The sequence below is a fragment of the Kitasatospora sp. NPDC004615 genome, assembly GCF_042873545.1.
Classification (GTDB): domain Bacteria; phylum Actinomycetota; class Actinomycetes; order Streptomycetales; family Streptomycetaceae; genus Kitasatospora.
On record NZ_JBIALQ010000009.1, the window covers coordinates 54791 to 110898 of the forward strand.

Below are 56108 nucleotides of genomic sequence, written 5' to 3' on the forward strand. Positions count from 1 at the left end.
CACGCCCCAGGAGTCGAGCACGGCGGCGACCTGGCCGGAGACCGCCAGGGTGGTGCCGCCGAGCCGTTCGGCGGCCAGGTACAGCGCCTTGACGCCGGCCGAGGTGGGCCGGCCCTCGATCTCGCCGACCTGTAGCGAGTGCTCGGTGGCGAGCACGCCCCGCACCCCGGCCAGCCGGGCGGCGAGGCGGCCGTACAGCATGGCCCGGTACAGGTGGGTGTGGACCAGGTCGTAGCGGCCGGCCCGGATCAGCCGGGTGAGCCGGGGCAGCACGCCGAGGTCGCGGTTGCCGCGCATGGCGAGGTGATGGACGGTGAATCCGTCGGCGCGCAGTTCGCGGGCCACCGTGCCGGGGTTGGTCAGGGTGGCCACCTCGTGCCGCTGGTCCTTCGGCAAATGCCGCAGCAGCAACGCGAGTTGGCGTTCCGCGCCGCCCGCGTGCAGGCCGGTGACCACGTGCAGGACCTTCACCACCGCTCCCCCGCGGCGGGCTTCGGCGGGGCCCAGCGCAGTCCGGTGACGGCCTCGCGCCAGCGGTGCCGGCTGCGCTTGGCGCGCAGCCGCCAGGCGCCGTCGCGGTCGCCGACGTAGCTGCGCGGCAGGGCGTGCCGGCCGGTCAGCGAGGAGTGCTCGATGGCGCAGGCGTAGTCGTAGCCGGCGTCCCGTACGGCCCGGGTGGCGGGCAGGTCGACGGCGCCGTACGGGTAGCAGAAGCCGGTGACGGGGCCGCCGACCAGGTCTTCCAGGTCGCGGCGGCTCTCCTTGGTCTGGCGTTCCAGTGCGGCGGGCGGCAGCCCGGACAGGGCCTGGTGGCCCAGGCCGTGCGAGCCGATCTCCCAGCCCGAGGCGGCGAGTTCGATGACCTGGTCGACGGTCAGCAGTTTCTTCCGGGGGCCTTCGACGTCCCAGTGGTTGGCGGCGCCGAGCAGGTCGGGCATCACGTACGCGGTGGCGGTGAAGCCGTACTCGCGCAGCACCGGGACGGCGTGCCGGGCGAAGTCGGCGTAGCCGTCGTCGAAGGTCAGGCCGACCAGTTTGGACTCCCGGCCGAGGGCCTGGGCGTCGAGCAGTTCGCGGACGCTGACGCCGCGCCGGCCGGAGCGGTGCAGCCAGTCCATCTGTTCGGCGAACCGTTCCGGGCTGACGGTGAGCTGGTAGGGATCCTCGTCCTCCTCGGCGACCGAGTGGTACATCAGGATCCAGGGTGCGAGCCGGGGTGCGAGCACCTGCGCCGGCAGACAGGTTTCAACCATGCGGCTTCCCTTCGGCGGGTGAGGGGGCGTGCGGTCGCCGGGCCCGGGCGAGCATCGCCAGGACCGGTCCGCGGACCTCGGGGACGCCGAACAGCGTGCCGAGGGCCGCGAAGACCAGCAGGACGGTGGCGCCGCCGAGCAGGGCGGCGGGCAGCGGCGCGGTGGCCGCCCGGACGGCCAGCGAGCCGGCCGCGGCGGCGGCGATCGCGGCGGCCAGCAGCCGGGCCTGCCCGCCGAGCACCAGGCCGAGCCGCAGGGCGATGCCGCGCAGCATCAGGCCGCGCATCAGCAGCGCCGCGGTGAAGGTGATCCCGACCGCGTTTCCGGCGGCCAGGCCGGGCGCCCCGAAGTGCGGGGTGAGGGTGACGCCGAGGGTGAAGGTGACGACCAGTCCGAGCGTCATCGCGCCGACCGGGTACCAGTCCAGCCAGGTGGTCCGGTCGCCCTCGGCGCGCGGGGCCTCGGCGCGCCGCACCACCGGGCGGACGCAGAAGTACGGCCGCACCATCACGCCGATCATCGCCTGGGCGGGCAGGCCGAAGCTGTACACCCGGATGACGGCCGCGGTGGCCTCGGTGTCGGCGGGGCCGAACGCGCCGCGCTGGAACAGCAGCGAGACCACGGCGGGTGCGCAGGACAGCAGGAAGGCGGTGCCGAGCAGCACCAGCGCCGCCGCCTGACCGAGGTCCTTCTCGACCCGGTCGCGGGCGGCGGTGAGGTCGCCGGCGGCCATCGCCCGGGCCACCACGGGGAACGTCACGGTGACGATCAGGATCGCCGAGGTCATCGCCAACTGGCTGACTTTCGCGGCGTAGTTGAGGTGCGAGATGGTGCCGGGCGGCAGCGCCGAGCCGAGGTAGCGCTCGATGAACACCTGGGACTGCCGGGTCAGCGAGAACGCGGCCACCGGCAGCAGCGCCAGCGGGATCAGCACCAGCCCGCGCACGGCGCCGCGCCGCCGGGCCCGCCGCTTGCGGACGCGCAGCCTGCGGGCGAACGGCACCACCAGCACGCCCGCCATCAGCAGGCTGCCGAGCGCCACGCCGAGCGCGGCGGAGCGCACCCCGAGCAGGCGGTGGCCGCTGAGCAGCAGCGCCAGGATGCCCAGGTTGTACATCACGTAGATGACGGCGGGCGCGGTGAAGGCGTGCAGCGCGCGCAGCGCGGAGGCCAGGTAGCCGGCCACGCCGAACGGCACCACGGTGAACGCGGTGATCCGGGTGCAGGTGACGGCGAGCCGCGGGTCGGCCAGGCCGGGGGCGAGCAGGTCGACCAGCTGCGGGGCGAACAGCGCGACGGTGCCGGACAGCGTGCACAGCGCGAGCAGCAGCCAGGGCAGCGTGGAGCGGGTCAACTGCCGTACCGGGTCCGGCCCTTGGGGGCGTTCCTCGCGCAGTACCAGGGCCAGGCTGAAGGCCGGGACCATCAGGAAGGCCATCGCGTCCTCGATCAGCAGCGGCGCGGCGGTCTCCGGTACCGTCCAGGCGACCAGGAACGCGTCGGTGCCCTGGTTGGCGCCGAAGTAGCGGGCCAGCAGCAGGTCGCGGAGCAGGCCGAGGCCGGAGCCGGCCGCGCTGAGCAGCGCCGTCACGCCGAACGCCTTGGCCAGGAAGCCGCCCCGGGGTGCGGCGTCGTCGCCCTCGCTGCGGGGGGCCGGTACGGGGACGCCGGTGGTGACCTGCGCCACCGGCTGGTCTGTGGTCATGTGCCGTTCGCTCCACGGGAGTCGGGACCGTTCGCGGCCCGAGAGTCGGGCCCCGGCAGCGCGGTGCGGGCGGCGAGGCCGAGCACCACGGAGGTCAGCACGGTGGTGGTGCCGCCGATGTCGGCGTACAGGAAGTCCCAGAGCACCCAGCAGAGCAGCGCGAGGGCGGCCAGGCCGGGGCCGGTGGCGCGGCGCAGGCAGCCGAGCAGCAGGGTCAGGAACAGCGCGAGGTAGGCGACCACCCCGAGCAGGCCCTGTTCGCTGAGCACCAGGAAGTACATGTTGTGCGGGGAGAGCAGCGGTTCGCGCTGGAAGCCGATGGTGGAGTCCGCGGCGTCGCTGCCGGAGGAGAGCCTCAGCGGGGCGCGGCTGTCGCGCAGTTGCTGGAACGCCTTGGGTCCGGCGCCGGCCACCGGGTGGTCCTGCCAGATCCGGCCCGCGGTGGCCCACAGGTCGTAGCGGTCGGAGACGGACTGGTCGGGGGCGGCGGAGACCGAGCCGATCGAGCTGAGCCGCTCGGTGACGCCGGACGCGCCGAGGCCGAGCCCCCCGACCAGCACCACCGCGGCGGCGGCGCCGACCAGCACGCCCCTGACGGCCAGCCGGGCGTCGGCGCGCAGCAGCAGCACGGAGGCGGCGACGGCGGTGGCGATCCAGCTGCCCCGGCTGAACGACACGGCCAGCGGGAAGGCCAGGAACGCGGCGCTCGCCCACATCGCGCGGCGCAGCGCGCGGCTGCCGCCGGGGCCGCGTTCGGCCAGGCCAAGCCCGAGGGCGGCGAGCAGCCCGAACGAGACCACGCCGGACATCGCCATGATGTCGAGCGCGCCGAAGGTGCCGACGGCGCGGATCGGCTGCCCGGTGTAGGAGGCGCCGGTGCGGGTCAGGTACTGGGTGGCGCCGACCGCGCCCTCGATCAGCGCGGCCAGCACGAACGAGCCGAGCACCAGCCGCCGGTCGTCGCGGTCGCGGACGGCGAGCAGCACGGCGGCGGGCACCAGTACGAAGATCTGCGCCAGCCGGACGAAGCCGGTGAGGCTGGCCGACGGGTCGACGGAGTGCACGGTGGCCGCGGCGGCGGCCAGCACCACGCCGCCGAACAGCACGGCGGCCGCCGGGTCGAGCCGGGGCAGCCGGGCGCGCAGCAGTTGGACGGCGGTCAGTGCGACCAGCGCGAGCGAGGCCAGGTCGGCCGGGGTGACGTGGACGGCGGCGGTGACGTCCTTCTCGCCGGTGGGGACGCAGACCAGCAGCACGGTGGCGGCGGCGAGCCAGCTCGGCCGGGGTGCGAGCCGGCGCTGCCGGGGTGCGGCTCGGCCGGTGAACCGGCCCGTGGCGGGCGGGAGTCGGAGGGTGACGGCCACGGCCTGCGGTCAGCTCCCGTCCGGGCGGACCACGAGAGCGGCGGTGCGCAGCAGGATCTTGGCGTCCTGCCACAACGTCCAGCCCTCGATGTAGCGGTTGTCGAACCGGGCCCGGTCCTCGATGGAGGTGTCCCCGCGCAGGCCGCTGACCTGGGCCAGGCCGGTGAGCCCGGACGGGACGCGGTGCCGGTCGGCGTACTCGGGGTAGGCCTGGCCGAACCGCATGACGAAGTAGGGGCGTTCGGGGCGCGGGCCGACCAGGCTCATGTCGCCGCGGAGCACGTTCCACAGCTGCGGGAGCTCGTCCAGCGAGGCCTTGCGCAGGAACTTGCCGACGGTGCCCATCCGGTGGTCCTGCGCGATGTTCCAGCGGGTGGCGGACTCGTGTTCGTTGCTGGGGCGCAGGGTGCGGAACTTGAGGAGGGTGAACACCCGGCCGTCCAGCCCGGTGCGCTGCTGGCGGAACAGCACGCCCGGGCCGGTCTCCCAGCGCACCGCGAGGGCGCAGGCGGCCAGCAGCGGGGAGATCAGCAGCAGGCCGAGGCCGGCCGCGGCGATGTCGAAGCCGCGTTTGACGGCCCAGCCGTGGCGGCGCATCGCGGGGGCGCCGAGCCGCAGACAGGGGAAGCCCCACAGGTGGTCGCCGGTGCCCTGCACCGAGTCGAACTCGCGCAGGCCGGGCAGCAGCCAGACCTGGCAGCCGAGCCGGGCGGCGTGCCGCATCGCGGCCAGCGTGTCGGCGTCGTCGGCGGCGCCGCCGGTGGCCAGCACGTGGTGGACGCGGTAGCGGCGCAGCACCCGGCCGAGCACCTCGCGGCCGCCGAGCACCGGCAGTGGGCCGCCGGGGGGCAGCAGCACCGGGTCGGCGTCGAGGTAGCCGACCGGCCGCAGGCCGTACTCGGGTCGGGCGGTGAGCACGCCGGCGATCCGCTGGCCGAGTTGGCCGGCGCCGAGGATCAGCACCGGGCTGGGACGGCGGCGGCGGGCCCGGCGGGTCAGGTGGTGGACGTAGGCGCGGCCGAGGGCGGCGAGCGGGAGCATCAGCAGCAGCAGGCCGAGCAGTCGCAGCGGGCCCATCGCGCCGAGGTCGGTCCAGTGGCCGGTCAGGCAGGCGTCGACGGTGACGGCGAACGCGGTGGCGACGGCGGCGCGGGCGGCCAGCGCGGGGAACTCGTCGAGGGCGGAGAGGCTGAGCCGGCTGCGGTAGAGGCCGCCGGCCAGGTTGAGCGGGAGCAGTGCGGGCAGCAGCAGGAGGGCGGTGGCGACCGGCCGGGTGGCGGCCGGGGCGGTGACGGCGGCGGCCAGTGCGACCGCCAGGGTGTCGGCGGTGGCGAGGGCGAGCGGCAGGGCGACCCGAGAGTGCAGCCGGCCGCGGTGGCGGCCGACGCCGGCGTAGGTCCTGGTCGGCAGCGCCCGGGAGCTCGGCCGGTCGAGCAGTCCCGCGCCGTGATGGTTGCCGCGGCGACCGGTACCCGCCAGCACGTCGGCGGACCGCGGCACGCTCTCGTGGTCAATGGTCATCGGCGCACGAACTCCCCTGCTGTGAACCCGTCCGGGAAATCACCTGCTGCCGAGCACGGCGGTCGACCATTCCCCTGACAGAAAATGGGGATGAAGCAGGCAGAATCAGACATTACCGAACGCCATTGCACGCGCAGAGAGCTGACATGCCATTTCATTCCACCCGCCTAATAATCGGACATCCAGAAGGGAAGGCCACACCTGCACGGGCGGGCGTTCACGGTCTGACAAACGATCAGAACCACTGCGGGACACGGGATGTGCGACCCGCCGGGACCACCCGGGTCCGAACAATAGTCCGGTAAATCGCCGCCACCTGCGAGATTACTTGCCGGATATCGTGATTTTCAGCCACGTGTGACCCGGCCAGAACACCGCGCCGTTCGCATTCGATCCGATCCGACAGGAATTCGGCCAACCGTTCGCCCATCGCACGGGAATTCTCCGGCGGCACTACCGAACGGCCGAGCTCACCCGGCGGCACGCACTCCCGCGCCCCCGGCACATCGGTCAGCAGCACCGGCCGCCCGCAGGCCATCGCCTCCAGCGGCGCCAGCGCCATCCCCTCCCAGCGCGAGGGCAGCACCACCAGATCCGCGGCCGCCAACCACAGCCGCGGATCCGCCACATCGCCCACCAGCCGCACCCGCGACGGATCGGGCAGCGCCCGCACCCGGCCCGCCAGCGCCTCCGCGTCCGGGCCGCCGCCGACCAGCACCAGCCGGGCCTCCGGCAGCCGGCGCTGCACCTGCTCCCAGGCGTCCAGCAGGACGTCCTGGCCCTTCTGTCGGCACAGCCGGCCCACACACACCGCCAGCGGGACGTACTGCTCCAGGCCCAGGGCCATCCGGGCGGCCCGCCGGGACGCCTGGTCGGCGGGCGCGAAGTGCGCCAGGTCCACGCCGTTCGGCACCACCCGCCAGTCCGCGACCAGCCCCGCCGCCACGCCGTCCGCCTTCTCCTGCTCGCTGACGCACAGCACGATCCGGGCCCACCGGGTGGCGTGCCGCTCCCAGCGCAGGCTGACCTCGGCGAGGGCGCCCTCGACGGCGGCGAACGACCAGGCGTGCGGCTGGAACACCGTGGGCACGGCGCCGCGGGCGGCCAGCCGGCCGGCCAGCCCCGCCTTCGCGCTGTGCAGGTGCAGCACGTCCGGCGCGGCGCCGCGGATGATCCGGCGCAGCCGCCAGGCCTCGCCGACGGTGCCCGGCCCGGGCGAGCGCTCGGCCGGCCAGTCCAGCACCCGGGCGCCGGCCGCGGCGGCCTCCTGGGCGAGCCGGCCGCCGGGCGGGCAGGCCACCAGGACCCGGCAGCCGACCGCGCGCTGCCCGCGCACCAGGTCGACCACCACCCGGGCCACGCCGCCGTCGGTCGGTTGGGAGACATGAAGGATCGTCATCTGCACGGCCCGGAGCCTAAGTTGACGACCGCACCCGGCCGGGGCCGCTTCACCCGTCCCGGGGAACGGGCACACCCGTACGGCTGATGCGCCGTACGGGTGTGTGAATAGCCTCGGAGGGGGTGAGTGAGGCTCAGCCGAGTTCGGCCGCCAGGTTGGCCAGCACCTGGTCGTGGATCCGGTTCAGGCCCTTGGGCGCGAAGGTCCGCTCGAAGAAGCCGCCGATGCCGGTCGCCCCCGTCCAGGTCGCCTCGACCGTGACCTTGCTGCCGTGCTCGCCGGCCGCCGCGACCGTCCAGGTGATCACCATCGAGGAGTTGGCGTCGGTCTCCACCAGGGTGTCCGGGGTCGGCGCCGTCACCGTGAACAGGCAGTCCCGGACCCGCTTCTCGGTGGCCTGGAGCTTCCAGTGCACCTGGGTACCCGCGCCGGTGCCGCCGGCCCGCACCTCGTACTCGCTGTACTGCGCGGGCAGCAACTTCGGCCGGGTCACCGCGTAGTCGGCCAGCGCCTCGTACACCCGGGCCGGGTCGGCCCCGTACGTCCGCTCGGTGGTGGCGTGCACCTTGCCCATTCGCTCACTTCTCCTCGGTCCGGGTCATCTGCGCCTCTGCACATCTGCACTCGGCGTCGCCGCCAAGCCAACCATCGCGGCCTGCCCCCGCCAAACCGGGAACCGGGTCGCAACGCCTGTCCGGTCGGTCTTGTCGGATCAGCGCGCGGATCCCCCAGCCCTTGCGGGCTGGGAGGTGCCCCCATTTCGCGCCCGGCTGGGAGTGCCGGCGAACCGTCCTCGTACTGGGTGTACTTGGATGGTTTGCCGGTGCTTCCAGGCGGGATGATCCGGCTTCGCGCGCCCGGCAAGACCGGCCGGACAGGCGTTAGGGTGGGCGGATGCTGGATGAAGTGACGGCGCTGCGGTACGTCGATCCGCTGCGGGCGGGCGGTTCGGTGCCCGGGGTGGTGGAGGCCGACGACCTCGGCACGTACGTGGTGAAGTTCACCGGTGCGGCGCAGGGCGTCAAGGCACTGGTGGCCGAGGTGATCGTCGGTGAGCTGGCGCGGCGGCTGGGCCTGCGGGTGCCGCCGCTGGTGCTGGTGGACTTCGACCCGGCGGTGGCGGCGAACGAGCCGGACCAGGAGATCCAGGACCTGCTGAAGGCCAGCGCGGGCCGCAACCTGGGCATGGACCTGCTGCCGGGCGCCCGCGACTTCAAGCCGGGAATGATCGAGGTCTCCCCCGCCGAGGCCGGCCGGATCGTCTGGCTGGACGCGCTCACCGGCAACGTCGACCGCAGCGTGCACAACCCGAACCTGATGGTCTGGCACGGGAAGCTCTGGCTGATCGACAACGGCGCCGGTCTGATCTTCCACCACCGCTGGTCCTCGGCCCACGCCTCGGTGCACAAGCGCTACGACCTGAGCGGCCACGCGCTGGGCGGCTACGGCCCCGACGTGGCCGCCGCGGACGCCGCGCTGGCGCCCCAGGTGACGTCCCAACTACTGGCCGAGATCACCGAGTTGGTGCCGGACGCCTGGCTGGCCGACGAGCCGGGCTTCGACTCGCCCGCCGCCGTCCGGGCCGCGTACGTGGAACACCTGGCGGCCCGGGTCACGAACTCCGCGGCCTGGCTGCCGGAGGGGTTCGCCACCCCGGAGCAGATCCGCGCCGCCGAGGAGCGGGCCGCGGCGGCCCGCACGGCGGCCCGGCCGGCCTGGCTGAAGCAGGTGCCGAACCGGGCCGGCCTGGCCTCGGTGGAATCGGACTGGTCCCGGCACGTCGGCGAGGAGAACTGACCTGCGGTCGGCTGCGGCACGCGTGAGCCTGCCGGGCTCCCGGCATGTCAGCGAGGAGTGAACCGCCCACGCACCGGGGTTGACGCGGGTGCGTGGGCGACGTACGAGCCGCCCACGCACCGGGTGTTGACGCGAGGTCAGTTGCGCCAGGCGTCCGCGGCCTTGGCGGCGTTGACCACTCCGGCGCCGTAGAAGCCGTTGTTGGCGTCGGTGCCCTCGCAGGTGGCCTTGTAGGCGCCGGTGCCGCCGGGGTTGAAGACGCCGGCCGGGCAGGCGTGCGGGTCGGCCTGCTTCACCAGCAGGCTGCGCAGCTTCTCCGGGCCGGCGCCCGGGTGGCTGGAGGCGAGCAGCGCGAGGACGCCGGCCACGTGCGGGGTGGCCATCGAAGTGCCCGAGCTGTAGCCGTACTTGTTGCCGGGGAGGGTGGAGAGGATGCCGCCGCGGCGGTCGGGGGTGTCGGGCGTCTGGAAGACGGTGGCGTCGCCACCGGGGGCGGCGACGGCGACCTTGTTCAGGCCGTAGCTGGAGTAGTAGGACTTGTCGCCCTTGGCGCCGATCGCCGACACCGCGATCACGCCCGGCAGTTCGGCGGGCAGGTCGAGGCAGCTGGCGTCGATCGGCCGGCCGCCGGGGGTGGTGTCGTCCGGGCTGCTGACGTCGACGGTCTTGTGCGCCAGGTCGATGTTCTCGTTGCCGGCGGCGGCGACGTTCAGCACCCCGCCACGGCGGGAGTAGTCGACGGCCCGGCGGACGGCCTCGCTGACCGCGCCCTGGTCGGGGTCGCCCGCGCAGTTGAACATCCACGGGTCCACGTAGTAGCTGTTGTTGGTGATGGTGAAGTGGTGCTCGGCGGCCCAGACGAAGCCGCAGATCGCGTACTCGGGGTAGATGAACCCGCCGTCGTCGACCACCTTGACGGCGGCCAGCCGGACGCCGGGGGCGACGCCCTCGATGCCCTTGCCGTTCTTGGCGGCGGCGATGGTGCCGGCCACGTGGGTGCCGTGGGTGCTGGTGGTGGGCTGCCAGGACTTCCAGTTGGTGTCGGGGCTGCCGCTGAGGCAGGACGCGGAGAGCGCCGGGTCGACGTTGGCGGCGAGGTCCTCGTGGGTGGCGTCGATGCCGGAGTCGAGGACGCCGACCACCACGTCACGGCTGCCGAGCGTGGTCTTGTGCGCCTGGTCGACGCCGATCTGCCGCATGTCCCACTGGTTGGCCCAGAGCGGCTCGCTGCCGTCGGCGGTCGCGCCCGTGGGAACGTCGGACACCTCGACGGTGGTCTCCATGCCGCCGGCCTGGATGCCCGCGGTGCGGCTGGCGCCGACCGAGTCGATGGTCTTCGACTGGCGGAGCTTGGCGGCGAAGCCGGGGTCGTTGGAACGGGCGATCACCACGCCTATCTGCTCGTACGACGCGATCACGCTGCCGCCGGCCGCCTGGATCTCGCGCTCGGCCTTCTTGGTCTGCCCGTGGTTGGCCTTGGTATTGACCACGTAGTTCATCGGCTGGCCGGTGGCGGACGCGGTGGCCGCCGTGGCGGCGCCTGCCGCGGGTCCGGCGAGGGCGCCGGCGGTGACCAGCGCGAGACCTGCGGCGAGGAGGGCGGAGCGACGGATGCGGGGAACGCTCATGGGGGTTGACTCTCCCGACTGTCGGCGGACGCGATCGGTGTGATCGAAGACACGCGAATGGCCGGGAGACTATTCAGCCGATATGACAAAAATCAAGAGGTAGTAAAGCAATCGTCGTAGACCGAACGAGTGCCCGACCCACTGCCGGTCGGGCACCCGCCCCGGTCCGCCGGTGCCGGCTCGGCCGCCGAACAGCTCGCCGTGGGCGGCCGGCGCGGTGGCGATGTCGGCCTGCGCCCCACAGCTTCTGCACCGCGCTCTTCGCCGCCGCACTACCGGACTTGGCCGATCCGCACCGTCACCGGAGTGAACTTACGAACGCTCCGCCAGCACCCGGGCCAACCCGGCGCGCAGCCGCGCCGAGGCCCCGGCCGACCGCCCCAGCGCCCGCACCCGCTCGGCCGGAACGTCCAGCCGCGCCGCCAGCGCGAGCACGGCGGCGAACGGCCGCCGTCCCGCCCCGAGGCACTCGGCCACCGCCGCCAGCACGGCGTCCAGCACCGCCCCGTCCGCGCCCGGATGTTCGGCCAGCAGGTACAGCAGCCGGTTGTCGTTCCAGTCGCTGTGCCGGACCTCCGCCAGCCGCGCCAGCACGTCCGGCGGGGTGTGCGGGTTCTCGGCGAGCGCCTGGTCGACGAACGGCAGGCCGACGGCCGTGAGGGCGCGCAGCGCGGCAGGGTCGGTGGAGGCGCGGGCCTCGGCCAGGCGGTCGGCGGGGGTGGGCACTTGGGCTCCTCGAGTCGGCGGGATCTACCGGCGGGCGTCGACCTGGACGAGGGCGTGGCGGCCGTCCGTGCGCCACGAGGTCCCGGTGCCGTCGAGCCGGGCGACGGTCGCGGCGTCGAGGCCGACGATCACATCCGACTTCAGCGTCCGCAGGGCCGCGACCGGCGACGGGAAGTGACGCACCGTCTCGCCGAACGGCGTGGTCGGCGGCCAGAGCCGGTCGCCGACCAGGCGGCGGTAGTTGAGGTCGCCCTTGAGGATCGTCATCGTCGCGGCGGCGAGCCCGGTACGGAGGTCGGCCGGCAGGTCGTGGAACGGCAGCGGCGCGCAGAAGAACGGGTGCGTGCGGACGACGAGCGCACCGCTGTTCATCGCCCGCCACAGCCGCCCGCCGACCGCCCCGGCGGCGGCCGAGGGCGCGGTGCGCAGGCGCTCGACCGAGGCGAGGACGTCGGCCGTCGTCGCGTCCGACACGAAGTACGGCTGCGGCTTCACGTACAGGACGACCTGCGCAGCCGGGCCGCCGGTCAGCAGGTGGTCGATCAGCACCAGGTCCGGCAGCAGCTCCCGGCCGGCGTTGTCCGCGATGACGCAGACCTGCCCGCCCGTCGCCCGTCCGAGCGCGGTCCAGAGCGTCGCGCTGTCGTCGGCGACCAGGTCGGCGGCGGCCGTCCCGGTGGTCTCCGCGGTGATCCCGAAGCTGAGGTCCGCGCGGTTGCCCCACAGCGCGGACGACAGCAGCGCCTCCGCCCGGCGGGTCTCCGGCAGGCCGTCGAGCGCGCTCAGCGCGGCCAGTTCCTCGTCCACCGCCGCACCGGCCAGCTCGGCGTTCTTGAACGGCGCAAACGGGTCGACGCCCTGCCACGCGCCGGGCCCGAAGTACCCGGTGGCGTCGAGCAGTCGGCGGTAGAAGTAGCTCTCCGCCCACAGGAACGGCGCCTCCCCCCAGGGCCGCCCCCACAGCCCCTCGCCCCACGCCAGCCACCGCGCGGCGTCCGGGGCGTCCGCGCGCAGCGGCTCCAGGACGCCGGTGGTGCTCTCCACCAGCAGCCGCTCGACCGCCGCCCGCTCGGCGGGGCCGTACGGCAGCGCGTCGAGCACCTGCCGGACGAGCTCGGGGTGGCGCTTGTGGAAGACGCCCCAGGCGAAGGACCCGGGGACGTCGGCGCGAATCACGGGTGCGTTCGACACATCGGGGCTCGTCTCTCTCGTCATCGGCGGGCAGCGGGCCCGTCGGCTCCAGCCGAGACTAGACGAGGTGTCGTGGCCGAGGGCCTGTCCGGCTCGGCCGCGAGGCCGTCAACGGGCCGCCAGGATCTCGACCCCGTCGGCGGTGAGGCGTTCCAGGGCCGGGTGGGTCGGGGTGGCGTCGGTGATCAGGCCGGTGATGCGGTCCCATGGGAGGACGCGGAAGGGGGAGGCCGCGCCGATCTTTTCGGCGGAGGCGAGGATCCAGGTTTCGGCGGCGCGGGCGGCGAGGGCTCGTTTCATGGCGGCCTCGTCGGCGTCGCCGGTGGTCAGGCCGGCGTCGGGGTGGACGCCGGTGACGCCGAGCAGGCAGAGGTCGGCGGAGACGTTCTGAGCGGCCTCGACGGCGGCGGCTCCGCAGGCGACGGCGGAGTGCTTGAAGATCCGGCCGCCGAGCAGGAAGAGTTCGGCCCGCGGGTGTTCGAGCAGGGCCGCCACCACGGTGGGGCTGTGGGTGATCACGGTGCAGTCGAGGTCGGGCGGGAGCAGGCGGGCCACGGCGAGCGCGGTGGTGCCACCGTCCAGGATCACGGCGCTGCCGGGACGGACGAGTTCGACGGCCGCGGCCGCGACCCGGCGTTTGCCGTCGGGGGTCACCGACTGCCGCTCGGCGTAGCCGGCGGTGGCGGGCGAGGCGGGGAGCGCGCCGCCGTAGACCCGCTGGCAGAGTCCTTCGGCGGCGAGGTCGCGCAGGTCGCGGCGGACGCTGTCCTCGGAGATGCCGAGGTCGGCGGCGACGTCCTTGGCCACCACCTTGCCCTCGCGGGCCAGCAGGGCGAGCAGGTGGTCGCGCCGTTCAGCAGCCAGCATTTCTCGTTCTCTCCTGTTCTTGCACGTTTCTGCGTGTATGGTAGCGCCTCATGACCGACACCGACACACCCATGCTCGTCCTGATCGCCGGACCGTACCGCTCCGGCACCGACGGAGACCCGCAGGCGATGGCCGCCAACCTGGCCCGGCTGGAGGCGGCCGCCTGGCCGGTCTTCGCGGCCGGACACCTGCCGGTGATCGGCGAGTGGATCGCGCTGCCCGTGCTGCGCTCGGCCGGCGCGGGGCCCACCGACCCGCTCGCCGACGAGGTGCTGTACCCAGCCGCCGACCGGCTGCTCGCCCGCTGCGACGCCGTGCTCCGGCTGCCCGGCGACTCGACCGGCGCCGACCAGGACGTCGCCACCGCCCGCCGCCGCGGCCTGCCGGTCTACCACGACGTGTCCGAACTCCCGCGCCGCGCACCGCAGGTGGACCGATGAACGGACGCCCGGGCATCGACGTCCCCGACCACCGCGGCCGCACCGGCCTCGACCGGGCCGGGCGCGACCTGCGCGGCAATCCGGACGTGGTGGTGCGCCAGGTCGAACTCACCTCGCAGGGCTGGCACGTGCTGCGCCGCACCACCTTCGACCACCGCCGCCGCGACGGCCGCTGGACCACCGAGCAGCGCGAGACCTACGACCGCGGCAACGGCGCGGTGGTGCTGCCGTACGACACCGAACGCGGCCGCGTCCTGCTCACCCGGCAGTTCCGCTTCCCGGCGTACGTCAACGGCCACCCCGACGGCATGCTGATCGAGGCCGCGGCCGGCCTGCTGGACGACGACGACCCGGCCACCGCGATCCGCCGGGAGAGCGCCGAGGAGCTCGGCGTCGAACTCGGCCCGCTCACCCACGTGTTGGACGCGTTCATGAGCCCGGGTTCGGTGACCGAGCGGCTGCACTTCTACGCCGCCCCCTACCGGCCCGCCGACCGCACCGGCCCCGGCGGCGGGCTGGCCGAGGACGGCGAGGACATCGAGGTGCTCGAACTCCCCTTCGCCGAGGCGCTCGCGATGACCCGGGACGGGCGGATCGCCGACGGCAAGACCGTCCTGCTGCTGCAGTGGGCGGCCCTGCACGGGCCGTTCGCGCCGCCGCCGGTCCGTTGATCCGGCGCCCGGAATCGTGCAGAACCGTGCAGACCGCTCAGCAGCAGGCCGCTCAGCTCGGCGATGCGGCGAAGTCCTCGGCGAACAGCGCGAGCAGCACCACGTCGGTGGGGCGGCCGGCGAGCAGCACGTGCCGGCGCAGGCGGCCCTCCTCGGTGAAGCCGAGGCGGTGCTGGAGCTCCAGCGAGGGGTGGTTGTGGGCGAAGACCCTGGCGGTGGCCTTGAGGTAGCGCCGCTCCTCGAACTGGTGGCGGATCACCAACCGGGCGGCCTCGCCGGCGTAGCCGCGGCGGCGGTGCTCGGCGGCGATGGTGATGCCGTACTCGAACCAGCCGTTGCGCGGGTCGGCGCGGTGGACGCCGACCGAGCCGACGGGGGTGCCGTCGGCGCGTGACTCGACGATCAGGACGTAAGTGTCGCCGGACGGGTCGGCGGTGGCGTGCTCGCGGGCGAGGGCCTGCCAACCCTCGGTGGAGCGCGGCGGGTTGAGCAGGTCGCCGAGGTGTTCCTCCTGCTCGGACAGGCGGGCCAGCAGCGGCCCGTCCTCGGTCTCGACCGCCCGCAGGCGTATGCGTTCACCCAGCCAGTAACTCGTCATTCGATCTTCGTACCACTCGCCGCGGCAGCCCGTCCGGCCGTTCCGCGAACCACCGCAGCTCGCCAAAACGCCCCGCCCGGCGGCACCGGCACTAGAATCGGCCCCGCCCGGCGCGCGTACCGAGCAACACCCGGACGCCCCCGGCCAGTTGACAGCACTTCGAGGCGAGGGGCGGGCAATGTCGGGCGAGGAGATACCCGGGGCGCGGGAGGAGTTGCAGCGACGCGGCGAGCGGCTGTACGCCGAATTCGCGGCGGTGCTGGAGGCGTTGGCGCCCGGAATGGCGCCGCCGGCCGTGCTGCCGGAGTATCCGGACATCACCGCGTTCGGCAATCCGCTGAGCTTCGCCCACCACCGGCAGATCGTCCTCGACCCGCAGCCGGCCGACCCCGGCCTGCTGGCCCGGGCCGAGGCCGAACTCGCCGACTGGCAGCGGACGGTGGAGTACACCGAGACCGGCTCGGCGGTACTGCACGCCTGGCGGGACGGAATGACGATCCGGCTGCACATCAATCCGGTGCGCGGCCTGACGCTGTGCCGGGCCGATCTGGAGCCGATGGCGCTGTACGAGCCGGAAGTGTTCGTCCGCCCCGAGCCGCTGCTCGCGCCGGAGGACGTCCAGCCGGGCTACGAGCTGTGCCCGGAGTGCGAGGGGCGGTGCGCGTGCGACCGCTGCTGGGGCCGGGGCTGGGTGATGGGCGGCGTCACCTGGGGCGGGCGGACCGACGGCCGGGTCCGCTGCGGCGACTGCCAGGGCAGCCGGACGTGCCCGTTCTGCCGCGGCGCGGGCGAGCGGCCGGCCCGCTGAGACCCGCCCCGGGTCTTTGAGCTCCCCGAAAAAATTTCCGCGCCGACCCCGTGACATTCTCGGCATCCCGTCACGTCTGACGGGTGAACAAGATGCACGGCCGGGGAGAACATCGACGTGGCAGGAGCAGCAGTGCGCAGCGGCGACCTGGAGTACGCGGAGTTCGCCGCCAACCGGTCGGCCCCGCTGTACCGTTCGGCGTGCCTGCTGACGGGTGGTGACACCCACCTCGCAGAGGACCTGGTGCAGGAGACGCTGAGCCGCATGTACGTGGTGTGGCGCCGGCCGGGGCGGCTGTTCGGCGGCCGGGCGATAGAGAATCCGGCGGGCTACGCGCAGGGGGTGCTGTACCGGCAGTTCATCGACCACCACCGGCGGCGCAGTTCGCGCGAGCGTCCGACCGCCGATCTCCCCGACCTGCCGGACCCGACGGGCGACGACAGCACCCTGCGGATGACGCTGCTCCAGGCGCTGGCCCAACTCGCGCCGCGGGACCGCGCGGTACTGGTGCTGCGCTACTGGGAGGACGTCAGTGTCGAGGAGACGGCGACGATCCTGCGCTGCCGCCCGGGCGCGGTCCGCTCCCAGTCCTCGCGGGCGCTGGCCCGGCTGCGGGTCCTGCTGGGCGACGGCCTGACCGACCTCGCCGCGCACTGACGCACCGCCGGCACCGCCCCTGTTCTTTCCTTTTCGTTCCCGGAGACGGTGATCACGCATGCCCGCACTGCCCGAGCAAGACTTCGAGGACCGGCTCTGCCAGGTCTTCCGCGAGACCGGGGACAGCTTCGTCCCGGACACCCCGCTGCTGGCCATGGTCGGCGCGGCCCGGGGCCGCCGCCGCCACCGTCGCCGGCTGGCGCTGGGCTCGGCCGCCGCGGTGCTGGCCGTCAGCGGGGTGACCGCGGTCGTCCTGCCGAACGCCCTGTACACGGACAGCGTCGGCCCGGCGGCGTCCGTCGCGCCCACCCCGTCGGAGTCGCGTCCGTCCGACGCGGGGATCCCGGAGGAGGCGCACCTGGTGTCGGCGGTGGCGGAGCGGCTTCCGGCGGGCCTGCGGATCGTCCGCTCCAGCGGTTCGACGTTCGGCGCGACGCTCGCCCCGTTCGGCTCCGCGAACGCGCAACTGACCCTGGAGGACGGCCGGGGACCGAGCCTGCTGACGCTGGACATCACGAACACCACCGGGTGGGGACCGACGCACTCGTGCCCCGGCTACGACATCGAGGGCGTGACGTGCGTGCAGACGGCCGAGGACGACGGCACCAAGGTGGCCGTCACGCAGTGGACCGGCGCGGACCCGGGCCCGACCCCGCACAGGTACTCCGAGGTGCAGGTGGACGCCCCGGACGGCACGCGGGTCACCGCTACCTCGTTCAACTCCGCGACGCACGCCGGGGATTCGACCCGGCCGGACCCGCTGCTGACCGTCGACCGGCTCCGGGCGCTGGCCACCGACCCCGGCTGGCGCACCTTCAAGGCGATGCTCCGACCGGCAGTCACACCCAAGGACCCGCCCGAGCGGGTGCAGCAGCCCGACCTGTTGCCGGCCGGCCTGCAGGTGGTGTCCAGCACCGGCCCCGGTGGCCCGATGCAGCGGACGATGCTGGCCGCCGGCGACCGGATGGTCGAGCTGACCGTGGTGGAGGAGCAGGCGGAACCGTCGGTGGAGGCCTGGTTCGCGGACGCCCCCGCGCAGCCGGACGGCGCCCGCGTGCGCAGTGTCACCGGCCGCCCCGTCCCGAACGCCCAGGGCGCCACCGAGACGATCGTCGACGTGCTGGGCCGTGACGGCCACCGGGTCCGCGTGACGGCGGTCAACCCGGCGGGCGCGGGCTCGCCCGACGCGGGCCGGCCCCCGCTGCTGACGCTCGACCAGCTGACCGCGATCGCGACCTGCCCGGGCTGGACTGTGCCCCACCCGAAGTGAGCCGCGCCCGCCGGCCTCGGGTCAGTACCGGTAGCGGAGCGCCTCGACGATCTCCCCCGGCCCGAGTTCGGCGAACCGGGCGATCTCCGCCTCCCGGACGTCGATCACCGACTGCCACAGCGACTCCCCCATCGCGGCGCGCAGCACCTCGGACTTGCGCAGCGCGTCGACGGCCTGGCCGAGGGTGGTGGGCAGGCGTTCGGCGACGCCGTCGGGGTCGCCGGTGGTCTCGGCAGGCAGGTGGAGCGCGTCGCCGAGGCCGGCCAGGCCGGCGGCCAGCACGCCGCCGACGGCAAGGTAGGGGTTGGCGGCGGCGTCGAAGCACTTGACCTCGGCGTTGGCCTGTTCGGGCGCGGAGCCGGTGATCAGCCGCAGCGCGGCCTCCCGGTTCTCCAGCCCCCAGCAGCGGTGCGGGCCGGCCCAGTGGCCGGGGACCAGCCGCAGGTAGCTGGCCACCGACGGGGCGCCGAGCGCGAGCAGTGCGGGCAGTTCGGCGAGCACTCCGGCGAGGAACGCCTCGGCCTCCCGGGTGAGGCCGTGCGGGCCGCTGCCGCCGTGGCCGAGGTTCTGGCCGTCGCGCCAGAGGCTGAGGTGCAGGTGGCCGCCGTTGCCGACGCCGCCGGGGGTGGCGACGGGCGCGAAGCTGGCCCGCAGGCCGTGCCGCAGCGAGACGGCCTGCACGGTGTGCCGGACCAGCAGGGCGGTGTCGGCGGCCTCGACCGGGCCGCTCGGGGCGACGGACAGTTCGAACTGGCCGTCGCTGTACTCGGGGTGCAGTTGGAGCACCGTCAGCTTCTGTTCGCGCAGGGTGCGCAGCAGGTCGCGCAGGTAGTCGCTGTTGCCGATCATCCGGCGCATGCCGTACGCGGGCCCGGCCTCGCCGCCCTCGACGATCCACTCGACCTCGATGCCGGCCTGCACGGTGAGTCCGCGTTCGGCCAGTGCCTCGACGGTGCGGCGGGCGAACTGCCGCTGGCAGCCGGGGTGCGGCTCGCCCTGCTGGGTCCAGCGGTCGCCGGGCGCCCAGGCCCAGCCGGGCTGGGCGGCGAGCCGGCGCAGCGCGGCCAGGTCGGGGACGAGCCGCAGGTCGCCGAGCGCGCTGCCGGACGGGGCGAGCGAGTCGTCGACCAGCATCTGGTCGAAGCAGGGCGAGGCGCCGACGCCCCACCGGGCGGCGCTCTCCAGGCCGCGGACGGGCACGGACTTGACCCGCGTGACGCCGGCGTTGTCGACCCAGCTGACGATCACCCCGTCGACGCCCTCGGCCTCGATCCGGGTGGCGGCCAATCGGGCCTCGGCGGCGCGCTCGGTGCGCGGCTTCACGGTGCTCATGCGCCCATGCTGGCCTGCGGCGATGCGGCGCCCGGGCGACTCGGCCGAGAGGTCACCCGTCCGTGGAGGTTTCAAACGTGATGCGAGTCACATCGAATGATGAAATTCCGGGGACCAAGTCCCCGTTTGAAACCCTGTCCAAGCAGAAACGGGGAGTCCCTCCCCGCTCTTCCGGAACCTCTCCGCCCGCTCGAAGGGAGCACCGCACCATGACCACCGTCACCGCTCCCCGCCGGCGCGCGGACGCCACCCGCAACCGGGCGCGCATCGTCGCCGCCGCCCGCGAGGCCTTCGTCGACCACGGGGCGATGGCCCCGCTCGACGAGATCGCCCGCCGGGCCGGCGTCGGCAACGCCACGCTCTACCGGAACTTCGCCGACCGCCGGACGCTGATCCACCAGGTGTCGCTCGCCGTCATCGACCGGATCGTGGCGCACGCGCACGCGGCCACCGCCGAGGAGCCCGACTCCTTCGCCGCGCTCAGCCGCTTCGTGCACGCCGCCGCCGACGAACGGATCGGCGCGCTGTGCTCCCTGCTGTCCGGCACCATCGACCCGCACGACCCCGAACTCACCGACGCCCGCGCCGAGATGAAGCAGGCCACCGAAGACCTGATCACCCGCGCGCAGGCCGACGGACTGCTCCGCACCGACATCGGGGCGGGCGACCTGGTGGTCGCCGTCGCCCAGCTCACCCGCCCGCTCCCCGGAGCCGACTGCCTCGACCTGCACCCGCTGGTCCACCGTCACCTGCAGATCCTGCTGGACGGACTGCGCACCCTCTCCCCGTCCGCCCTGCCCGGCCACGCCGTGACCATGGAGGACCTCAGCCAGCGCGCCTGAAACCCCGCCGTTCCAGGCCGCCGACCCCCGGCACTCCCATTCTTCCGACAGGCGCCCGACCGGGCCGCCTGCCAGTTTTCGCACGCTTCGTACGCTCTCTCGCACTCACAGGTGGGTACCTCCATGTCCGAAACCCTCCAGCCGGATCCGCGCCGCTGGAAGGCGTTGATGTTCATCGCGCTGGCCCAGTTGATGGTCGTCCTCGACGCGACCGTGGTGAACATCGCGCTCCCGAGCGCCAAGGAAGACCTCGGCTTCGCCGACAGCACCACCCAGTGGGTCATCACGGCCTACGCCCTGGCCTTCGGCGGACTGCTGCTGTTCGGCGGCCGGGTCGCCGACCTGTGGGGCCGCCGCCGGACCTTCATCCTCGGCCTGGTCGGCTTCGCCGCGGCCTCCGCGATCGGCGGCGCCGCCGTCAACACCGCCATGCTGCTCGGCGCCCGCGCCCTCCAGGGCGTGTTCGGCGCGCTGCTCGCCCCCGCCGCGCTGTCGCTGCTCGCCGTGATGTTCTCGGACGGCAAGGAGCGCGCCAAGGCGTTCGGCATCTACGGCGCGGTGGCCGGCGGTGGCGGCGCGCTCGGCCTGATCCTGGGCGGCGCCCTCACCGAGTACCTGAACTGGCGCTGGACCTTCTACATCAACATCCCGTTCGCGGCGGTCGCCATCGCCGGCGCGGTCCTGGTCATCCGCGAGCCCGCCGGCAGCCTGAACCGCAACCGCCTCGACATCCCCGGCGTGCTGCTGGTCACCACCGGCCTGGTCTCCCTGGTCTACGGCTTCACCCGCGCCGAGAGCGCCGGCTGGACCGACGGCTCCACCATCGGCCTGTTCGTCGCCGCCGCGGTGCTGCTCGCCGCGTTCGTCGTGGTCGAGAGCCGGGTCAAGGCCCCGCTGCTGCCGCTGCGCGTGCTCACCGACCGCAACCGCGGCGGCGTCTACCTCTCGCTCGGCATGGCCGTGATCGGCATGTTCGGCCTGTTCCTCTTCCTCACCCTCTACATGCAGGGCGTGCTGCACTACAAGCCGGTCGTCAACGGCCTGGCCTTCCTCCCGATGGTGGCCGGCATGATCACCGGCTCCACCCAGATCGGCGCCCGCCTGATGACCCGGATCCCGGCCCGCCACCTGATGGCGCCCGGCTTCCTGGTCGCCTCGCTCGGCCTGTTGATCCTCACCCGGATCGAGGTCGGCACCTCGTACTGGCAGATCCTGCCCGGCCTGATCCTGATGGGCCTCGGCATGGGCACCGCCTTCATGCCCGCCATGAGCCTGGCCACCTACGGCGTCCAGCCCCGCGACGCGGGCGTCGCCTCCGCGATGGTCAACACCTCCCAGCAGGTCGGCGGCGCGATCGGCACCGCTCTGCTCAGCACCGTCGCCCACAGCGCTGGCACCGAGTGGGCCAAGGCCCACGCCGCCACCGCCACCGACCCGCAGCTGTTCGCCCTCCAGGCCCAGGTCCACTCCTACTCCACCGCCATCTGGTGGGCCGTAGGCATCCTGGCCCTGGCCTCCCTCACCGCCTTCACCCTGATCAACGCGGGCAAGCCCGAACACCACGCGTCCAAGTCCGAGATCGAGGACGCCGTCCCGGTCATGGCCCACTGACCCCCACCACACACGAACGGCCTGCCCGGAAACCCTCCGGGCGGGCCGTTTCGCGTGTCAGCGGACGAATTCCTTGAGGACTTCGGTGTCGAGAGTGACGTTCACCGGTTCCGGCACCTCCACGGTGTGCCCGTGGGTGAGGGTCACGACGCTTCCGTAGCGGCCACCCCCGGGCTCGCTGAACACCGCGACGGCCCCGGCCTCCCGGTCGACCAGAAGGAAAACCGGGATGCCGGCCTTGGCGTAGGCCACCGGTTTCTCCTCCCGGTCACACCTGTTGGCGTGCGGATCGTGGGAGGTCACCTCGACCGCCATCAGCACCTCCGCCGGATCGGACCACTCCCCCTGGGCGGCGAACGCGCGCCGGTGGGCAAGCACTGCGTCGGGTTTGGTGCGGCAGTCACCGGAGAGCAGCACGCGCCGCCCGGGGTAGAGGCGGAGATCCGGCCGCTGCGTCATGCAGCACTCGATCAGCCACATGACGATCTCGGCGTGGTCGCCGTCGGGCATCGGCTTGACCCGGAGCTTTCCGGTGACGAACTCGAATGTCACGTCGTGTCTCTCCGCCGCTTCCGCGATCGTTTCGAACTGGCTGGGGAACATCTGCGGACGTTCGCTGGTCATGCGGGCAAGGTAGGGGCAACCGCCGTCGCGCGAAGCGCGTTTGCCTCTTCCTACCCGCCAGTAGCTGGGCTACAGTGTCGGCACGCGCCAGCGCCGGGCTTCGGGAGCCGCACCGGGTGGTTGCGTTCTTCTCTCTGTGTGCGCGTCGGCGTCGCTTCATGATCTGTCGGAGCGCCTGAGCACCACGGCACTGCCCCTCGACGGAACCGGAGCGGACCGGTCCGTAGCGCGGGGTCGCCGCTGTTCTTCTTCCGTTCCCCTTTTCTCCCGCGCCGTCGGCGCACCCTCCCCCGTCGTACCCCCGGCATGCCCGGGCAGGTGGCGGGGGCCGTCGGCGCGGGCCCATGACTAAGGAGTCTGGTCAATGGAGCGTCCCTTCCCCACTGTTGCCGTGGTCGGCCTGGGCACCATGGGTGCCGGGGTGGCTGTGGCGGTGGCCCGTAGTGGCCGGCGGGTGATCGGCGTGGAGGCCGGTCCGTCGCAGGCGGCGCGGGCGCTGGCCCGGATCGAGGCGTCCACCGCCCGGGCGGTGGCGCGTGAGCGGCTGACTGCCGAGGAGCGCGCCGCGCTGCTCGCGCTGATCGAGGTCGGTGACGACCTGGCGGCGGCCGCGCAGGCGGATCTGGTGATCGAGGAGGTCCCGGAGGACCTTGAGCTGAAGCGTGGTCTGTTCGCCGAGCTGGACCGGATCTGCCCGCCGGAGACGGTGCTGGCGACCGGCACCACCGCGCTGAGCGTGACCCGGATCGCGGCGGCCACCGCCCGCCCGGAGCGGGTGCTGGGGGTGCACTTCTTCAACCCGGTGCACACCATGAAGCTGGTCGAGGTGGTCCGCACCGTGCTGACGTCGCCTCAGGCGGCCTCGCAGGTCGCCGAGTTGGCGCGCGACCTGGGCAAGGAGCCGGTCGCGGCGGGCGACCGGGCGGGTTTCATCGCCAATGGTCTGCTGTTCGCGTACCTGAACCAGGCGGCGGCGATGTTCGAGTCCCGGTACGCGACCCGGGAGGACATCGACGCGGCGATGCGGCTGGGCTGCGGCCTGCCGATGGGCCCGCTCGCGCTGCTGGACCTGATCGGTGTGGACACTGCCCGCACCGTGCTGGAGGCGATGTACGAGCAGTCCCGGGACCGGCTGCACGCCCCGGCGCCGATCCTCGGCCAGCTGGTCGCGGCGGGTCTGCTGGGCCGCAAGTCGGGCCGCGGTTTCTACACGTACGAGGCCCCGGGTTCGTCCCACGTGATCGCCGAGGAGGCCTCGGAGGCAAAGGCCCGTCCGGCCGGCCGCGAGGTGCGCAGCATCGGCGTGTGCGGCAGCGGGACGATGGCGACCGGCATCGTGGAGGTGTTCGCGAAGGCGGGCTTCCCGGTACTGCTGGCGGCCCGCAGCCAGGAGAAGGCGGAGCGGGCGAAGGCGCAGCTGGCGAAGTCGCTGGAGCGTTCGGTGGCCAAGGGCCGGCTGACCGAGCAGGCCCGGGACGCGGCGCTGGCGCTGGTCACCCCGACCGGCGGGTACCAGGATCTGGCGGACGTCGATCTGGTGGTGGAGGCGGTGGCGGAGGACCTCGCGGTGAAGCGCGAGCTGTTCACCACCCTGGACAAGATCGTCAAGCCGGGCGCGGTGCTGGCCACCACCACCTCCTCGCTGCCGGTGATCTCCTGCGCGACGGCGACCGGCCGTCCGCAGGACGTGATCGGCATGCACTTCTTCAACCCGGCGCCGGCCATGAAGCTGGTCGAGGTGGTCTCCACGGTGCTGACGGCCGAGGACGTCACGGCGACGGTGCTGGAGCTGTGCGGGAAGGTGAAGAAGCACCCGGTGGAGTGCGGCGACCGGGCCGGTTTCATCGTGAACGCGCTGCTGTTCCCGTACCTGAACGACGCGGTGCGGATGCTGGAGGAGCACTACGCGACGGTGGACGACATCGACACCGCGATGAAGCTGGGCTGCGGCTACCCGATGGGCCCGTTCGAGCTGCTGGACGTGGTGGGCCTGGACGTGTCGCTGACCATCGAGAAGGTGCTGCACCAAGAGTTCCGGGAGCCGGGTCTGGCGGCCGCGCCGCTGCTGGAGCACCTGGTGGCGGCGGGCTGCCTGGGCCGCAAGACCGGCCGCGGTTTCCGCGACCACGCGCGGCGATGACCGGCCGTCCGGCGTCCTCGCCGAGCCCGCGGCCGTCGCCCGCCGGGGGCGTCAACCCGGCTGCGCCGAGGCCCCCGTGGGGGTCCGGCGCGGTCTCCTCGCGGTGGCCGCGGCCCGCCGTGGTGCCGCCCTCGGTGCCGGTGCGCAGGGCCAGGCCGGCGGGGGCGGCACCGGGTGCGTGTAGCGTTCCGGACATGGATCGCCAGACCTCGCTTTCCCAGCAGCAGCAGCCGGCCGCCGGGCCGGACCAGTCGCGGTCGGGGGTGGAGTCCGGGCCGGGCAGTCGCCGGGCCGCCGCCCAGCGGCTGCAGATGCGCCAGGACCTCACGGCAGCGGCCATGCAGCTGTTCGCCACCCAGGGGTACGAGGAGACGACGGTCGATCAGATCGCGGCCGCCGCCGGCGTGGCGCGGCGCACCTTCTTCCGGTACTTCCGGTCGAAGGAGGAGGCGATCTTCCCGGACCACGACGACACCCTGGTGCGGGTGGCGGACCTGCTGGCCAGCGCGGAGCCGGAGGAGCACCCGCTGGACGTGGTGTGCCGGGGCATCAAGGAGGTGCTGCGGATGTACGCCTCCACCCCGGACATGTCGGTGGCCCGCTACCAGCTGATCCGGCAGGTTCCGGCGCTGCGCGAGCGGGAGATCGCGGTGGTCTCCCGGTACGAGCGGCTGTTCACCCGGTACCTGCTGGGCCGGTTCGACGCGGCCGAGCAGACCCCGCCGGGCTGGCAGCGCGGCGGGGACGACGACTCGATGCTGGCCGAGGTGTCGGCGGCGGCGGTGGTCGCGGCGCACAACCACGTGCTGCGGCGCTGGCTGCGGGCCGGCGGGTACGGCGACGTGGAGGCGCAGCTCGACCACTCCTTCGAGGTGATCCGGGGGACGTTCTGGCCGACCCCGCCGAGCGGTGCCCGCCGCCGCGGCACCACCTTGGCACCGGGTGCCAATGGTGACGGAGTGCCGCCGGAGGACCCGGCGGCCGTGAGCGCACTGAGTGCCAGCCCGGGCGGTGAGGTGCTGATCACAGTGGCCCGCACGGATGCCCCGCTGGAGACCGTGGTGGATTCGATCCGGGCCGCGCTGGCCGGGCGAAGTGCCCTGTAATCCAGGCAGTTTCCGCAGGTGACAGACAGAATCGAAGGCCCGTTCCCGGTTTCGGGAACGGGCCTTCGCGTGTTCCCGTCAACCCCCTGAGCCGCGTGTCCTGGCTCACGCCAGAAGTTGGCACCCTGTGTCTTTACGAGTGGCACAGGGTGCCACTACTTTGTTGCCACCGGTCGCGGCGCCGCGGCTCCCCACCTCGGCGCGCCGTCGTCCGGTGTCCTCCCACCTGGGGGACGTGCACCCGCGACTCCACCCATCCGTCGCACCACCGCAGTACCCATCCTCAGACCCTCAGCGAAGCCGGTGTCCGCTCCCGGCTCCCCCAGACGCCCTGTGACCCTCGCACAGGTACGCCTTCGGAGGCAGCCATGCAGGAAATTCTCGACGCGATCCTCAGCGGCAACGCCACGTCCGCCGACTACGCGGGCCTCGCGCTGCCCGAGTCCTACCGGGCCGTGACGCTCCACAAGGACGAGGAGCAGATGTTCGCCGGCCTCGCCAGCCGCGACAAGGACCCGCGCAAGTCGCTCCACCTGGACGACGTCGCGCTGCCCGAGGTCGGCCCGGGCGAGGCCCTGGTCGCCGTGATGGCCAGCGCCGTCAACTACAACACCGTGTGGAGCTCGATCTTCGAGCCGGTCTCCACCTTCTCCTTCCTGGAGCGCTACGGCCGGCTCTCCCCGCTGACGAAGCGCCACGACCTGCCGTACCACGTGGTCGGCTCCGACCTGGCGGGCGTGGTGCTGCGCACCGGCGCCGGCGTCAACGCCTGGCAGCCCGGCGACGAGGTCGTCGCGCACTGCCTGTCCGTCGAGCTGGAGTCCGCCGACGGCCACAACGACACGATGATGGACCCGGAGCAGCGCATCTGGGGCTTCGAGACCAACTTCGGCGGCCTGGCCCACCTCGCGCTGGTGAAGACCAACCAGCTGCTGCCCAAGCCCAAGCACCTCACCTGGGAGGAGGCCGCCTCCCCGGGCCTGGTCAACTCCACCGCCTACCGCCAGCTGGTGAGCCGCAACGGCGCCGGCATGAAGCAGGGCGACAACGTGCTGATCTGGGGCGCCAGCGGCGGCCTCGGCTCGTACGCCACCCAGTACGCGCTGGCCGGCGGCGCCACCCCGATCTGCGTGGTCTCCAACGACGCCAAGGCCGACATCTGCCGGGCCATGGGCGCCGAGGCGATCATCGACCGGTCCGCCGAGGGCTACAAGTTCTGGAAGGACGAGAACAACCAGGACCCGCGCGAGTGGAAGCGCCTCGGCGCGAAGATCCGCGAGTTCACCGGCGGCGAGGACGTCGACATCGTCTTCGAGCACCCGGGCCGGGAGACCTTCGGCGCGTCCGTCTACGTCACCCGCAAGGGCGGCACCATCGTCACCTGCGCCTCCACCTCCGGCTACATGCACCAGTACGACAACCGCTACCTGTGGATGTCGCTGAAGCGCATCGTCGGCTCGCACTTCGCCAACTACCGCGAGGCGTTCGAGGCCAACCGCCTGATCGCCAAGGGCAAGATCCACCCGACCCTGTCCAAGGTGTACACGCTGGAGGAGACCGGCCAGGCCGCCCTCGACGTGCACCACAACAAGCACCAGGGCAAGGTCGGCGTGCTCTGCCTGGCCCCGCAGGAGGGCCTGGGCGTGCGCGACCACGAGTTCCGCGCCAAGCACCTCGACAAGATCAATCTTTTCCGCGAGCTTGACGAGCGGAACAACAAGCACAGCCGGGACATCTGATGGCTGCTCAGGAACGCGACCGCCCCTGGCTGATGCGCACGTACGCCGGCCACTCCACCGCGAGCGACTCCAACGCGCTGTACCGGCGCAACCTCGCCAAGGGCCAGACCGGCCTGTCGGTGGCCTTCGACCTGCCGACCCAGACCGGCTACGACTCCGACCACGTCCTCGCCCGCGGCGAGGTCGGCCGGGTCGGCGTGCCGGTCGGGCACCTGGGCGACATGCGGACCCTGTTCGACGGGATCCCGCTGGAGCGCACCAACACCTCGATGACCATCAACGCCACCGCCATGTGGCTGCTGGCGCTGTACCAGGTGGTCGCCGAGGAGCAGGGCGCGGACATCGCCAAGCTCACCGGCACCACCCAGAACGACATCGTCAAGGAGTACCTGTCGCGCGGGACGCACGTCTTCCCGCCCGGCCCGTCGGTACGGCTGATCACCGACATGATCGCCTACACGGTGGCGCACATCCCGAAGTGGAACCCGATCAACATCTGCAGCTACCACCTGCAGGAGGCCGGGGCCACCCCGGTCCAGGAGATCGCCTACTCGATGTGCACGGCGATCGCCGTCCTGGACGCCGTCCGCGACTCCGGGCAGGTCCCGGCCGAGCGGATGGGCGAGGTGGTCGCCCGGATCTCCTTCTTCGTCAACGCGGGCGTCCGCTTCGTCGAGGAGATGTGCAAGATGCGGGCCTTCACCCGGCTCTGGGAGAAGGTCACCCGCGAGCGCTACGGCATCGAGGACGCCAAGCAGCGGCGCTTCCGCTACGGCGTGCAGGTCAACTCGCTGGGCCTGACCGAGGCGCAGCCGGAGAACAACGTCCAGCGCATCGTGCTGGAGATGCTGGCCGTCACGCTGTCCAAGGACGCCCGCGCGCGTGCCGTCCAACTCCCGGCCTGGAACGAGGCGTTGGGCCTGCCGCGGCCGTGGGACCAGCAGTGGTCGCTGCGGATCCAGCAGGTGCTGGCGTACGAGTCGGACCTGCTGGAGTACGGCGACCTGTTCAACGGCTCGCACGTGGTCGAGGAGAAGACCGAGGAGCTGCTGGCCGGCGCCGAGGCGGAGATCGCCAAGGTGCTGGGGATGGGCGGGGTGATCCCGGCCGTCGAGTCCGGCTACCTGAAGTCCAACCTGGTGGCCTCGCACGCCGCCCGGCGGGCCCGGATCGAGGCCGGCGAGGACCGGATCGTCGGCGTCAACTGCTTCGACACCACCGAGGAAAGCCCGCTCACCGCCGACCTGGACACCGCCATCATGGTGGTCGACCCGGCGTCCGAGCGCTCCGTGCTGGCCAACCTGGAGGCCTGGCGCGGCAGTCGGGACGAGGCCGCGGTGCAGACCGCGCTCGCCCGCCTCAAGGAGGTGGCCGTCACCGAGGAGAACCTGATGGACGCCACCCTGGCCTGCGCCCGGGCCGGCGCCACCACCGGCGAGTGGTCGTTCGCGCTGCGCGAGGTGTTCGGCGAGTACCGCGCCCCCACCGGGGTCGGCGGCGCGCCGGTCGCGGTCGCCGCCGAGCCGGGCGGCGAACTCGCCGCCGTCCGCGAGGCCGTGGCCGCCACCGCCGCCGAGCTCGGCACCGGCAAGCTCCGCCTGCTGGTCGGCAAGCCCGGCCTGGACGGGCACTCCAACGGCGCCGAGCAGATCGCCGTCCGGGCCCGCGACGCCGGTTTCGAGGTGGTCTACCAGGGCATCCGTCTGACGCCCGAGCAGATCGTCTCCGCCGCTGTCGCGGAGGACGTGCACTGCGTGGGCCTGTCCATCCTCTCCGGAGCGCACCCCGAGCTGGTGCCCGACGTCCTGCAGCGGCTGCGCCGCGCGGGGGTGGAGGATGTGCCGGTGATCGTGGGTGGAATCATCCCCGCAGCGGATGCCGAGGCCCTCAAGGCCGCCGGAGTCGCTGCCGTGTTCACACCCAAGGACTTCGGCATCACCACCATCATCGGCCGGATCGTGGACGAGATCCGGCTGGCCAACAGGCTTCAGCCGTGGGCCGCGACCACCGCCGCGACCAGCTGACCCCGGAAGGAACACCTCTCAAAATGACTGTGAACCGCCTCCGTCCGCGCCGTTCCTGCCTGGCCGTACCGGGCAGCAACCCGCGCTTCCTGGAGAAGGCCCAGGGCCTGCCCGCCGACCAGGTCTTCCTGGACCTGGAGGACGCCTGCGCCCCGCTGGCCAAGGAAGGCGCCCGCCACACCATCGTGGACGCCCTGAACAACGGTGACTGGGGCGGCAAGACCCGGGTCGTCCGGGTCAACGACTGGACCACGCACTGGACCTACCGCGACGTCATCACCGTCGTCGAGGGCGCCGGCCAGAACCTGGACTGCATCATGCTGCCCAAGGTGCAGGACGCCCAGCAGGTGATCGCGCTGGACCTGCTGCTCACCCAGATCGAGAAGACCGTCGGCCTGGAGGTCGGCAAGATCGGCATCGAGGCGCAGATCGAGAACGCCAAGGGCCTGATCAACGTCGACGCGATCGCCGCCGCCTCGCCGCGTCTGGAGACCATCATCTTCGGCCCGGCCGACTTCATGGCCTCCATCAACATGAAGTCCCTGGTGGTCGGCGAGCAGCCGCCCGGCTACGGCGCCGACGCCTACCACTACATCCTGATGCGCATCCTGATGGCCGCCCGCGCCAACGACCTGCAGGCCATCGACGGCCCCTACCTGCAGATCCGCAACCAGGAGGGCTACCGCGAGGTCGCCCGCCGCTCCGCCGCCCTCGGCTTCGACGGCAAGTGGGTGCTGCACCCGGACCAGGTCGCCGCCGCGAACGAGATCTACTCGCCCGGCCAGGACGACTACGACCACGCCGAGCTGATCCTCGACGCCTACGACTGGTGCACCTCCGAGGCGGGCGGCGCCAAGGGCTCGGCGATGCTCGGCGACGAGATGATCGACGAGGCCAGCCGCAAGATGGCCCTGGTCATCGCCGGCAAGGGCCGCGCCGCGGGCATGCAGCGCACCAGCAAGTTCGAGATCCCGGAGGCGTGACCATGCAGTTCGGACGCACCTACGAGGAGTTCGAGGTCGGCGCGGTCTACAAGCACTGGCCCGGAAAGACCGTCACCGAGTACGACGACCATCTCTTCTGCCTGCTGACCATGAACCACCACCCGCTGCACATGGACGCCAACTACGCGACCACCACCGTGCAGGGCAAGAACGTGGTGGTCGGCAACTACATCTACTCGCTGCTGCTGGGCATGTCCGTCCCGGACGTCTCCGGCAAGGCGATCGCCAACCTGGAGATCGAGTCGCTGCGCCACATCGCGCCGACCTTCCACGGCGACACCATCTACGGCGAGACCACCGTTCTCGACAAGAACCTCACCTCGAAGCCGGACCGCGGCATCGTCTACGTCGAGACCAAGGGCTACAAGCAGGACGGCACGGTCGTCTGCATCTTCCGCCGCAAGGTGATGGTGCCGACCGAGACGTACATCAAGGAGCGCGGCGGCGAGCAGCCCGGTCGCCCCGAGCCGCTGGCCTGACGCCCCTTCCAGACCCCGGACGGGCGGGCCGCCGTCATCGGCCCAGCCCCTACCCGGTTCCCGGGGGCTCCGCGGCAGCCACGCGCCGCGGAGCCCCCCAACCCCCAACCCTCTTGAGCAGTCACGGAGCCGCACGATGGGACGCCTCGCACAGACCGACGGCCTCACCGAGATCCAGCGGGACATCCTCGCCACCGTGCGGGAGTTCGTCGACAAGGAGATCATTCCGGTCGCGACCGAGCTGGAGCACAAGGACGAGTACCCGACCGCCATCGTCGAGGGCATGAAGCAGCTCGGCCTGTTCGGGCTGACCATCCCCGAGGAGTTCGGCGGCCTCGGCGAGTCGCTGCTCACCTACGCCCTGGTGGTGGAGGAGATCGCCCGCGGCTGGATGTCGGTCTCCGGCATCGTCAACACCCACTTCATCGTGGCGCACATGATCAACGCGCACGGCACCCAGGAACAGAAGGACTACTTCCTGCCGAAGATGGCCGCCGGCGAGCTGCGCGGCGCCTTCTCGATGTCCGAGCCGGGCCTCGGCTCCGACGTCTCGGCGATCTCCACCAAGGGCGTCAAGGACGGGGACTTCTACGTCCTGAACGGCCAGAAGATGTGGCTGACCAACGGCGGCACGTCCAGCGTCGTCGCGGTGCTGTGCAAGACCGACGAGGGCGGCAACACGCCCTACAAGAACATGACCACCTTCCTGATCGAGAAGACCCCGGGCTTCGGGCCGAACGAGACCGTCCCCGGCCTCACCGTGCCCGGCAAGATCGAGAAGATGGGCTACAAGGGCGTCGACACCACCGAGCTGGTGCTCCAGGACGTCCGCGTCCCGGCGGACCGGATCCTCGGCGGCGTCCCCGGCAAGGGCTTCTACCAGATGATGGACGGCGTCGAGGTCGGCCGGGTCAACGTGGCCGCCCGCGGCTGCGGCGTGGCCCGCCGGGCGTTCGAGCTGGGCATCGCGTACGCCCAGCAGCGCACCACCTTCGGCAAGAAGATCGCCGAGCACCAGGCGATCCAGTTCAAGCTCGCCGAGATGGCCACCAAGGTCGAGGCCGCGCACCAGATGATGGTGATGGCCGCCCGTAAGAAGGACAGCGGGCAGCGCAACGACCTCGAGGCCGGCATGGCGAAGTACCTGGCCTCCGAGTACTGCAAGGAGGTCGTCGAGGACTCGTTCCGGATCCACGGCGGCTACGGCTTCTCCAAGGAGTACGAGATCGAGCGGCTGTACCGGGAGGCCCCGATGCTGCTGATCGGTGAAGGTACGGCGGAGATCCAGAAGATGATCGTGGGACGCCGTCTGCTCGAGGAGTACCGGCTCGCCGACTGAGACCGTCCTGATACCGGGCCGGAAAGGCGGGCGTGCGGGCCCGCCGCCGGCCCGTCCGTGCCCGCCCCCGGCCTGGTCAGCCGGACCAGGCGGGCACGGCACTTGATGCGGTCGCCCGGCGCGTTTCCCCAGGTACGCGCCGGGCGGCCGCTTCCCCGCACTGCCTGTGACCGGCGTGTCACTGAGACGTGAATCACCCGTGACCCGGGACCTCTTGGGGAACCGGACCCAGTCCGGTTACGGTCGTACACATAGCAGGTGCCCGACTCGGCAGGCAGGCGTAGTTCGACTAGCAGGCGGCTTGCCCAGATACCGGCAGGTCCCGATAGCATCCACCGGGACAGCAGCCGTCCCACACAACTCGATCCCCGCGGTGGCCCTCGTCCAGGGGCCATTCAGTGTTCCCGCGCGGGGCCCGCGACAAAAGGTCCTCGATGCCCATCAGCCCGTCCCCTCACACCTCCGCCCAGGGTTTCGCCCCCGAGGGTCGGCGTCCCCGCGTGACCATTGCGCGCGGTGCCACCCCCTGGTTCGTTCCCACGCTGGCCACCGCCGCCGTGACGACCGCCCTCACCCGGCGCTCCGGCAAGTGGGCCCTGGCGGCCGTGCCGGCCTGCGCGCTCAGCGCGGGCATGCTGTGGTTCTTCCGCGACCCCGAGCGTGAGATCGGCGCCGGCAGAGTGATCTCCCCGGCCGACGGTGTGGTCCAGTCCATCGACGAGTGGCCGGACGGCCGCACCCGGGTCGCGATCTTCATGAGCCCGCTCAACGTCCACGTCAACCGCGCGCCGCTGGCCGGCAGCGTGACGTCCGTCGAGCACATCGCCGGTGGATTCGTCCCGGCGTTCAACAAGGACAGCGACCGCAACGAGCGCGTCGTGTGGCACTTCGACACCGAGCTCGGCGACATCGAGATGGTGCAGATCGCGGGCGCCGTCGCCCGCCGCATCGTCCCGTACATGGACGCCGGCACCAAGGTCGAGCAGGGCGAGCGGGTCGGCCTGATCCGCTTCGGCTCCCGCGTCGACACCTACCTGCCGGCGGGCGTCGAGGTTGGCGTCACGGTCGGCCAGAAGACCACCGCCGGGGTGACTCGCCTTGACCGTGACTGATCCGGAAACCCTAGTGGGCCTCGGTGACGAGGAATCCACCGAACTGCGCCGCCGCCGCTGGGCGCGGGACCGCGAACTCCGCGCGCCCCGCTCCCCCCAGCACCTGTCCACCGCCGACTTCCTGACGCTGGGAAACGCCGTCTGCGGCTTCCTGGCCATCTACTCGACCACCACCGGCATTTTGATGCCGCACCTCACCGGTGAGTCGAACGCGCCCGTCAAGCACAGTGCGGCCACCGTCGTCACGCTGCTGCTGGTCGGCGCCATGTGCGACCTCTTCGACGGCCTGGTGGCGCGCAAGCTGCGCTCCTCCGCGCTCGGCGCCGAGCTCGACAACCTCGCCGACCTGATCAGCTTCGGCATCGCGCCGGCGTACTTCGTCGCGGTCTGGGGCCTGGTCTCCACCGGCTCCAACCAGCAACTGTCCGCGTTCATCGCGCTGACCGTGCTGCTGGCGGTGGTGCTGCGGCTTGCCAGGTTCTCCGCCGTGAAGATGCGGCCGGGGATCTTCCAGGGCATGCCCTGCCCGATGGGCGCCATGACCGTCATCGCGATCGTGCTGCTCGACCCGCCGTTCGTCCCCGGCCTGCTGCTGATCTTCGGCGTGGCCTACCTGATGGTCAGCCGGATCGAGTACCCCAAGCCGCAGGGCCTGCTGGCCACCGCGACGGTGGCCTGGATCGTGGTCTCCATCGGCTGCCTGGCGGCCTGGGCCGCGGGCCTGCCCGGCGGCGACACCCTGATGCACATCGGCGCGCTCGCCCAGATCGCGCTGGCCGCGATGGCGCCGCTGCTGGTCATCCGCCGCAAGGTCGGCGAGAAGGTCGGCGTGGTCCGCGCCCGCCGCGCTGAGAACCGGGGCTAGCCCCGAAGCCCGATACGCGAGGAAGCCGCCCTCCTGGAGATTCTCCGGGAGGGCGGCTTCCTCGTTGTCGTGTTCCCCTTCGCGCAGTTCCCCGCGCCCCTGCGGGGCTTGGGAATCAGGCCCCGCCGGTGTGGACCGAGAAGGCGCTGCGGCGGGCGGCGCGGGCGACTGCCGGGTCGGGGTGGACGGAGGCGACGGCCGTCAGGACGCTCGCGGCGCGCGGGTGGCCGGACTGGCGGGCGCGGTTGAACAGGCGGACGGGTTCGCCCGCAGAGGCGCCCTCGACGTGGCCGACCAGCAGGTCGGTCTCGCCGTGGTCGAGCACGGCGGCCGCCGTGTCCACCCACAGCCAGGCGGCGTCCTCCGCGCCCAGCACGTCGGCCGGGGAGGCGCCCCCCTCGTCCAGCTGTTCGGCCAGCCAGAGCAGCGCGTAGGGCCGCAGGACGGGCTCCTCGACGGCGCCCCGGACGCCCTGCTCGGCGGTGGAGCCGGCCACCACCCGCAGTGCCTCGAAGGCCAGACCGCGGACCAGCGCGTCCTCGCCGCGGGCGGCTTCGAGGAGTTCGGCGACGGCCCGGTCGGCGGGGCGGGCGGCGACCCAGGCCCGGAACTCGGCGCGGGCCGGTCCTGGGCTGTAGTCGGCGCAGGCGCTGAGCAGTTCGAGGGCGCTCTGTTCGATGTGCCCGGCGGCGGTCTGCGCGACGGTGCAGATCTCCTCCAGCTTGGCGCGCACCGCCCAGTGGCCGAGCGGGGAGAGCTCGGCGGCCTCGTCCTGCCGGCCGAGCGCGCCGACGGCGGCCAGGCCGTCGAGCATCCAGTCCAGCACGGCGGCCACGTCGGCCGACGAGTGCGGGGTGTCGATCTGCGGCTCCCGGCAGGTGCCGCGGACCGCGGAGACCGCGGAGGCGGCGTGCGGGACCGGGGAGAGCGGGAAGGTGCCGCTGCTCGGGCCGAGGCGGCGCTCGTCGAGGCCGCGGCGGAGCAGTTCGAGCAGTTCGCTGTCGGCGACCGGCCCGTCCACCAGGTGCAGGAAGGACAGCAGCTGCGGGGCCTGGTCGACGGCCTGGCCGGCCAGCTGGGCGAACACCCCGCGCAGCGCGGCGGGCGGCACCGGGGCGAGCAGCGTCCAGGCGTCGAACAGCGCGGACCAGCCGCGGACCACCGCCTCGTCGTCGCGTTCCCAGGCGTGCAGCCGCCAGCCAGGTCCGGCGCCGCCGTCGCGGAGCTCGACCAGGCCGACCAGCAGCGCCTGACCCCAGGCGTTGGCGGCGGCGCCGACCGTCATGGCGAGGGCGCGGCCGGCGGCGCGGGCGTCCTCGGGGAGGAGTTCGCCGCGCTTGTCGACCTCGGTGAGCTCGCCGGCCCAGCGGGCGACGCGGACCGCGTCGGCGAGCATCCGGCGGGCCAGCGGGGCGAGTTCGGCGGGTGCGGGAAAGCCGTCCGGGACGGGCACTCGGCCTCGTCCGGGCTTGGCGGGTACCCGGCGGCGGTTGGCTGCGGGTACGGTGCCCTCCGCACGCCCGACGGCCGTACCGGGCAGACGGGTCACCGTCGCACCGGTGCGGTGGGGCGGGTGCGGGGCATCACGGTCGCGCGGGTTCCGAGACGTCACGCCGTGCAGTCTTCCCCTTGCACGGGCCTTCTGTCACATCGGCTGCCGGGCTGTCTCGGAGTATTGTCCGAACCCTTCGAACGACGGACGGACAAGCCGGGCCAAAGCGGGACGAACAACTCCACTTTCCGGCATGGACATGGCGTGAAGCGTGATCACTCCGATATGAGGACGCGGCGGGCCCGCTTCCGGTTCCCGCCCGGCCCTCACAGCAGCGGGGTGAGGAACCGGCGCAGCGCCTCGGTGTACCCGGCCGGGTCGGCGTTCCACAGCGCCGCGTGCTGCGCGTGCGGCACCGGGTGCAGGCTCACCAGGTCGTCCCGCTCGGACGCGAACCGCCGGGCCGCCGCCCACGGTGTGAGTGGGTCGTCCGGGCTCTGCAGCAGCAGTGCGGGGGAGGCGAGGTCGGCGCCGGACGAGATCCGGGCGAAGCCGGCCAGGTCCACGCCGGTGCGGCCCTGCGCGGCGAGGGTGCCGAGCTCGGCGAGCATCGGGGACGCCCCGAACCACCCCGCCGCCCGGCGCACCGACTCCTCCCAGTCCAGTACCGGGGAGTCCAGCACCAGCCCGCCGATCTGCCCCCGGTGGGCGGAGTGCGCGGCGGTGTGCAGCGCGATGGTCGCGCCGATCGACCAGCCGCACAGCACCACCTTGCCCGCGCCGAGGTCGAGCGCGGTGCGGATCGCCGCGTCGATGTCCTGCCACTCGGTCTCGCCGAAGTGCGCCAGCCCGTCCGGCGACGCGGGGGCGCCGGCGTCGCCCCGGTAGGTGACCGTCAGCGTGGGCATCCGCAGCGAGTGCAGCAGCCGCAGCACGGGCAGCGCCTGCGAACGGTCGGCGGCCGCGCCGTGGATCAGCACCGCCCAGGTGCCGCGGATCCCGGGGGTGCGCCAGGCCGGGAACGCCCCCAGCTCGCCGACCACGGCGGTCTCCACGAAGTCCAGACCGAGCGCGGAGCGCGGGTCGCCGGTCAGCACCCGGGCCGTGATCCGGACCTCGGTGCCGACGGCGAGCGTCCCGTACTCGGCGCGCTCCAGCCGCCGGGTGACCCGCCCGCCGCCCGAACCGAGCACCTCGCCGACCACGGCGTGGCCGCCCTCGTCCCACTCCAGCGCGTAGTGCCCGCGCCGGACGGTGTCCGGGGTCGCGGTCAGCGCCACCCGGCCCGGCCCGAGCTCCAGCACTTCGACCCGCGGCGGCGCGGCCGTACCCGGCTGCACCACCTGGTCCGACACCTTCCGGCCGAGCAGCAGGAACGCCGCCGCTCCGGTCCCTGCGGCGGCGGCTGCGACAACGGCGGCGGTTCCCCAACGCATGGCGGTCTCCCGGGGGCTGGCGGGTGCTTTGCCTCCAGTGCACCCGCCCACCGGCCGTCCGGCGAGCCGGGGCCCCGCTGGGAGTGACGTTCGCGGGCTTCGCCCTTCACCTGCGGCACCGGCCGGGGTGGTGGCCCCGGCCGGTGCGGGGGTGTCAGGCCTTGGCCTGGCCGGCCCCGGGGCGCTGCTTGTTGGCGTCGACGACCGCGCGGGTGACGATGCTGGTGCGCTCCACGACGGTGCCGGGCTTGACGCCGTTGACCTCCCGGATCTGCACGCCGCGGCTGCCGATGTACTGGTGGCTGTCCCGGTCGAAGATCCACTCCGACCGCTCGCCGGTCTGCGGGTCCAGCCGCGCCAGCGCGATCCCGTCGCGGTCGGAGGCGTCCTGCGCGTGCTCGACCACCACGACGCCCGGGATCTTGCCGGCCGCCTCGTAAAGCGCGCCGGCGAGGGCGGACGGCACGAGCTGCTCGCGGATGATGGAGCCGATCTCGTTGAACGCCTCCTGGTCACGGTCGTGGTTGCCGCTCGCCGTCGAGTAGGCGAATTTCAGCAGCGCGTCGGGGTCGGCGGGCTGGGCCGCGAGCCACTTGTAGGTCAGGTCCTTGCGGGGCTCGTCGCTGCCCAGCTCGATGCCGCCCTTGGCCTGGTAACCCGGCTCGTCCAGCCAGCCCTTGGTGCCGTCGAGGGACTTCCACGCCTCGCGGTCGTGCAGCGGCTGGACCCAGGTGGCGGACTCCCCGGTGTCCCCGTTGAAGCTGGAGGCCAGGAAGGAGACCCGGCTCTTGATGTAGATGTACTGGCCCGCTCCGGGCTGGGGCGTGGGGTTCGCCGTCGCGGCAGCGGCGAGCTCACGTACCGTCGAGGTGACCTTGACCGCGCTCCCCTCGTCGATCTGCACGACGGGCGCCTTGACCAGCTTCGGAGCCGCCACCGTCGTGGTGTCGGGCGAGCCGGCCAAGGAGACGACCACGGCGAGGGCAGCGGCCGCGGCGACCGGCACCGCGATCAGTGCGGTGCGGCGCAGCGGGCGCCGGGCCGGGGCGGGCGCGGGGGTGGGGTCGGACCGGTGGATCTCGCTCATCAGGTGCTCCTCGAGCAGGTGCTGGCGGTCGGCCGCCAGGCGGGGGTCGGCCGGTGCGGGCAGGAGGCGGGCCAGTTCCGCGTGGTCGAGCGGTTCGTTGCGCCGCCGCAGGTTGCGGATCATCGGTGCGTCTCCTTGTGCGGCCGGGCCGCGGTGTCGCGGCTGCCCAGTACTTGTCCGGGGATCGGGAGGGGTTCCGGGTTTTTTCTCGCGGCGCGCAGTTCCTCGTCCGCGAGTTTGCGCAGTCGGGTGCGGGCGCGGGACAGGCGCGAGCGCACGGTGCCGACGGGCACGCCGAGGGTGGTCGCCGCTTCGGCGTAGCCGAGCCCGGACCAGACGCACAGCGCGAAGACCTCGCGTTCCGAGCGCCGCAGCCGCGCCAGGGCCTTGCGGGCGGCCGCGAGTTCCTCGGAGTCGGCCATCCGGCCGACGAGTTCGTCCGCGAAGTCGGGGACCACGTCGGCGGCCGGCATCCGGGACATGGCCGCGCTGTGGCGGCGGGCGGCGCGCGTCGTGTTGCGCAGCACGTTCACGGCGATGCCCATCAGCCAGGGGCGCGGGCTGTCGCCCTCGTCGCGGAGCTTCCCGCGCAGGCGCCAGGCCTCCAGGAAGGTCAGCGAGACCACGTCCTCGGCCAGGGTCCAGTTCCCGGTCACGCGCACGGCGTGGCGGTACACCAGCGAGAAGTGGTCCCGGAACAGGTCACGGAACGCTTCGGGATTCCCGGCGCGCAGCCGGGAGTGTGGATGGTTCACGTCATGCCTTGTCCGGGCAGGCGCACCGGTTCCCGTGACGCAGGTCACTGGCCGGGGCCGGTGAGGCCCGGCTCGGGCGCGGTCAGTGCTTCCGGCAGGCCGAGGCCTGGAACTCCGCGACGGGGACGGTGAGCGTGATGCCGCTGCCGTCGGCGGCGGTGCCGTCGTAGCGGACGGTTCCCGGGGTGAGCTGCTTCAGGTCCTCGGGGGTGAAGGAAGTGGCGGTCGACGACCGGGAGTTGTCCTTGGTCCAGCCGTGGAGGTGGTAGGTGGTGCCGGCGTCGAGCGGGGTGGCGGACTTGCCTGTCTCCCAGCCGTCGGCGGGGGCGTCCAGGGTCCAGGTGGTCAGCCCGGGCTCGAGGGCGGTGCGGGCGGTCCAGGTGCCGATCGTCTCCTGGTGGCTGCCCTCGCTGGTGGAGAGCGTCGCTCCGTCGATCCGGTGGCCGCAGACCAGCATGACGCCGAGCGGCCGGCCGTCCTCGTTCACGGAGATCCCTGCGACGGCATCGCTCGCAACCGTGCACCCCGAGAGCGCCACCAGGGCGGCCAGGACCGCGGCCACCGGCACGGTGCGCCGGACCAGTTGTCGCACGATTCCTCCCCCGCCCCGCCCGTCCGGGCGTCGAATGTGGCTGCATCCTAGGGCCCGTCGGATGCGCGCTGACCTCGGCCCCAGCAGTGGGCGGGGTGTGACCAACTCGTCCGGCGCCTCGGTTGACTGGCCCGAAGCGGGCGTGGTGGGATCTTCGGGCCAAACGGAGGCAAGCAGAGGAAGCCGGTTCGAGTCCGGCGCGGTCCCGCCACTGTGACCGTTCACCCCGCGCGGGGGTGACCGGAAGTCAGGAGACTCTGGCCTTCGTTCCGTCGATCCAGGGCGCGGACCCTGAGTGAGGACACAACGCCATGCGGGCTGCCCCGTACCTGGTGGGCGCGGTCGCGGGGTATCTCGCGGACGCCCGGCTCGGAGACCCCCGGCGCGGACACCCCGTCGCCCTGTTCGGCACTGCCGCGGCCCGGTTGGAGCGCCGGCTGTGGCGCGACCACCGCGGGGCGGGAGCCCTGCACACCGCACTCGCCGTCGGCGCCGTCGGGGGCGGGGCGGCGCTCGTCGCGCGGGCCGTCCGTCGCTCGCCGCTCGCCGCGGCGGCGCTGACCGCGGGTGCGACGTTCACCGTCCTGGGCGGGACGTCGCTCACCCGGGAGGCCCGGGCCATCGGACGGTCGCTGGCCGCCGAGGATCTGACGGCGGCTCGGGAGCGGTTGCCGCACCTGTGCGGGCGTGACCCGTCGGGGCTGGACGAGCAGCAGGTGGCCCGGGCAGTGGTCGAGTCCGTCGCGGAGAACACCGCCGACGCGGTCGTCAACGCGCTGGTGTGGGGCGGTCTGGCGGGCGTTCCGGGGCTGCTGGCGTTCCGGGCCGTGAACACGCTGGACGCGATGGTCGGTCACAAGTCGGCGCGCTACCACCGCTTCGGCTGGGCCTCGGCCCGTCTCGACGACCTCGCGGGCTGGCCGGGCGCCCGGCTCACCGCGCTGCTGACCGTCGCAGCGTCGGACTCGCCCGCCCGGACCTGGCGGGTCTGGCGCCGGGACGGCTCCGCGCACCCGAGCCCGAACGCGGGCCAGGCGGAAGCCGCGTTCGCCGGTGCCCTCGGCGTGCAGCTGGGCGGGACGCTGCGCTACGGCGAGCGGGTCGAGCACCGGCCGGTGCTGGGCGCGGGCCTGCCGCCGGTCGGCCCGGCCGACATCGACCGTGCCTGTCGTCTCTCCCGCCGGGTCGGCGTGCTCGCGCTGGGCGTGACGCTCGCCGCGCGGGCGGTTCTGGCCGGACGGCGGCGCGGGTGAACCCGGCCGCGCTGCCCGCGCGGTGGGTGCAACTGGCCGTGCGGAACGGCGAGTTCGACGATCGTTGGGCTTTCGCCCGATTCGAAGGAGGTCGCCGGTGAACGGCGCGTTGCTGGTGGCCGGGACGACCTCGGACGCCGGAAAGAGTGTGGTGACGGCGGGGATCTGCCGGTGGCTGTGGCGGCAGGGGGTGCGGGTGGCGCCGTTCAAGGCGCAGAACATGTCGCTGAATTCGTTCGTGACGGCCGACGGGGCGGAGATCGGGCGTGCGCAGGCGATGCAGGCGCAGGCGGCGGGGGTGGAGCCGGAGGCGGCGATGAACCCGGTGTTGCTGAAGCCGGGGGCGGACGGCCGGAGTCAGGTGGTGCTGATGGGGCGGGCCGTGGCGGAGGTCGGGGCGCTGGACTACCGGGACCGGAAGCCGGTGCTGCTGGAGCGCTCGCTGGAGTGCCTGGCGGACCTGCGGTCGCGGTTCGACGTGGTGGTCTGCGAGGGTGCGGGCTCGCCGGCGGAGATCAATCTGCGGGACCGGGACATCGCCAACATGGGCCTGGCGTCGGCCGCCCGGCTGCCGGTCGTGGTGGTCGGGGACATCGACCGCGGCGGGGTGTTCGCGTCGATGTTCGGGACGCTGGCGCTGCTGTCGGCGGACGACCAGTCGCTCGTCGCGGGCTGGTTGGTGAACAAGTTCCGCGGTGACGCGCGTCTGCTGGCACCGGGGTTGGAGATGCTGCGGCAGTTGACGGGGCGTCCGGTGCTGGGGACGTTCCCGATGCTCCAGGGGCTGTGGCTGGACGCGGAGGATTCGCTGGATCTGGCGTCGGTCGCGCAGCGCCCGGCGGCAGGTGGGCCGGTGGGGGCGGAGGTGTTGCGGGTCGCGGTGGTGCGGTTCCCGCGGTTGTCGAACTTCACGGACGTGGACGCGCTGGCGCAGGAGCCGGGCGTGCTGGTGCGCTGGGCGACCCGTCCGGAGGAGCTGGCGGACGCGGACCTGGTGGTGCTGCCGGGGACGCGGGCGACGGTCGCGGACCTGGCCTGGCTGCGGGCGCAGGGCCTGGTGGAGCCGCTCGCGCGGCGCGTCGCGGCGGGGCTGCCGGTGCTGGGCGTGTGCGGCGGGTACCAGATGCTGGGCCGGGAGATCGTGGACGCGGTCGAGTCCCGGGCCGGCACGGTGGACGGGCTCGGGCTGCTGCCGACCCGGGTGGTGTTCGGCGCGGACAAGGTGCTGGCGCGTCCGACGGGCGTGGCGCTCGGTGAGCGGGTGGCGGGTTACGAGATCCACCACGGGGTGGTGTCGGTGGACGGCGGCGAGTCGTTCGTCACCGACACCGACGGCCGGGCGCTGGACGGCTGCCGGGTCGGGCCGGTGTGGGGGACGACCTGGCACGGGGTGCTGGAGAACGACGCGTTCCGCCGGGCGTTCCTCGCCGAGGTGGCCCGCGCCGCAGGGCGGGCGTTCGTCCCGGCGCCGGACACCTCGTTCGCGGCGGCGCGGGAGCAACGGCTGGACGCACTGGGCGACTTGGTGGCGGAGCACGCCGACACGGACGCGCTGTGGAAGCTGATCGAGAACGGGGCGCCGGCAGGTCTGCCGTTCGTGCCGCCCGGAGCCCCGGCTCCGGTGGAGATGGAGAGGTCGAAGTGACTGAACTGACCGATGCCCGTTACCCGTTCACGGCTGTCGTGGGGATGGACGACCTGCGGCTGGGCCTGTTGCTGAACGCGGTGTCGCCGGCGGTGGGCGGCGTGCTGGTGCGGGGCGAGAAGGGCACCGCGAAGTCGACCATGGTGCGCGCGCTGGCAGGGCTGCTGCCGTCGATCGCCACCGTGGCCGGCTGCCGGTTCGCGTGTGATCCGGCGTCGCCGGACGCACAGTGCCCGGACGGCCCGCACTCCAATGAGGGGACGGCGGAACGTCCGGCATTCCTGGTGGAGTTGCCGGTGGGCGTCTCCGAGGACCGGGTGGTCGGCTCGCTGGACCTGGAGCGGGCGCTCGCCGAGGGCGTGAAGGCGTACGAGCCGGGGCTGCTGGCGAAGGCGCACCGGGGCGTGCTGTACATCGACGAGGTGAACCTGCTCCAGGACCACCTGGTGGACCTGCTGCTGGACGCGGCGGCGATGGGGCGTTCGTACGTGGAGCGCGAGGGCGTGTCGGTGCGGCATGCGGCGCGGTTCCTGCTGGTCGGGACGATGAACCCGGAGGAGGGCGAGCTGCGGCCGCAGCTGCTGGACCGGTTCGGCCTGACGGTGGAGATCGCGGCCACCCGGGACGCGGACGAGCGCGCCGAGGTGGTGCGCCGCCGGCTCGCCTACGACGCCGATCCGGCCGGTTTCGCGGCGAGTTGGGCCGGGCGCGAGCTCGAGCTCGCCGAACGGATCGGCGCGGCACGGGAGTTGCTGCCGTCCGTCGAGCTCTCGGATCTGGCGCTGCGTCAGATCACGGCGGTATGCGCGGCGTTCGAGGTGGACGGCCTGCGCGCCGACATCGTGATGGCCCGCACCGCGGTGGCGCTGGCGGCCTGGGCGGGTCGCACCGAGGTGCTGGAGGAGGACGTCCGCAAGGCCGCCCAGCTGGCACTGCCGCACCGGCGGCGGCGCAACCCGTTCGACGCGCCGGGCCTGGATCAGGAGCAGCTGGACCGGACGCTGGCCGAGCACCAGGAGCCGGACGGCGAGGGCCCGAACGACGAGGGCCCCGGCGACGGTCCGGGCGACGGCGGCAATGGTCCGGACGGCGGCGGCTCCCCCGCACCGTCCGACCCCACCTCTCCTGCGCAGGAGGCGAGTTCGGAGGCCCCGCCCGCGCCGCCGCAGCAACGGCCGGGCGGCTCCCGGGAGTCGTCCCCGGTGGCGTCCGAACACCCCTACCGGACACGGCTGTTCAAGGTGGACGGCACCGGCCGGGGCGCGCAGGGACGGCGCTCCCCCGCCGAGACGGACGCCGGGCACACCGTGCGGGCGCGCCGGCCGCAGGGCCGGCTGACCCGGCTGCACCTGAGTGCGACGCTGCGCGCGGCGGCGCCGCACCAGGTGGCGCGCGGACGGGCCGGCCGGGCGCTGGTGCTGCGGCGGGACGATCTGCGCGAACAGGTGCGCCGGGGGCGGGAGTCGAACCTGGTGCTGTTCGTGGTGGACGCGTCCGGGTCGATGGCGGCCCGGCAGCGGATGACGGCGGTCAAGGGCGCGGTGCTGTCGCTGCTGATGGACGCCTACCAGCGGCGCGACAAGATCGGCATGGTGACGTTCCGGGGCTCCGGCGCGGAGCTGGCGCTGCCGCCGACCTCCTCGGTGGAGGTGGGCGCGGCCCGGCTGGAGCAGTTGCCGACCGGCGGGCGAACGCCGTTGGAGGCGGGCCTGCTGCGGGCGCACGAGGTGCTGCGGGTGGAGCGGCTGCGCGACCCGGACCGGCGGGCGCTGCTGGTGGTGGTGACCGACGGCCGGGCGACCGGCACGCGCGACGCGGTGGCGCGGTCGCACCGGGCGGCGGGGCTGCTGGCTGCGCAGGGGGTGGCCGCGGTGGTGCTGGACTGCGAGTCCGGCCCCGTCCGGCTGGGCCTGGCAAGGGAGTTGGCGGCACACCTGAACGGTGACGCGGTGAGCCTGGACGAGCTGCGGGCCGAGGGCGTGGCCGCGCTGGTGCGCGAGGCCCGGACGGCGATGACCTCCACTGCTACGACCTCCACGACCTCTACGACCTCTACGACACGAAAGGCGGCGTGAGCAGGATGCCCAAGGGAGTTGCGGAGAACGTCCCGGACGACGGACTGACCACCCGGCAGCGGCGGACACTGCCGATCACGGCGGTGCACACCGGCCCGGGCAAGGGGAAGTCCACGGCGGCGTTCGGGATGGCGCTGCGGGCCTGGAACCAGGGCTGGCCGATCGGGGTGTTCCAGTTCGTCAAGTCGGCGAAGTGGAAGGTCGGCGAGGAGAACGCGCTGCGGGTGCTCGGCGAGTCCGGGCAGGGCGGCACGGTGGCGTGGCACAAGATGGGCTCGGGCTGGTCGTGGGTGCAGCGCGACATCGAGTCGTCCGAGGAGGCGGCCCGGGAGGGCTGGGAGCAGGTCAAGCGGGACTTGGCGGCCGAGACGTACCGGTTCTACGTACTGGACGAGTTCACCTACCCGCTGCACTGGGGGTGGATCGACGTGGCGGAGGTGGTGGAGGTGCTGCGCGACCGACCGGGCAGCCAGCATGTGGTGGTGACCGGCCGCAACGCGCCCGAGCAGTTGCTCGAACTGGCCGATCTGGTCACCGAGATGACCAAGCTGAAGCATCCGATGGACGCGGGCCGCAAGGGCCAGCGCGGTATTGAGTGGTAGACCCTTGAACGACAGCATTCCCCGACTGGTGGTGGCCGCCCCGTCCTCCGGCGCGGGCAAGACCACGGTGGCGACCGGCCTGATCGCGGCGCTGGCCGCGCGCGGGCTGAAGGTGTCCCCGCACAAGGTCGGCCCGGACTACATCGACCCCGGCTACCACGCGCTGGCCGCCGGGCGTCCGGGCCGCAACCTGGACGCCTGGATGAGCGGCCCGGAGCGCATCGCCCCGCTGTTCGCGCACGGCGCGGCCGGGGCGGACGTAGCGGTGGTCGAGGGCGTGATGGGCCTGTACGACGGGGCGGCGGGGCGCGGCGAGTTGGCGTCCACGGCGCAGGTCGCGAAGCTGCTGCGGGCGCCGGTGGTGCTGGTGGTGGACGCCTCTTCGCAGTCCCGTTCGGTGGCGGCGCTGGTGCACGGCTTCGCGTCCTGGGACCCGCAGGTGCGCCTCGCCGGGGTGATCCTCAACAAGGTCGCCTCGGACCGGCACGAGACGCTGCTGCGGGAGGCCCTGGAGGAGGGCTCCGGGGTGCCGGTGCTCGGCGCGGTACGGCGGGCGAAGGCGGTGGACACCCCGTCCCGCCACCTGGGCCTGGTGCCGGCCGTCGAACGCTCGGCGGAGGCGCTGCGGGCGGTCCGCGAGATGGGCGAACTGGTCGCCGCCTCCGTCGACTTGGACGAGGTGCTGGCGCTGGCCCGGACCGCCCCGCCGCTGGATTGCACGGCGTGGGACCCGGCGGCCGAGGTGGAACCGCTGGTCGGTCCCCGGCCGCGGATCGCGCTGGCCGGCGGCGCGGCGTTCTCCTTCTCGTACGCGGAGAACGCCGAACTGCTGACCGCCGCCGGGGCCGAGGTGGTGCCGTTCGACCCGCTGCACGACGAGCAACTGCCGGAGCGGACCTCGGCGTTGGTGATAGGCGGCGGGTTCCCGGAGGTGTACGTCTCCGAGCTCAGCGCGAACGCCTCCCTGCGGGCGGCGGTCGCCCAACTCGCCGCGAGCGGCGCCCCGGTGGTCGGCGAGTGCGCCGGACTGCTCTACCTGGGGCGGGAGTTGGATGGCCTGCCGATGTGCGGGGTGCTGGACACGACGGCCCGGATGACGCCCCGGCTGACCCTCGGCTACCGGGAGGCGGTGGCGCTCGCCGACTCGCCGCTCGCCGCGGCCGGGTCCCGGGTGCGCGGCCACGAGTTCCACCGCACCGTCACCGACCCGGCGGCCGGCCCGTCCCCCGCCTGGGGCTGGCGCACCCCCACCGGCCCGCACACCGAGGGCCACCTGCACGGCTCGGTGCACGCCTCCTACCTGCACCTGCACTGGACGGGCGCCCCCGCCCTGCCGACCCGGCTGGTCCGGCACGCCGCCGCCTGGGCCGCCTCGCACGACGGGAGCTGAGGGGAGCCGCCGGGAGCTACCAGGAGCTGACGGGAGCCGACGACGGATCGGCCGCGCGAGCCGGGCTCGCGCGGCCGACCGGGCCGGTCAGGCCGGGGGACGGCCGGGGGCGGCCGGTCAGACCGGCTGGCTGCCCTTCTTGGACGGCTCCTCCTGCGCGGTCGCCAGGCCCAGCGCGCGGCGCAGCGAGATGATCTCCTCGTCGCCCAAGTTGTCCTCGGCGACGCCCAGTTCACGGCGGAGGGTGGCGTTGTCGGTGGACCGGTAGGCCGCCAGGTAGTGGTCGGACGCGGTCATGGACTTCGCGATCAGGCGGTCGACGGTCGCCTTGTCGGCGGTGTTCCAGTGCGCGGCCTTCAGCATGGTGGCCTGCTTGGTGGCGGCCACGCTCATGTCCTTGGCCCAGGCCCGGAACGCCTGCGGGTCGTCCTCGACCTTGGTGTCCTCGTCCGGGCCGTTGATCCAGGCACGGTCGAACTGGTTGGTGGCGTCCAGCAGTTGACGCTGGTCGGTGGTCAGGGTGCTGGGGTACTTCTGCAGCGATCCGGTGCGCGACGACTTGTCCTCGTTGCCCAGGAAGCAGACGATGCGGCGGCTGCCGGAGGTGTTCCAGCCCAGCCGGTCGGGGAAGTAGTAGAAGGTCGACACCGAGTCCGGAATCGTCCAGGTGTCCGCCACATAGGTGTCGACGTGCGCCGGGCAGACCTCGTCGGCCTCCGCCTTCAGCGCGTCCTCGCCCGGGTACTTGCCGTCCTGCTTGCTGGTGGGCTGCGTCCAGTAGACCTCGCCGTGGTGCGAGGACGTGCAGTCCACGGGCTTGGCGAAACCGGTCATGGCCCGGTTGAAGCACTGGCCGACCCGCAGCCGGAACGGCGAGTCCGGCGTGGCGGCGTTCGACGTCGACGTGACGTGCGAGGGCGTGGAACTGTCGTCCTCGAAGTCCTGGACGCTGAAGGTGCCGCCGATCACCGAGAGCACGAACAGCACCATGCCGAGGCTGCCGGTCACGATGCCGGAGATGGCCAGGCCCTTGCCGCGCTCACCGGTCCGCTTGATCTGGCGCAGCGCGCCGATGCCCAGGCCGATGCCGATGAAGCCGAAGTAGCAGCAGACGATGCCGGTGATCAGCGAGGCGATGGCCAGGTTGTTGGTGTACAGCGACCGCTGCGGCTGCGGGTACATCATCATCGGCCCGGTCGGCGCGCCGGGCATGCCGGGTGGCGGGTACCCGCCCGTCCCCCACGGCTGCTGAACACCCGTCGGCGCCCACGGGTTGCCCCCGGCGGTCGCGTCGGTCTGGGCCGCGCCCCACGGGTTCGCCCCGGGCGGCACCGGCGCACCGGGCGGGACCGGCGCACCGGCCGGCGCGGCGCCGAGTTCGGGCGGCGGCGCGACGGGCGGCGCCCACGGGTTCGCGGGCGCCGGCGGCGCGGCGGGGGCCGGCGGCGCGTCAACTGGCGTGGTGGTGACAGCCGGTGCGTCGACGGGCGCGGGCTCCGGCGCGTCGGACTGCTTGCTGAACGAGATCGCCGCCGGTGCATCCACGGCAGGCCCGACCGCGACGGCGTCAGCGCTCTCCGCGTCCGCCGCTTCCGCGGCGGGGGCCGACTCGGGCGCGGCCGGCTGCTTACTGAAGGAGACCGCGGCCGCTGGCGCTGCGTCTGCGGCGTCAACCGTGGGCGTGGCGGGCGTGGTCGGGGAGTCGTCCCGGGCGGCGTCGGGGACGGCCTCCCCGGAGCGCTCCTGGTCGAACGACATGGGTTTCCCCCTTGGGGCGTGGAACTGTTCGACGGCTGCGCGAATATAGCGGACCGGTCCGTCGCTCTCCCAACGAGTTCCGCGCCGAAGTTCCAGCACCGTGAGCGTGACCATTGCATGCAATGCATGCATCGCACTACGCTGCCGCCGTGCAGACCGAGAGCACCCGCCGCAGCCTGCGGGAACTGATCCTGGACGGCCGCTACCCACCGGGGGCGCGGCTGGGCGAGGTGGAGGTCGCGGAGACCCTGGGGGTGAGCCGCACTCCGGTCCGGGAGGCGTTCCGGGCGCTGACCGCGGACGGCCTGCTGGCCGCCGCCGGGCGCGGCGTCCGGGTGGTGGAGCTGTCCGCTGAGGAGCTGTCGCACGTCTACCGGGTGCGGGCCGCGCTGGAGGCGCTGACCGCCGAGCTCGCGGCCGAGCGGCAGCGGGCGGGCCGGCTGGCCCCGGCCGAGCTGACCGACCTGGCGGCGCTCGCCGACCGTACGCACCGGGCCACCGTGGAACGCGAGTTGACGGAGGCGGTGCGGCTGAACCGGCAGTTCCACCGGCGGGTCGCGGAGCTTTCCGCCAACCCGGTCGCCCTGCACTCGTTGGAGCGGCTGTGGGACCAGATCCAGGTCTCCACCCACCGTTCTCTGCACGCGCCCGACCGCACCGCCCTGGTGGACGACCAGCACCGTGAGCTGCTGGCCGCCGTGATCGCCGGGGATCCGGCCGCTGCCGGGGCGGCCGCCCGGCGGCACGTCCTGGACACCTGCGCCGCCGCCCGGCCGCCCGAGAAGGAGTGACCTGATGGCCCTGTCCCACCACTACGCGGTCCGTGTCGACTGGACCGGCAACCTCGGTACCGGTACCGACACCTACCGCTCGTACTCCCGCGCCCACGACATCTCCTCGGACGGGGTGCCGACACTGCTCGGCAGCGCCGACCCGACGTTCCGCGGCGACCGTTCGCGGTGGAACCCGGAACAGTTCCTGCTGGCCGCGCTCGCCCAGTGCCACATGCTGTCGTACCTGTCGCACTGCGCGCGCCAGGGCGTGGTGGTGCTGTCCTACACGGACGAGGCGGAGGCCACCATGGAGACCGCGGGCGGCGGCGGCCACTTCACCGAGGCGATGCTGCGGCCCCGGGTGGAGATCGCCGACGAGTCGATGCGCGAGCAGGCCGAGGCCCTGCACGGCCCGGCCGGCCGGGACTGCTTCATCGCGTCCTCGGTGAACTTCCCGGTCCGCCACGAGCCGGTCATCACGGTGCGCGCCACCTCCTGACGCACCTCCTTGATGATCCGTCAACTTCCTTGGTATAGCTGGCTACAGTGCTTCCGCTGAGGCTGACTCCAGGAAAGAGACGGAGGCCTGCCGGATCGATCCGGACGTGACAACGGCGAAGACTCGTGGTCATGCGAATCACTCAACGAGGCGCCGCCCTCGCCGCCGCCACCACCGTCCTGCTCGGCCTGACGGCACCGCTCGCCGCCGCCGCTCCCGCCCCTGCCCGGCCCGCCTGGGCCGCCTGCACGGACGGGGCGGCGGACGGGCGGCAGCAGTGCGCCGAGGTGACGGTCCCGGTCGACTACCGACAACCCGACGGGCCGTCACTGACGCTGGCGATCTCCCGGATCACCGCCGCCAAGCCGGATCAGCGGCGCGGCGTGCTGGTGCTGATCCCGGGCGGGCCGGGCGGCTCCGGCCTGAACGGGCCGAGCAGCGCCGTGAAACGGCTGCCCCAGTCGGTGCTGGACAGGTACGACCTGATCGGCTTCGACCCACGCGGCGTCGGGCGTTCCAGTCCGGTCTCCTGCGGGCTCGACTACGCCGACCTGGCACCCGGCAAGCTGCTGCCCTGGCCCGCGCCCGACGGGCACGGCGGCGATGCCAACCTGACCACCGGCCAACGCATCGCCGACCGCTGCGCGGCCAACGGCGGCCCGGTGCTGCGCAGCATCACCACCCGGAACGAGGCGCGGGACATCGACCGGATCCGGCAGTCCCTCGGCGAGCGCCGGATCTCCACCTGGGGCGTCTCCTACGGCACCTACGCGGGCGCCGCGTACGCCACGATGTTCCCCGACCGCACCGACCGGATCCTGCTGGACAGCAACGACAACCCGGATCCGGCCCTGGCCGAGCGCAGTTGGCTGGCCGCCTTCGCCACCGGCGCGGAGGACCGCTTCCCGGATTTCGCAGCCTGGGCGTCCTCCCCCGAGGCCGGCGAGTTCCGGATCGCCGACACCCCCGAGCAGGTCCGCACCGCCTACCTGACGGCCGCCGAGCAGTTGGACGCGGCCCCGCTGCCCTGGCCCGGCCACAACCCGGGCGTACTGGACGGCAACGGCGTGCGCGGCACGCTGCTGAACAGCCTGTACGCGGACGCCAAGTTCCCCGCCGCGGCCGCTCTGATCCAGGCCGCCCAGGGCCACCGCCCGCTGCCCGAGCAGGGGCCCGCGCCGGACGCGGCGGAGCTCGCGCAGATGCAGGCTGCCACGGCGGTCACGGTCGCCACCCTGTGCAACGACGTCAGCTGGCCGCGCGACCTCGGCTCGTACGCCGCGGCGGTGGCCGCCGACCGGGTCGCGCACCCGCTCACGGCCGGCATGCCGGTGAACGCCTCGGCCTGCGCGTTCTGGCACTGGCAGCCCGCCGAACCGCCGGTCCGGGTCACCGACGACGGGCCGTCCAACGTACTGATGGTGCAGAACCTGCGCGACCCGGCCACGCCCTACGCGGGGGCGCTCAAGCTGCGCGCGGCGTTCGGCGACCGGGCCAGGATGGTCACGGTCGACTCCGGCGGCCACGGCTCCTACCTGTCCCACGGGAACGCCTGCGGCGACGCGCTGGTGTCGGAGTTCCTGGCCACCGGCCGCCGCCCGGCCCGGGACGCGTTCTGCCCGAAGGCCGGGTGAGGCCGGTGCGCGGCCCGATCAGCACCCGTCCGTCCGGGGTTCGTCCGGCCGGTGGCGGTGCGTCGGGCCGCGCCCGGTCGTCAGCCCAGGTCGCGGCGGCGCAGCCCGGCCAGGCCCGCCCCGGCGGCGAGCGCGGCCAGCGCGGTGGTCCACAGCAGCGGCGCGGCGGTGAACGTCCCGCCGGGCAGGTGCGGAAGGTGCGTGAACGGCGACAGGTCGAGCACCCACTGCGGCAGTTGCAGGATCGGGCCGAGCCAGGCGACCAGCACGAACACGCCGAAGCCGGCCCAGCCGGCCGCCGTCCAGCGCGGCAGCAGGCCGTACACGGCGAGCGCCACGGCGGCGGTCAGCCACACCGCGGGCAGCTGGACCAGCGTGGCACCGAGCATCCGGGCGACGGCGTCGCCCGTCCCGTGGCCGGCGGCGCTGCCGAGCGCGGCGCTCTGCGCCAGCCCGGCGGTGAGGCCGGCCGCGGCCAGCAGCACGGTGGTGCCGAGCAGCGGGAACAGCAGGTGTCCGCCCGCCCAGCGCAGCCGGGAGACGGCACCCGCCAGCACCGGTTCGGCCCGGCCGGCGCTCTCCTCGGCGCGCAGCCGCAGCACGGACTGCACGGCGTACACGGCGGCGATCATCCCGAACACCCCGGCGATGGTGGAGAGATAGGCGTTCAGCACGCCCTGCTGTCCGCCGAGCCGGGCCATAATGTCGGCCATCTGCTGGTTGTCGCCGACCAGGTCGACCACGCCCTTGGCGACGCTGCCGAACACCGCGCCGCCCGCCGCGAAGGCCAGCGTCCAGCCGATCAGGGCGCCGCGCTGCAGGCGGCGGGCCAGTGCGGCGGCGTCCGCCAGGCCGGGCGCGGCGACGGCGGGGCCGGGGCGCTGCGGGAGCAGCCCGGCGCCCAGGTCGCGTCGTTCGACCAGGGTGCGGGCCAGCGCGGTGAGCAGCGCGGCCCCGCCCAGCGGCAGTACCAGCACCCACCAGCGGTCGCCGGCGAACGCGCGGACCTGCTCGCTCCAGCCGATCGGGGAGAGCCAGCTCGCCCAGCCCGTGCCGCTGCCGGAGTCTCCGACGGCGCGCAGCACGAAGGCGAGGCCGATCGCCGCCCCGGCAAGGCCGTTGGCGGCCCGCCCGGTCTCGGCGATCTGCGCGGTGACGGCGGCCAGCGCGGCGAAGAACACCCCGGTGGCGCCGAGCGCGAGGCCGAACGCCAGCGCCCCGGCGGCGGATTGACCTGCGGCCAGCAGGACGATCGTCACCAGGGCGGCCAGCGCGGCGTCGGCGGTGAGGGCGGTGGCGAGTGCGGCGGTCAGCGGGGCGCGGCGGCCGACGGCGCCGGCGCCGATCAGTTCGAGCCGCCCGTCCTCCTCCTCGGCGCGGGTGTGCCGCACCACCAGCAGGGTGGACATCAGCGCGGCCAGCACCGCCCCGAAGACGCCCATCCGCCACGCGGTCAGCCCGCCGATGGTGGAGCCGTCGAAGATCGGGCCGTACAGGGCGCGCAGCGAGCCGTTGCCGTCGATGCTGGCCGCGAAGGTCCGCCGGGAGGCCTCGTCGCTGTACAGCGTGCGGAAGGAGAAGGCGGTGGAGGCGACCATGCCGGTGCCGATGTACACCCACACCGGCAGGGCGATCCGGTCGCGGCGCAGGGCGAGGCGGTAGAGGGTGCCGGTGCCGGTCAGCGCGTAGCCGCTCATCGGGCGGCCGCCGTCGAGGTCGACGGGGTGTCGGCCGGGTCGTTCTCGTAGTGGCGCAGGAAGAGTTCCTCCAGCGTGGGCGGCCGGCTGGTGAGGCTGTGCACGCCGACGGCGGTGAGCTCGGTGAGCAGGGTGCCGAGCTGTTCGGTGTCGACCTGGCAGCGCAGCCGGTTGCCGTCGATCGTCAGGTCGTGGGCGTAGGCGGGGTGCGGCGGCGGCCCGGTGAGGACGGCGTCCACCGAGGTGCGGGTCAGGTGACGCAGGTCGTCCAGGGTGCCGGTCTCCACGGTGCGCCCGGCCCGGATGATCGACACCCGGTCACAGAGCGCCTCCACCTCGGACAGGATGTGGCTGGACAGCAGCACCGTGGCGCCCCGGTCGCGGGCCTCGGCGACGCACTCGCGGAACACCTCCTCCATCAGCGGGTCCAGGCCGGAGGTGGGCTCGTCCAGGATCAGCAGGTCGGCGTCGCCGGCGAAGGCCGCGACCAGCGCGACCTTCTGCCGGTTGCCCTTGGAGTAGGCGCGGCCCTTCTTGGTGGGGTCGAGCTCGAAGCGCTCCAGCAGCGCGGCCCGGCGGGTCTGGTCGAGTCCGCCGCGCAGCCGTCCGAGCAGGTCGATCGCCTCCCCGCCGGAGAGGTTGCGCCACAGCGTCACATCGCCCGGCACGTAGGCGATTCTGCGGTGCAGCGGGACGGCGTCGCGCCACGGGTCGCCGCCGAGCAGGGTGGCGGTGCCGGAGTCGGCGCGCAGCAGGCCGAGCAGGACGCGGATGGTGGTGGACTTGCCCGACCCGTTGGGGCCGAGGAACCCGTGAACCTCGCCCTGCTCGACCGTGAGGTCCAGTCCGTCCAGGGCGCGGGTGCGGCCGAAGGTCTTCACCAGGCCGGACACCGAAATGGCGGTCGTCATGAGCTCGACGCTACTCTTGTTTCACAAATCCGTGAAGTTGCCGAAAGTCCCGGATCTTCGCGTTGCTGCCGAAGGTGTGTGAAGGTGGGCGGACGCCCGGTCGGACGGATGTCGGGGAGGGTTCCGGTGGTGCAGGCGAGTGAGGTGGGCGACGTGGGCGACGTGGACGCGCAGCGGGATCCGGCGGCGGTGTCGGAGTTCGTGGAGCGGTTCGCCATGGTGCTGGCGGACGCCGGGTTCCCCCGAATGTCGGCCCGGGTGTTCACCGCCCTGCTGACCGCCGACTCCGGGCGGCTGACCTCCGCCGAACTCGGCGAACTGCTCCAGATCTCCCCCGCCGCCGTCTCCGGCGCGGTCCGCTACCTGACCCAGGTCGACCTGGTGAGCCGCGAACGCGAGCCCGGCACCCGCCGCGACCGCTACCGCATCCACGACCACGTCTGGTACGAGGCCACCGCCAACCGCGACCGCACGCTGTCCCGCTTCGAGTCCAGCCTGGTCGAGGGCGTCGACGCGCTCGGCGCGGACACCCCGGCCGGCCAACGCCTCGCCGAATCCCAGGAGTTCTTCGCCTTCCTGCGGGTCGAGATCCAGCAGATGATGCAGCGCTGGCGCGACCGCGAGAAGTGAGCGACCGCTATCGCTGCCGTTCCCGCACCCGCGGACCCCGCGGCCCCCACAGCGGCATCGAGAGGACCAACAGGACCAGCACGGCCACCAGCCCCGCGGTCCACCGCACCGCACCGCCCGGATCGGGCAGGTTCTCGGTCGGATACTGCCGGCCGGCCGGGTCGTACGTGACCTCCAGTTGGTTGCCGACGTCGCGGCCCTCGCAGGGGCTCAGCCGCTTGGCGATGTCCTGACCCTCGGCGGTGCGCAGCAGGCAGTACCCGGCCGCCTTGCCGTTGCGGGGATGGACGGCGGTGATCCCACGCAACGGGGTTGGCCGCGCCGAACTGCCAAACCGCCAGCCACGACAGCGCAAGGCTCCCGAACAGCGCGGGCACCGTGTACCACGCCCAGAAACGGTGCGGGTGTTCCGTCGACTTCGAAGCCATCATTCCTGTCGATCGTTCGAACGCCGGGACGGGACACCTGTTGGTGCCCGCCATCGGCTACCGCTTCCGCCCCTCCAGGCTCCGCCCGCGCAGCCCCCACAGCGGGAGCAACAGCACCAGCAGGGCCAGCGCCGCGCTCAGCCCGGCGACCCAGCGCTCCGCACCGGACGGGTCGGGCACCTCCTCGGTCGGATCCTGCCGGCTGGCCGGGTCGTAGGTCACGTCGAGGTGGTCGCCCACCTTGCGGCCCTCGCAGGGGCTCAGCCGCTTGGCGATGTCCCGACCCTCGGCGGTGCGCAGCAGGCAGTACCCGGCCGCCTTGCCCTCGCTCGGGTGGACGGCGGTGACCTCGGCGAGCGTCCGCTCGCCGTCCTCGGCCAGCACGCTCTGGCGGTACGCGACGGTGCCGACGAATCCGATCGCCAGAAGCAGCACGAGGGCGAGGACCGCCCCGACCGCACCCGCCCTGGTGCGGTACGGGTACACGATCACCTGCATCAGCAGCGCCGCCAGGACGAAGATCGTCGCCCCCTCGGCGAACCCCGTCCAGCCGAGCTGCCGGTCCGTCAGCCAGATCAACGCGAGGCCGCCCGCCAGCGTCGGCAGCGTGACCCGCGCCCAGAAACGGTGCGGATGCCGCACCGGCTTCACACTCATCGCCGCTCCCCCCGTTCGTCGTTCGAACGAGGGGAGGCTACTTCGCAGTTGGCGCGGTGTGGACGGTCAGTCCTCCGCAGCGTCCCGGTCGCGCTCCAGACGCGGGCCCAACCGTCCCCACAGCGGGAGCGACAGGACCAGCAGGGCCAGCCCCCCGCCCAGCCCGGCGGCCCAGCGCACCTCGCCGTCCGGGTCGGGCGCGCCCTCGACCGGGTCCACCCGGCCGGCCGGGTCGAAGGTGACGCTGACGTGGTCACCGACCCGGTAGTCGTTCGAGTGGATCCGGCCGGAGATGTCCCGCCCGTCGGCAGCCCGCAACTCACAGGTCGGCGTCCCCCTTCCCTTGCCCGGGTCCACGGCAATGACCTCGGCGACCGTCCGCTCGCCGTCCCGGGCCAGCACGTCGTGCTGCGCCGCGTCGACCCCGGCGAACCCGAGAAGGACCACCAGCGCGCCGGACGCGAGCGCCGCGACCAGGCCGACCACGGTGCGGTAGGAGAACGCCATCACCAGGACCATGGCCAGTGCCAGCAGCGCCAGCGCCCCCTTCAGGGTCCCCGTGCGCCAGCCGAGGTGCTGGCTGATCAGCCAGATCAGAGCAGAGTTGGCGACCAGCGTCGCAGGCGCGAACCGCACCCAGAAACGGTGCGGGTGTTCCTCGGACTTCACGTCCATGTCGATC

The 56108-nt window shown here is 73.2% G+C and carries 51 protein-coding genes and 1 riboswitch (2 of these 52 running past the window's edge); of the genes, 26 read left to right on the top strand and 25 right to left on the bottom strand.

Features of this window, described 5'->3' with window-relative positions:
• The 7 genes from ACFYS8_RS28380 to ACFYS8_RS28410 form a co-directional block, all read right to left on the bottom strand.
• On the bottom strand, window positions 1-471 hold the start of the coding sequence (locus ACFYS8_RS28380) for a glycosyltransferase (RefSeq protein WP_387646115.1). 681 nt of this gene lie to the left of the window's left edge; only the first 471 of its 1152 coding nucleotides appear in the window; the start codon lies at window positions 469-471; the stop codon falls past the left edge of the window.
• On the bottom strand, window positions 468-1253 hold the full coding sequence (locus ACFYS8_RS28385) for a polysaccharide deacetylase family protein (RefSeq protein ID WP_387646118.1): 786 nt from the start codon (window positions 1251-1253) through the stop codon (window positions 468-470). Before ACFYS8_RS28385 ends, ACFYS8_RS28380 begins: the two co-directional genes overlap by 4 nt.
• Window positions 1246-2958: a lipid II flippase MurJ gene (locus ACFYS8_RS28390; protein WP_387646121.1), complete on the bottom strand. Its 1713-nt coding sequence runs from the start codon at window positions 2956-2958 to the stop codon at window positions 1246-1248. The genes ACFYS8_RS28385 and ACFYS8_RS28390 overlap by 8 nt, the downstream gene beginning before the upstream one ends.
• Window positions 2955-4322: an O-antigen ligase family protein gene (locus tag ACFYS8_RS28395; RefSeq protein WP_387646124.1), complete on the bottom strand. Its 1368-nt coding sequence runs from the start codon at window positions 4320-4322 to the stop codon at window positions 2955-2957. The genes ACFYS8_RS28390 and ACFYS8_RS28395 overlap by 4 nt, the downstream gene beginning before the upstream one ends.
• Window positions 4323-4331: 9 nt before the next feature.
• The gene (locus tag ACFYS8_RS28400; protein WP_387646126.1) at window positions 4332-5843 is read right to left on the bottom strand and encodes a sugar transferase; all 1512 of its coding nucleotides are present in this window, start codon (window positions 5841-5843) and stop codon (window positions 4332-4334) included.
• Between the two features lie 235 nt (window positions 5844-6078).
• Window positions 6079-7242 carry a glycosyltransferase gene (locus ACFYS8_RS28405; protein ID WP_387646127.1) on the bottom strand — a complete coding sequence of 388 codons (1164 nt, stop codon included), beginning with the start codon at window positions 7240-7242 and terminating at the stop codon, window positions 6079-6081.
• A 133-nt stretch (window positions 7243-7375) separates the two neighbouring features.
• The gene (locus tag ACFYS8_RS28410) at window positions 7376-7816 is read right to left on the bottom strand and encodes an SRPBCC family protein (protein ID WP_387646129.1); all 441 of its coding nucleotides are present in this window, start codon (window positions 7814-7816) and stop codon (window positions 7376-7378) included.
• Window positions 7817-8136: 320 nt separating this feature from the next.
• On the opposite strand from ACFYS8_RS28410, the gene ACFYS8_RS28415 reads away from it, so the two are divergent.
• Window positions 8137-9039, top strand: coding sequence for a HipA family kinase (locus tag ACFYS8_RS28415; protein ID WP_387646131.1), 903 nt, complete (start codon window positions 8137-8139; stop codon window positions 9037-9039).
• A 137-nt stretch (window positions 9040-9176) separates the two neighbouring features.
• On the opposite strand, the gene ACFYS8_RS28420 is transcribed toward ACFYS8_RS28415, so the two are convergent.
• The 4 genes from ACFYS8_RS28420 to ACFYS8_RS28435 all read right to left on the bottom strand — a co-directional run bounded on the left by ACFYS8_RS28420 (window position 9177) and on the right by ACFYS8_RS28435 (window position 13451).
• A complete protein-coding gene (locus tag ACFYS8_RS28420) occupies window positions 9177-10667 on the bottom strand; it encodes a S8 family serine peptidase (RefSeq protein ID WP_387646134.1) in 1491 nt (496 codons plus the stop codon).
• Between the two features lie 312 nt (window positions 10668-10979).
• The gene (locus tag ACFYS8_RS28425; protein ID WP_387646137.1) at window positions 10980-11393 is read right to left on the bottom strand and encodes a hypothetical protein; all 414 of its coding nucleotides are present in this window, start codon (window positions 11391-11393) and stop codon (window positions 10980-10982) included.
• A 24-nt stretch (window positions 11394-11417) separates the two neighbouring features.
• Window positions 11418-12584 (bottom strand): damage-control phosphatase ARMT1 family protein, encoded by a 1167-nt coding sequence (locus ACFYS8_RS28430; protein ID WP_387646140.1) that lies wholly within the window; start codon window positions 12582-12584, stop codon window positions 11418-11420.
• A 108-nt stretch (window positions 12585-12692) separates the two neighbouring features.
• Window positions 12693-13451, bottom strand: coding sequence for a DeoR/GlpR family DNA-binding transcription regulator (locus tag ACFYS8_RS28435; RefSeq protein WP_387646143.1), 759 nt, complete (start codon window positions 13449-13451; stop codon window positions 12693-12695).
• 50 nt (window positions 13452-13501) lie between these two features.
• Between ACFYS8_RS28435 and ACFYS8_RS28440 the strand changes: the two genes are divergently transcribed.
• Together ACFYS8_RS28440 and ACFYS8_RS28445 are read left to right on the top strand one after the other, a co-directional pair.
• Window positions 13502-13891: a DUF4406 domain-containing protein gene (locus tag ACFYS8_RS28440; protein ID WP_387646146.1), complete on the top strand. Its 390-nt coding sequence runs from the start codon at window positions 13502-13504 to the stop codon at window positions 13889-13891.
• Window positions 13888-14562 carry an NUDIX domain-containing protein gene (locus ACFYS8_RS28445; protein ID WP_387646149.1) on the top strand — a complete coding sequence of 225 codons (675 nt, stop codon included), beginning with the start codon at window positions 13888-13890 and terminating at the stop codon, window positions 14560-14562. The genes ACFYS8_RS28440 and ACFYS8_RS28445 overlap by 4 nt, the downstream gene beginning before the upstream one ends.
• 52 nt (window positions 14563-14614) lie before the next feature.
• Here the strand turns inward: ACFYS8_RS28445 and ACFYS8_RS28450 are convergent, their stop codons facing one another.
• Window positions 14615-15160: a GNAT family N-acetyltransferase gene (locus tag ACFYS8_RS28450; protein WP_387646151.1), complete on the bottom strand. Its 546-nt coding sequence runs from the start codon at window positions 15158-15160 to the stop codon at window positions 14615-14617.
• A 178-nt stretch (window positions 15161-15338) separates the two neighbouring features.
• Between ACFYS8_RS28450 and ACFYS8_RS28455 the strand changes: the two genes are divergently transcribed.
• The 3 genes from ACFYS8_RS28455 (at window position 15339) to ACFYS8_RS28465 (ending at window position 17895) form a co-directional block, all read left to right on the top strand.
• Entirely contained in the window at window positions 15339-15968 is a 630-nt protein-coding gene (locus ACFYS8_RS28455) for a hypothetical protein (RefSeq protein WP_387646154.1), read from the top strand.
• Window positions 15969-16085: 117 nt separating this feature from the next.
• Complete coding sequence (locus ACFYS8_RS28460; RefSeq protein ID WP_387646155.1) at window positions 16086-16625, top strand: SigE family RNA polymerase sigma factor; 540 nt, start codon at window positions 16086-16088, stop codon at window positions 16623-16625.
• A 58-nt stretch (window positions 16626-16683) separates the two neighbouring features.
• Window positions 16684-17895, top strand: a complete 1212-nt coding sequence (locus ACFYS8_RS28465) for a hypothetical protein (RefSeq protein ID WP_387646158.1) — start codon at window positions 16684-16686, stop codon at window positions 17893-17895.
• 21 nt (window positions 17896-17916) lie between these two features.
• Here ACFYS8_RS28465 and ACFYS8_RS28470 read toward each other — a convergent pair whose 3' ends face one another.
• On the bottom strand, window positions 17917-19227 hold the full coding sequence (locus ACFYS8_RS28470) for a glutamine synthetase (protein WP_387646161.1): 1311 nt from the start codon (window positions 19225-19227) through the stop codon (window positions 17917-17919).
• Window positions 19228-19436: 209 nt separating this feature from the next.
• On the opposite strand from ACFYS8_RS28470, the gene ACFYS8_RS28475 reads away from it, so the two are divergent.
• Window positions 19437-20069 (top strand): TetR/AcrR family transcriptional regulator, encoded by a 633-nt coding sequence (locus ACFYS8_RS28475; RefSeq protein WP_387646164.1) that lies wholly within the window; start codon window positions 19437-19439, stop codon window positions 20067-20069.
• Between the two features lie 123 nt (window positions 20070-20192).
• A complete protein-coding gene (locus tag ACFYS8_RS28480; protein ID WP_387646167.1) occupies window positions 20193-21680 on the top strand; it encodes an MFS transporter in 1488 nt (495 codons plus the stop codon).
• 57 nt (window positions 21681-21737) lie between these two features.
• Here ACFYS8_RS28480 and ACFYS8_RS28485 read toward each other — a convergent pair whose 3' ends face one another.
• Window positions 21738-22304 carry a Uma2 family endonuclease gene (locus tag ACFYS8_RS28485; RefSeq protein ID WP_387646170.1) on the bottom strand — a complete coding sequence of 189 codons (567 nt, stop codon included), beginning with the start codon at window positions 22302-22304 and terminating at the stop codon, window positions 21738-21740.
• A gap of 364 nt (window positions 22305-22668) precedes the next feature.
• On the opposite strand from ACFYS8_RS28485, the gene ACFYS8_RS28490 reads away from it, so the two are divergent.
• The 9 genes from ACFYS8_RS28490 (at window position 22669) to ACFYS8_RS28530 (ending at window position 34112) form a co-directional block, all read left to right on the top strand.
• Window positions 22669-24444 carry a 3-hydroxyacyl-CoA dehydrogenase family protein gene (locus ACFYS8_RS28490; RefSeq protein WP_387646172.1) on the top strand — a complete coding sequence of 592 codons (1776 nt, stop codon included), beginning with the start codon at window positions 22669-22671 and terminating at the stop codon, window positions 24442-24444.
• Between the two features lie 194 nt (window positions 24445-24638).
• Window positions 24639-25550 carry a TetR family transcriptional regulator gene (locus ACFYS8_RS28495; RefSeq protein ID WP_387646174.1) on the top strand — a complete coding sequence of 304 codons (912 nt, stop codon included), beginning with the start codon at window positions 24639-24641 and terminating at the stop codon, window positions 25548-25550.
• A gap of 368 nt (window positions 25551-25918) precedes the next feature.
• Window positions 25919-27289, top strand: a complete 1371-nt coding sequence (gene ccrA / locus ACFYS8_RS28500; protein WP_387646177.1) for a crotonyl-CoA carboxylase/reductase — start codon at window positions 25919-25921, stop codon at window positions 27287-27289.
• Entirely contained in the window at window positions 27289-29313 is a 2025-nt protein-coding gene (locus ACFYS8_RS28505; protein WP_387646180.1) for a protein meaA, read from the top strand. The genes ccrA and ACFYS8_RS28505 overlap by 1 nt, the downstream gene beginning before the upstream one ends.
• 23 nt (window positions 29314-29336) lie before the next feature.
• Window positions 29337-30296: an HpcH/HpaI aldolase/citrate lyase family protein gene (locus tag ACFYS8_RS28510; protein WP_387646182.1), complete on the top strand. Its 960-nt coding sequence runs from the start codon at window positions 29337-29339 to the stop codon at window positions 30294-30296.
• A 2-nt stretch (window positions 30297-30298) separates the two neighbouring features.
• The gene (locus ACFYS8_RS28515; protein ID WP_387646653.1) at window positions 30299-30796 is read left to right on the top strand and encodes a MaoC family dehydratase; all 498 of its coding nucleotides are present in this window, start codon (window positions 30299-30301) and stop codon (window positions 30794-30796) included.
• Window positions 30797-30932: 136 nt separating this feature from the next.
• On the top strand, window positions 30933-32135 hold the full coding sequence (locus ACFYS8_RS28520; RefSeq protein ID WP_387646185.1) for an acyl-CoA dehydrogenase family protein: 1203 nt from the start codon (window positions 30933-30935) through the stop codon (window positions 32133-32135).
• A gap of 434 nt (window positions 32136-32569) precedes the next feature.
• Window positions 32570-33247: a phosphatidylserine decarboxylase gene (locus tag ACFYS8_RS28525; RefSeq protein ID WP_387646187.1), complete on the top strand. Its 678-nt coding sequence runs from the start codon at window positions 32570-32572 to the stop codon at window positions 33245-33247.
• A complete protein-coding gene (locus tag ACFYS8_RS28530; RefSeq protein ID WP_387646189.1) occupies window positions 33234-34112 on the top strand; it encodes a CDP-alcohol phosphatidyltransferase family protein in 879 nt (292 codons plus the stop codon). The genes ACFYS8_RS28525 and ACFYS8_RS28530 overlap by 14 nt, the downstream gene beginning before the upstream one ends.
• Window positions 34113-34227: 115 nt before the next feature.
• On the opposite strand, the gene ACFYS8_RS28535 is transcribed toward ACFYS8_RS28530, so the two are convergent.
• The 5 genes from ACFYS8_RS28535 to ACFYS8_RS28555 all read right to left on the bottom strand — a co-directional run bounded on the left by ACFYS8_RS28535 (window position 34228) and on the right by ACFYS8_RS28555 (window position 39474).
• Window positions 34228-35724, bottom strand: a complete 1497-nt coding sequence (locus tag ACFYS8_RS28535; RefSeq protein WP_387646191.1) for a hypothetical protein — start codon at window positions 35722-35724, stop codon at window positions 34228-34230.
• 206 nt (window positions 35725-35930) lie between these two features.
• Window positions 35931-37040 (bottom strand): alpha/beta hydrolase, encoded by a 1110-nt coding sequence (locus tag ACFYS8_RS28540; RefSeq protein WP_387646193.1) that lies wholly within the window; start codon window positions 37038-37040, stop codon window positions 35931-35933.
• A 154-nt stretch (window positions 37041-37194) separates the two neighbouring features.
• Window positions 37195-38250 (bottom strand): CU044_5270 family protein, encoded by a 1056-nt coding sequence (locus ACFYS8_RS28545; RefSeq protein WP_387646196.1) that lies wholly within the window; start codon window positions 38248-38250, stop codon window positions 37195-37197.
• Window positions 38247-38882 carry an RNA polymerase sigma factor gene (locus ACFYS8_RS28550; protein ID WP_387646198.1) on the bottom strand — a complete coding sequence of 212 codons (636 nt, stop codon included), beginning with the start codon at window positions 38880-38882 and terminating at the stop codon, window positions 38247-38249. Before ACFYS8_RS28550 ends, ACFYS8_RS28545 begins: the two co-directional genes overlap by 4 nt.
• An 82-nt stretch (window positions 38883-38964) precedes the next feature.
• Complete coding sequence (locus ACFYS8_RS28555) at window positions 38965-39474, bottom strand: hypothetical protein (RefSeq protein ID WP_387646201.1); 510 nt, start codon at window positions 39472-39474, stop codon at window positions 38965-38967.
• 175 nt (window positions 39475-39649) lie between these two features.
• A riboswitch (cobalamin riboswitch) is annotated at window positions 39650-39732 on the top strand.
• Window positions 39733-39785: 53 nt separating this feature from the next.
• Between ACFYS8_RS28555 and ACFYS8_RS28560 the strand changes: the two genes are divergently transcribed.
• The 5 genes from ACFYS8_RS28560 to ACFYS8_RS28580 all read left to right on the top strand — a co-directional run bounded on the left by ACFYS8_RS28560 (window position 39786) and on the right by ACFYS8_RS28580 (window position 46439).
• Window positions 39786-40727, top strand: a complete 942-nt coding sequence (locus tag ACFYS8_RS28560) for a cobalamin biosynthesis protein (protein WP_387646204.1) — start codon at window positions 39786-39788, stop codon at window positions 40725-40727.
• Between the two features lie 97 nt (window positions 40728-40824).
• Window positions 40825-42372, top strand: a complete 1548-nt coding sequence (locus ACFYS8_RS28565; RefSeq protein ID WP_387646207.1) for a cobyric acid synthase — start codon at window positions 40825-40827, stop codon at window positions 42370-42372.
• 44 nt (window positions 42373-42416) lie between these two features.
• Complete coding sequence (locus tag ACFYS8_RS28570; protein ID WP_387646655.1) at window positions 42417-44447, top strand: putative cobaltochelatase; 2031 nt, start codon at window positions 42417-42419, stop codon at window positions 44445-44447.
• Window positions 44448-44452: 5 nt separating this feature from the next.
• Window positions 44453-45049 carry a cob(I)yrinic acid a,c-diamide adenosyltransferase gene (gene cobO / locus ACFYS8_RS28575; protein ID WP_387646657.1) on the top strand — a complete coding sequence of 199 codons (597 nt, stop codon included), beginning with the start codon at window positions 44453-44455 and terminating at the stop codon, window positions 45047-45049.
• A 4-nt stretch (window positions 45050-45053) separates the two neighbouring features.
• Complete coding sequence (locus ACFYS8_RS28580) at window positions 45054-46439, top strand: cobyrinate a,c-diamide synthase (RefSeq protein ID WP_387646209.1); 1386 nt, start codon at window positions 45054-45056, stop codon at window positions 46437-46439.
• A gap of 117 nt (window positions 46440-46556) precedes the next feature.
• On the opposite strand, the gene ACFYS8_RS28585 is transcribed toward ACFYS8_RS28580, so the two are convergent.
• Window positions 46557-48197 carry a DUF4190 domain-containing protein gene (locus tag ACFYS8_RS28585; RefSeq protein ID WP_387646211.1) on the bottom strand — a complete coding sequence of 547 codons (1641 nt, stop codon included), beginning with the start codon at window positions 48195-48197 and terminating at the stop codon, window positions 46557-46559.
• A 149-nt stretch (window positions 48198-48346) separates the two neighbouring features.
• Here ACFYS8_RS28585 and ACFYS8_RS28590 point away from each other — a divergent pair, with 149 nt between their 5' ends.
• The 3 genes from ACFYS8_RS28590 (at window position 48347) to ACFYS8_RS28600 (ending at window position 51103) form a co-directional block, all read left to right on the top strand.
• Complete coding sequence (locus tag ACFYS8_RS28590; protein ID WP_387646213.1) at window positions 48347-48988, top strand: GntR family transcriptional regulator; 642 nt, start codon at window positions 48347-48349, stop codon at window positions 48986-48988.
• Window positions 48989-48992: 4 nt separating this feature from the next.
• Window positions 48993-49469 (top strand): OsmC family protein, encoded by a 477-nt coding sequence (locus ACFYS8_RS28595; protein WP_387646215.1) that lies wholly within the window; start codon window positions 48993-48995, stop codon window positions 49467-49469.
• Between the two features lie 131 nt (window positions 49470-49600).
• Complete coding sequence (locus ACFYS8_RS28600) at window positions 49601-51103, top strand: alpha/beta hydrolase (protein WP_387646218.1); 1503 nt, start codon at window positions 49601-49603, stop codon at window positions 51101-51103.
• Between the two features lie 80 nt (window positions 51104-51183).
• Here ACFYS8_RS28600 and ACFYS8_RS28605 read toward each other — a convergent pair whose 3' ends face one another.
• Window positions 51184-52800 carry an ABC transporter permease gene (locus ACFYS8_RS28605; protein WP_387646220.1) on the bottom strand — a complete coding sequence of 539 codons (1617 nt, stop codon included), beginning with the start codon at window positions 52798-52800 and terminating at the stop codon, window positions 51184-51186.
• Window positions 52797-53711, bottom strand: a complete 915-nt coding sequence (locus ACFYS8_RS28610; RefSeq protein ID WP_387646221.1) for an ATP-binding cassette domain-containing protein — start codon at window positions 53709-53711, stop codon at window positions 52797-52799. The genes ACFYS8_RS28605 and ACFYS8_RS28610 overlap by 4 nt, the downstream gene beginning before the upstream one ends.
• Before the next feature lie 108 nt (window positions 53712-53819).
• On the opposite strand from ACFYS8_RS28610, the gene ACFYS8_RS28615 reads away from it, so the two are divergent.
• Window positions 53820-54341 (top strand): GbsR/MarR family transcriptional regulator, encoded by a 522-nt coding sequence (locus ACFYS8_RS28615; RefSeq protein ID WP_387646659.1) that lies wholly within the window; start codon window positions 53820-53822, stop codon window positions 54339-54341.
• Between the two features lie 7 nt (window positions 54342-54348).
• Here the strand turns inward: ACFYS8_RS28615 and ACFYS8_RS28620 are convergent, their stop codons facing one another.
• From ACFYS8_RS28620 to ACFYS8_RS28630, 3 genes are all read right to left on the bottom strand, one after another.
• The gene (locus ACFYS8_RS28620) at window positions 54349-54648 is read right to left on the bottom strand and encodes a hypothetical protein (protein WP_387646223.1); all 300 of its coding nucleotides are present in this window, start codon (window positions 54646-54648) and stop codon (window positions 54349-54351) included.
• A gap of 178 nt (window positions 54649-54826) precedes the next feature.
• Window positions 54827-55426: a hypothetical protein gene (locus ACFYS8_RS28625; RefSeq protein WP_387646225.1), complete on the bottom strand. Its 600-nt coding sequence runs from the start codon at window positions 55424-55426 to the stop codon at window positions 54827-54829.
• A gap of 66 nt (window positions 55427-55492) precedes the next feature.
• On the bottom strand, window positions 55493-56108 hold the 3' portion of the coding sequence (locus ACFYS8_RS28630; RefSeq protein WP_387646227.1) for a DUF3592 domain-containing protein. The gene runs 14 nt beyond the window's last position; only the last 616 of its 630 coding nucleotides appear in the window; the start codon falls outside the window, past its right edge; its stop codon occupies window positions 55493-55495.

Bases quoted from the DNA above. Each gene is read 5' to 3' on its own strand.
- ACFYS8_RS28465 (WP_387646158.1), top strand. From the start codon at position 16,684: ATGCCCGCACTGCCCGAGCAAGACTTCGAGGACCGGCTCTGCCAGGTC.
- ACFYS8_RS28480 (WP_387646167.1), top strand. From the start codon at position 20,193: ATGTCCGAAACCCTCCAGCCGGATCCGCGCCGCTGGAAGGCGTTGATG.
- ACFYS8_RS28600 (WP_387646218.1), top strand. From the start codon at position 49,601: ATGCGAATCACTCAACGAGGCGCCGCCCTCGCCGCCGCCACCACCGTC.
- ACFYS8_RS28510 (WP_387646182.1), top strand. From the start codon at position 29,337: ATGACTGTGAACCGCCTCCGTCCGCGCCGTTCCTGCCTGGCCGTACCG.
- ACFYS8_RS28490 (WP_387646172.1), top strand. From the start codon at position 22,669: ATGGAGCGTCCCTTCCCCACTGTTGCCGTGGTCGGCCTGGGCACCATG.
- ACFYS8_RS28390 (WP_387646121.1), bottom strand. From the start codon at position 2,958: ATGACCACAGACCAGCCGGTGGCGCAGGTCACCACCGGCGTCCCCGTA.
- ACFYS8_RS28540 (WP_387646193.1), bottom strand. From the start codon at position 37,040: ATGCGTTGGGGAACCGCCGCCGTTGTCGCAGCCGCCGCCGCAGGGACC.
- ACFYS8_RS28525 (WP_387646187.1), top strand. From the start codon at position 32,570: ATGCCCATCAGCCCGTCCCCTCACACCTCCGCCCAGGGTTTCGCCCCC.
- ACFYS8_RS28455 (WP_387646154.1), top strand. From the start codon at position 15,339: ATGTCGGGCGAGGAGATACCCGGGGCGCGGGAGGAGTTGCAGCGACGC.
- ACFYS8_RS28450 (WP_387646151.1), bottom strand. From the start codon at position 15,160: ATGACGAGTTACTGGCTGGGTGAACGCATACGCCTGCGGGCGGTCGAG.
- ACFYS8_RS28560 (WP_387646204.1), top strand. From the start codon at position 39,786: ATGCGGGCTGCCCCGTACCTGGTGGGCGCGGTCGCGGGGTATCTCGCG.
- cobO (WP_387646657.1), top strand. From the start codon at position 44,453: ATGCCCAAGGGAGTTGCGGAGAACGTCCCGGACGACGGACTGACCACC.
- ACFYS8_RS28505 (WP_387646180.1), top strand. From the start codon at position 27,289: ATGGCTGCTCAGGAACGCGACCGCCCCTGGCTGATGCGCACGTACGCC.
- ACFYS8_RS28415 (WP_387646131.1), top strand. From the start codon at position 8,137: ATGCTGGATGAAGTGACGGCGCTGCGGTACGTCGATCCGCTGCGGGCG.
- ACFYS8_RS28605 (WP_387646220.1), bottom strand. From the start codon at position 52,800: ATGAGCGGCTACGCGCTGACCGGCACCGGCACCCTCTACCGCCTCGCC.
- ACFYS8_RS28615 (WP_387646659.1), top strand. From the start codon at position 53,820: ATGTCGGGGAGGGTTCCGGTGGTGCAGGCGAGTGAGGTGGGCGACGTG.
- ACFYS8_RS28495 (WP_387646174.1), top strand. From the start codon at position 24,639: ATGGATCGCCAGACCTCGCTTTCCCAGCAGCAGCAGCCGGCCGCCGGG.
- ACFYS8_RS28440 (WP_387646146.1), top strand. From the start codon at position 13,502: ATGACCGACACCGACACACCCATGCTCGTCCTGATCGCCGGACCGTAC.
- ACFYS8_RS28470 (WP_387646161.1), bottom strand. From the start codon at position 19,227: ATGAGCACCGTGAAGCCGCGCACCGAGCGCGCCGCCGAGGCCCGATTG.
- ACFYS8_RS28400 (WP_387646126.1), bottom strand. From the start codon at position 5,843: ATGACCATTGACCACGAGAGCGTGCCGCGGTCCGCCGACGTGCTGGCG.
- ACFYS8_RS28520 (WP_387646185.1), top strand. From the start codon at position 30,933: ATGGGACGCCTCGCACAGACCGACGGCCTCACCGAGATCCAGCGGGAC.
- ACFYS8_RS28435 (WP_387646143.1), bottom strand. From the start codon at position 13,451: ATGCTGGCTGCTGAACGGCGCGACCACCTGCTCGCCCTGCTGGCCCGC.
- ACFYS8_RS28570 (WP_387646655.1), top strand. From the start codon at position 42,417: ATGGACGACCTGCGGCTGGGCCTGTTGCTGAACGCGGTGTCGCCGGCG.
- ACFYS8_RS28595 (WP_387646215.1), top strand. From the start codon at position 48,993: ATGGCCCTGTCCCACCACTACGCGGTCCGTGTCGACTGGACCGGCAAC.
- ACFYS8_RS28445 (WP_387646149.1), top strand. From the start codon at position 13,888: ATGAACGGACGCCCGGGCATCGACGTCCCCGACCACCGCGGCCGCACC.
- ACFYS8_RS28610 (WP_387646221.1), bottom strand. From the start codon at position 53,711: ATGACGACCGCCATTTCGGTGTCCGGCCTGGTGAAGACCTTCGGCCGC.
- ACFYS8_RS28410 (WP_387646129.1), bottom strand. From the start codon at position 7,816: ATGGGCAAGGTGCACGCCACCACCGAGCGGACGTACGGGGCCGACCCG.
- ACFYS8_RS28515 (WP_387646653.1), top strand. From the start codon at position 30,299: ATGCAGTTCGGACGCACCTACGAGGAGTTCGAGGTCGGCGCGGTCTAC.
- ACFYS8_RS28485 (WP_387646170.1), bottom strand. From the start codon at position 22,304: ATGACCAGCGAACGTCCGCAGATGTTCCCCAGCCAGTTCGAAACGATC.
- ACFYS8_RS28405 (WP_387646127.1), bottom strand. From the start codon at position 7,242: ATGACGATCCTTCATGTCTCCCAACCGACCGACGGCGGCGTGGCCCGG.
- ACFYS8_RS28420 (WP_387646134.1), bottom strand. From the start codon at position 10,667: ATGAGCGTTCCCCGCATCCGTCGCTCCGCCCTCCTCGCCGCAGGTCTC.
- ACFYS8_RS28545 (WP_387646196.1), bottom strand. From the start codon at position 38,250: ATGATCCGCAACCTGCGGCGGCGCAACGAACCGCTCGACCACGCGGAA.
- ACFYS8_RS28585 (WP_387646211.1), bottom strand. From the start codon at position 48,197: ATGTCGTTCGACCAGGAGCGCTCCGGGGAGGCCGTCCCCGACGCCGCC.
- ACFYS8_RS28385 (WP_387646118.1), bottom strand. From the start codon at position 1,253: ATGGTTGAAACCTGTCTGCCGGCGCAGGTGCTCGCACCCCGGCTCGCA.
- ccrA (WP_387646177.1), top strand. From the start codon at position 25,919: ATGCAGGAAATTCTCGACGCGATCCTCAGCGGCAACGCCACGTCCGCC.
- ACFYS8_RS28625 (WP_387646225.1), bottom strand. From the start codon at position 55,426: ATGAGTGTGAAGCCGGTGCGGCATCCGCACCGTTTCTGGGCGCGGGTC.
- ACFYS8_RS28475 (WP_387646164.1), top strand. From the start codon at position 19,437: ATGACCACCGTCACCGCTCCCCGCCGGCGCGCGGACGCCACCCGCAAC.